The organism is Methanosarcina subterranea (genome assembly GCF_055385895.1).
Map to the genome: position 1 here is coordinate 865,073 of NZ_AP042426.1, position 57,671 is coordinate 922,743.

A 57,671-nucleotide genomic window follows, 5' to 3' on the forward strand; every position below is an offset into this window, starting at 1 on the left:
AGCGGATCAGAAGAGCCGCTACCGCTGTTTTACCAGTCCCGCCTTTACCCGTTATTGCAATTACTTTAGTCACAGAATACCCCTTTGGATTGTTTTTCGGTTTTAGGCAATTGCCTGTCGTTACTCAGTTACTTCTTTTCTTTCTTTTCGCTAATGATCATCCTGTCAATGGTGATCTTTGCGTTCTTGAAGGTCAGCTTTATTCCGCCGCCTGAACCGCCGGACATCATTGGCATTGCAGGCATCTGGAAGCCGGCTGCAGGCATCATCATTGGAGCTGCTGCAACTGCTACTTCCTCTTCTTCTTCCTCTTCTTCCTCTTCTTCTTCAGCAGCTGCCCAGGTGGCAACGACAGGGTGTTTCTTCTCTTCGAGGAAGGCTTTCAGGGACTGAATGTCAGTTGCATCGTTCTCAGTTGCGATCTTGTCCTTCAGGTCAGCAGGGATGGCTTCATCGATTTTCGCCTTGAACTTTGAAGGCAGCCACACTACTCTGTTCCATCCGCCATCGGCCTGGATGAACTTGGGGGAGTAGAAGTAGTTGATACCTACACCAAGGAAACCTACGATCTGCTTTCCGCCGCCGGTCTGCCCGGCCATTGTGGAGAAGCCGATACCGTTCGGAGCCATTCCCTGGTATTCTCTGTCTACCCAGCCAATACCGTCGACTTCAGGGATATAGAACCCGACTACTTCGAAACAGCCACAGGATGTGTGCGGGGAATCGAAGAATGAGTGGAGTTTGATCTTGTCAAATTCGCCGGCTGAGAGCTTCTTGGCAACGTCATTGATTCCGGAGTATTCTCCTGTCTTGGCATCAAGAACTTCACCCTTCTCAATTGTAAACTGTGGGCCTTCAGGGTCGACTTTTGCTGCTGCACGGCCATCGAACCAGTTGATTGCACCACAGAGGGAGACTCTGTCAGGGGAGACTACACAGACGTTGGTCGGAGCAAAGGACTGACAGAGTGTGCATCCGTAGAAGACATCCACATCTTCATCGTGCAGGTCTTTTGTCCTTGCGTCTCTTGCCTTGAAAATCTCCTTTGCGGCTTCGAGCTGCTTCTTAACTTCTTCTTCGTCGGTATAGAATGTAACCTGCATCTTCTCTATGAAGGGCAGTTCACTCTTGAAGAGCATCATTACGGCTTTTCCGAAAGGCTCAAAGGAGTCCATCTTTGCAGCTGTGTCCTTGGAAACTCTCATCCAGACATCGTACCTCTGGTTCAGGTGCATAATGCCCTGGCAGTAGTTGATGAAGTCGTGGACACGCCTTTCTACGACTGATTCAAGGTCAGGCTCGACAAGTTCTCCGCCAATGTTAAAGATCATTGCCCAGGGGTATGTCTTGCCTTCTTCGAGCTGCTTGAGGTCAGGACCGACAATTGTTACTTTGTCATCCTCAATTGAATCCATATCTGCTGCACGGACAAGTTCCAGACCAATGGACTTCGGGCCACCGAGTTCAACGAACATTCCTTCTTTTCGTACTCTTTCTCCTTCATACATTGGGGAAATGTCAAATGGGAATTCTGCCATTACGTTTCGCCTCCTAAATCAAAAATTATAAAAGGTTAATTACCTCATCAAGTGCTTCAATGTGGTCTGCCCTGCTCAGGTTTCCGAAAGACATTGTTGCGTTCTGGATGTATTTGTTGTCGATTGAGATTGTTCTGATATCGCTAAAGTTCTTGGTTGCTGACAATACCTGGTTGATATAGTACTTCAGGTGGCCCAGGAAAATGACTGTGTCATAGTTCCCATTGCCGTCAAGGCCTGGCCAGTTGGGGTCTGTGAGATAGAAACCAAGCTGGTGCAGGTTAATGTACTTGGCATTGACATCCTTGTCAACAAAGCCTGGCATTGAGGTACCTGTTGCAGCAATAGGGATGTTCTTTGCCTGTGCAATCTTGATTGCACGGTCCAGAACATCAGGGTTAAGGACTGAGGTCCCTACCACTAAAAGAGGTCTCTTTGCCTTTGAAATCAGCTTGGCAGCAACTTCTGTTGTGATAGCTTTTGAGGTCTTCACACCGTAGCTGGTGAACAGTTTAGTGTTCTTGGTAGTGTCAACCATCTTCAGGCCTCCTTGCAGAGTCTTTTGAGGTTAGTTGGCTGTGCAGAGACATCGAACTTAATCTTCGGGCCGGAAATGATCTTTTTCTTCTTCCAGTCGATTTCCCATCCATGCTCGGTTTCAAGTTTCTTCAGGAGCATTTCACGCTTGGAGAGTGGGAGATCTGCCTCGTGCCTGACGTACATCCACCAGTCTTCTGGCATGATGCCGAGGTACTTCTCACTTAGCTCCATCCAGTGGGTCAGCTTAATGGACCTGCCCATGTTGTTGTCGGACGGGCGGATACAGTTCTTTGCCATCATTATACAGGCTTCCTGCCAGGTCTCTGCGGTAGTTATGAGGAACTCCGGAGCTGGGGGAATGTCCATTACGGAACCGTTTCTGCTGTCGTAAACTTTCCATTTGGACTCGTCGTAGTTCTTGGCAATCAGGGCTCTCCTGTACTTTCCACTGTGGGGGCCGAGAACTGCAGGGATACCAAACATGTTACATCCGGTACCAATAGCTGCTGCCTTCTGGGAGTATGCACCCCATGCAAGACCTACCGCACCGACACGGGTAAGGGTATAGTCAGCGATTTCTGCGAGGTTGCCTGAAAGGTTTCTGCCTGCAAAGATTGCAGCGACTTTGTGGGCTGTACCAGAGATGTGGGCGTTCGAGACACAGGACCCTGTGTTAAGGATGTTTCCTTTCTCAAACCTGCCGGGGTACCTCTCGTAGAGAGTCTTGCCGTCAGCATCTTTGTACATGCCTATGTCCATTGCGGAACATCCGGATACTGCAAGCAGGTAGTTCCTTCCGAGAAGCTCTTCTGCGATGTTATAGACGTCCTTGGAGCCTGCAGGGTAGTTGGAACATCCGATAATTGCGATAACACCCGGGGTGGTACCCATAACCAGGTTCAGACCTTCTGCCCTGATTTCGGCATCGCTTACCTGACCTCTTCCTGCTCTTACAAGGCCCTTCTCTTCGGCGATAGCCTTCTGGGCAGCCTTCTCAATCAGGTTCAGGACGGGTATTTCCTTGTTACATACCTGTTCGCACCTGCGGCAGCCTATACAGAGGTCGTGCAGCTCTTCCAGCGCAGAATAGTCTCCTCCCTTTGCCACTGCAATTGCGGAGGGGATTTCAAGTTCTTCTGGGCATGCCAGTGCACATTCTCCACATTCTACACACTTGGAGACGAGAGCTACCATTTCTTCGTCTGTGGGGATGGCTGAGATTCCTTCACGGAGTGGAGCCATTTCCATAGCAAGTCTGGGTACGAGCTCTCCGAGCTTGTCGTAGTCCAGCATTACACAGCCTGGAATCTTTCCGGTCTTGAGATCCTCAATGATTGCATCAACATCATCATTGGTCCTGTCTGGCAGGCCGTACATGATCTTTTCATTGGATGCGATAACAGGGATCTTCAGTTTCTGGCCTTCAACTACGAGGTCAGCCCTTACACACTGTTCATCAAGGACAATTACATCAGGAATTCCGGAGCGTACAACCTTTAATTCCTTTGAAATGGTACCGACAATCTTTGCGTAGGGGGCTTTCCTGTCTTCTCTCTTGTACCTGGTCATGTCGAATGCGGTACAGCAGAGACCTCCGATTTCCATTTTGTCAGTCAGGTCATGCTCTTCCATGTAGTCCATGATGTAGGTGACCCCGGCAACGTTGTGCCCGATGGCAATGATAACCGGTTTACTTGGATCGAGTGTTCCCATACCGACTTCTACAAGCGGGGCTTCGGGGTCTGACTTCGGGAAACCAAGTGAAGTAACCTGAGCAATATCGGAAACTTCCATTCCCACGTGGTCAAGAATTCCGGCAAGCATTGACTTGTTGTCATAGTCGATTGCTGCTCCTTCCTGCCCTGCGTGTATTGTTGCAAGCAACTGGCCCAGTTCTTCTTCAACATATTCCATTATGGGTTTGAGGTCTCCGAGGGTCTTCGGCTGCTGGCCAGTGACAAGCTGGATATTGGGAGCGATTACGTTTGAGGCCCCCATATTAATTGGCATGTCCTCCCCAAAGAGCTCAATGATGTGGTTAAGCAGGTGGCGTCCGTGGGCGCTGTGGCATGCACAACCCGTGATGCAGCGCAGGAAAAACTCTCTTGCAGTCTGACCTTTCATGTCAATACCGCAGGCGCCTCTCTTATTTCCTTCCAGGTTACACGGTCCGAAAGTACAGTAGCAGCACTGGTCACACATGGGGGTGTAAACAGGCTCGTAACGGTCGAACAGTGTAAAGCTCCAGTCCCGTAATGTGGCGATTGTGGGGAAGGGGGTGGGACCCATCGGGCCTAACTCTTTTGCTTTTTCTTCTGCAGCCTCCTTTGCTGCCCCTACAATGTTGTTAATAGTGATCTGAACGGATTCCAGATCTTCTATAGAAAAACTCCCGGTAGTTAGTTTGCTCATGTGAGCTTTACCTCCTAAATTTGTTTAAAGTCAACTTCGCCAAGACGATTGCAATTCTGATAAGCGGCATATTCTTAATGATTATACATTATATATCTTGCCGTCTGCTTTTAAGTTACAACCGTTTAAATGACGTTTTATGGTAAAACGTTCTTAGCTCTCTATTTGAACATTAAACGCTATACCAACGTTTTTTCAAATAAAAACGTTTTTATAGGGACTATTTTCTTGTAAAAGTCGTTTTTAGGGCCTGAGTTCTCTTCCAAATCCCTTTTTACGCCCTATGTCTCAAAAAAACCGTTTTTGCCAACGATTGAGACCTTAATATTGAGCAGAGGTCGCTACCGATGGATAATAAACACTAATTAAAAGTCTAAATGTACCAAATCTATATAACATTTTCTAATTTGTAACACCCTATTTCGCGATGGGTAAAATGGAATGTAGAGACTCAGTCTTCATAAAAAAAATCTCAGAGATCTTCTGTATGAGAAAAATCTTCAACGTCTGAAGATGCTGGTTTTTTGACTTAGTATTCTTGAGCCTTAATTATTTTTTCTATGGATTTTAATATTTGTTATTAATTATTTCTTTTTTTCATACTAATAACAAATAATTTTAAAGCTTCTTCTTATCTGAGTGTCAAATTTTGCACAAATAAAACTCAAACTATTCCATATCAGCTTTTAATATATTATTCGTAATAATTATTTAATTTATTATACTTCCCTTTCTTATGAAAATATCAAAACTTATTTATATCGGTACGTTCTCCAAATCACTTTATACAGTAAACGCTGTAAACCGTTTTTATGATTTTTTTCTGGAGATGATTAATTCTAATAATTATATTTGAATATTAACTGATATATTCTTTGATTTTAATAAAACACGTTCCAATATAAAAGGAGCGCTGGGCTTATTTCCGGATGCGTGATACTATTAATATCATGGAATTATATATCATTAAATGAGTTAGAGATTTAAAACTGCTTATTTCCAAAATTAGGGGTTAAAACCAATCAATTTGATTAACTCAGGGTTGCAGTTAATCTTTTTGTTTACAGGTTTTTCAAGACATGGGATTTAGAGTGAAGATTCCAGGCTTGAAGGCTTCAATGATATATATCTGGTTTCTGACACTGGATCAGAGTATGGGATTATTTACGGTGGCCTTTTCAGTTTATGAAGCCTGCTATTGATCAGCTTACTTACTGGTATTTGTTCCTTACCTTATGTTTGGATAATATTCTTGTGTTTGGACACCATTCTTGTGCTTGAATGATACTCTGATTTATTTTGAGGCATCGCAAATTGCCTTTTATAATTCGCCTTATTAGTCAGGTGCTTTTATTCAACAATTTTATACCGGATTAAGATAGAGAGTAATTAGAACATGTTTAACCGTGATACACCGTATGAGTCTCGAGGTGGAACAACTGATAGAATCAAAAGCTCTGTTTCCACAAGCCCGTCGATGGCAATCATCTTCCTATGCATAATTTCTTTCTTTCTGGAAATGGTTCCGGGCATAGGATCTCTCTATGTAAGCGCTTTTCAGTTTGACCCGGGTTCTCTTCTGACGAGGCCCTGGACACTTGTCACATACATTTTTCTGCACACCGGCTTATGGCATCTTTTTTTTAATATGCTTGTCCTGTACTTCTTCGGGACTGCGCTTGAGCGAAGGGTTGGGAATAAACAGCTCCTTGGGATCTTCTTTACTGCAGGAGTTCTATCTGCAATAGGATACACTTTCTTAAGCCGGCCTATTTTCAATATTTACCCCGGCCCTATGGTTGGTGCGAGCGGGGCTATCTACGGAGTCTTTGCAGCTCTTACCGTACTTGAGCCGAACCTCAGGGTATATGTTTATTTTATCCCGATGCGTTTAAAGCATGCTTTAGTGCTCTTTGCTATGTTTGATTTTTTAATGGTCAATTCTTCAGATATGATAGCCCATACTGCTCACCTGAGCGGACTCTTTGTAGGCCTCTACATGGGTTTTCGTATGAAGAAAATCCATGAAAAATATCTGAAGTCGAGGTATGACGGCAGGTGGTGAGTCTGGAAGAGGAAGCCTTTTCTCAGGACAGGTATTATTATCCGAGACCCGGTCCAGGGGAAAAAATTCCAATTCAGATCTTAAATTTCAGGCGAGTCTTTGCAGCCTGGTCCCCAAAGTTGAAAAGTACTCTTTATTTTGAAAAAGCCCCCGAGGCTCCTGAGGAAGAAGGTCTTAAAAGGGTAAGAGAAGTTATCCTCCTTCAGGTCTATGACTGGTTCGCGGGCAGGGAAGGGTTAATACAGCTTACGGGTCCGGAGTTCGAGCAGTTTATGGAGGTCTACGAAGCTTTCCTACATAAATTAGGGGAAATTCAGTACAGCAGGCAGAAGAAGGGAAGGAAAGTTGAAAATATCTTTGAACTTCGTGAGTCTCCTTACATTATTCGGGAAGTTAAAAAAGGCCCTTTTTCCGATAAATTATAATTCTATAAAATATATATCGTGTTCTATAGTTAAAATTATTTAATTTTGAGGGGTTTAATTATTACTCAGGACTTCCAGGGAAGGTGAGGTTTTTCGGTCCAAACACTCATATAGGGCAAAATTAAAACCTTTAATTGTCAAAGTATGCAAATGTTTTACTACAGAAAAGCAAATATTTAGATATAATCAGATTATACCCGGACTGCCAGGTATCGGGCTTTAAACCTGAAAAACCGCAGTTGTAGATTCATGGTTATGGGAACGAAAGCTGCGACTTTCTAAAGTTTAAAGCAAAAACTTGTATCGGCAGGCATGAGATAGCTGCTGGAAACTATATTGCCCTCACAGGCCAATTCTCCCTGAATCTTTGAGGGTATAAAAGTAAAAAAAGCAGGTTGAGTAAAACTGTAAGGATCACAGAGGACATTGATAATGAAGCCTGTAAAAAGCGGACTTGATTCAATTTCTAGATACCTCCGTACTAAGAAAGAAGTTGGCAGGAGGAAAATAGGACTTCTGGTAGATGGGCCGAATATCCTCAGAAAAGAGTTTGATGTAAATCTTGAGGAAATAAGGGACGTTTTGAAGGACTACGGGAATATCAAGATCGGACGCGTTTTCCTGAACCAGTACGCCTCTGACAAGCTCGTCGAGGCTATTGAAAACCATGGACTTGAGCCCATCATCTGTTCCAGTGATGTGGATGTGCGCCTCGCAGTAGAGGGCATGGAACTGGTCTACAACCCTAATATAGATACCCTTGCAATCGTGACCCGAGATGCGGATTTCAAACCGCTCCTGAACAAAGCAAATGAACACGGGAAAGAGACAATTATCTTCGGGGTTGAGCCCGGATTTTCCACAGCGCTCAAGAATTCTGCGGATTATGTCATTCTAATGGACAAAAACCGCATGAGCGGTTACGATGATGAAGTCGAAGGAGGAAAACTTGACGCCTCAGAGCTCGAAGATTATCAGGAAGATGAGTATGAAGAGCCTGTGGAAAAGACCTGATTCTTCTCTAAGGATGGCTCCTCTTCCCACTCTTTAAGGATAATCGACATCTATTCCAAGGATCTGTTTTTCTCCGGCAAAAACGTCCCTTGCTATCTCGGCACAGCCAATTGCAGCGTGCCACTTCCCGAGGCTATTACAGTCCTGACCAAGATGTTTGCAGATCCTTTTCTGCATGTATTCTACTTCCCCTACCGAACCTGCAAGAAAGACAGCTCCGGTAACCTCATAGTCTTTGAGGAGAAGCTGCATCGAAGCAATTTCCATAGCTGCAAAAAGAGCTATGGTATCAAGGGCAAGCAGGGCAGTTTTTTCGCCTTTTTCGGCTGCATTGAGAAGTTCTTCCCTGTACTTATAAGGGGTCATCTTCAAAGCCCCTGCTTCTATAAAAGCCTGATTAGCTGTCTGGAGACCGTCATCAACATTCCTTATTGCCTGCAGGTCAAGAGGTCCGTGATGAACTCCCGGAGCAAAAATGCAGGCGTCAATTGCACCGATTACTTTTCCCGAAGCAATTGCGAGGGTCACAGTGTTGGAGCTGATATCGGAAACTACAAAGTTTTCATAGCCCAGACACCGGATATGGTATGCAATCCCCAGCTTTTCCGGGCTTGTTAGATGGGAAAATACCTTCATTCTAGGATCTACTTTACTTCCCGTGTGAAGACCAGGAAGTGCTATCGCCGGAATTCCGGAGTTTCTTACTGCATCAAACACCCGTGTGCCTCCTCCGGTCTTTTTTCCTGCTCCTTCCGTACTCCGAAGCCCCCTTCCCTCAAGTTTTCTTAAGTCTTTGATTTCAGAAAAACCGTCTCCCATAGAGTATGTCAGAGCAATAAGGTCGATGTTTCCAGTCTCAACTCCAAACTCTTTTTCTACGGATATCAGGATTTTTTTTTCTGACATTGCGGCCGCTTCAGCCCTTCCGAGTTCAAATGTCAGGACTTTTTCACCCTCAATAAGTGCAAAGCGCATTGCTGTTGTTCCGTGGTCAACCCCTATGAATGCCAAGTAGTAATCTCTCCTTCAACGCCTCAGAGGGCATTTTTTAATATCTCATTCAATTCGTTCATAATTCTGTCCCCTTCATCAGCTATACCGACCGTTGTCACCAGCCTGACTTCCTGGAAACTTCTACCTTCAGAGAGCAATAGCCTGAGGTTCCCTCTGGCGTCAGCGCGCAGGACTTTTCCAGCCAGTTTTCCCCCTGCAACACCTTTTACGGAAATTACGGACGGAATTACTTTTTTTATTTCTGGGTGCTGGCTTACAAGCTTTACGAGTTTTTTTCCAGCTCTTCCCCCAATAATCGTGGTATGAGTTCCGCCAAGTTTATTCTTTGAAAGGTTTTGAGCGTTTTCCTGTAAGCTATCTTTATTCTCTGTCATTTTAGTCAAATCGGCTGATTTTACCTTTTTGTCGGCTCAATCTTTGTTAATGTTATATGGACTGCCTTTTCCTTATTCTCAGAAATGTCTTTCTCTGTTTGTTCTTTTTATATTTATAATGTATATCTATTTACGCAGTAAAGGTCCAGAGAATCTCTGATAAGTAAATTTCTTAATAAATATTTCCGGCTACAGGTATCTCCCGGCTGCGAAACTTTTTATAAAACAATTGCCACTCAGCCAGGATTATGTAAAAAGAGTACTCCAGATGCTCAGGCAGACAAATAAATGTGCCAGGCTCTGGATATTTTCTGGTTTTTTCTTTAAAGCTGCTTTCCCGTAAAATCCGGTACTCAATCAAAATCAGATCTTTTCAAGTTCTTTCATGCCGATTAGCTTTATACCGTTCTCTTCCAGCGTTTTTACCGCTTTCTCGATCTCATTTACCCGAACAATGAGAAGAGCTTTCTGGTCCCGGGTAACAAAAGCATAGGCATAATCAAGGTTGATACTGGATTCTCCGAAAACTTCCGCAATCCGGGACATGCTGCCAGGGACATCTTCCATTTCGATTCCAAGAACGCTGGTCTCTGAAACTGTGAACCCGGCATCATGGAGCACACGGTGAGCATAATCTGACCTGTCCACAACCATACGAATGATCCCGAAATCTCCTGACTCGGCAATGGTAAATGCTCTTATGTTTATGCCTGCACTCTTCAATTTATTTGCCACGCTTGCAAGTCTGCCAGGTTTGTTTTCCGCAAAAAGGGAAATTTGTTTTATCACTTTGTCTTCCATTCCAGCACCCATGTCCTTTTATCCCGTATTCCTTTTTATATTTTATTCTTTTTTCTATCAAATTGATCAAGATATTTCAACTTTTTCTCTTTTCTACTTTTTCAGTTCCCTGTTTTAACTTCTTTTCTTTTCTCAATATTTTCCTCAGAATATAATATAAGTTTTTGTCTATTTTTAAGTTTACATTTGGGCTGTTTTACTGATACAAAGAACCGTTCTGGATTTAAAGGAAAAGCTTAAAAAGGAACTGGAAAAAGGAATGCCCTGAAAGAAGTAATATTTCACCTCTTTTTTCGGATATTCCTTTCTTTTTCTAAAGTTGAAACTTTTTGCCTTTTTACTTCATATTTCAAGCTGCAAAATCTTCAGACCTTCCGCTTGTCTATAACCTTCTTTGATTTTCCTTCCGAGCGCGGCAGAGAGCTATGTTCCACAAGTTCTACCTCAACTGCAAGGTTCAGCACGCTTTTTAAAGCGCTTGCAATTTTCTTTTTGAGTGCCATCATGTCCGACATCTTGTCACTGAAGGCAGACTCGTGCATTTCTATCTGGACTTTCATTGAATCGAGTGGGCCTATCCTGTCCACGATAATCATAAAGTGATTCCCTACTTCAGGAATATTCATCAAAACTGATTCAACCTGACCAGGGAAGACATTTATGCCGCGCACTATAATCATATCGTCCGAGCGCCCGCTGATGCGTGTGATCCTCGGGTGAGTCCTGCCGCATTTGCAGGGCTCAGAAAGTTTTCTGGTAAGGTCCTTGATCTTGTAGCGGATAAGGGGGTTTGCTTCTTTTGCCAGGGTGGTGATTACGAGTTCTCCTGTCTCTCCATCGGGCACAGGTTCTCCTGTTTCGGGATTAAGAATCTCTACCAGGAACAGGTCTCCCCATATATGGATGCCGCACTGTTCCTCACATTCTGTAAAGAGGGGACCGCTGAGCTCCGAAGTCCCATAGATGTCATAGGCTTTAATCCCTGACTCATTTTCTATCCGTTTCTTGAGTTCCTCAGACCAGGGTTCAGCCCCGAAAAATCCCCTCTTTAATTGTGTATCGTCCCTGATACTGATGCCCTCTTTCCTTGCGATTTCAATCATGTATAAAAAGTAAGAGGGTGTGCAGGCTATAGCTGTCGTACCAAGGTCTTTCATGAGTTCAAGCTGGCGTTCGGTGTTCCCTGAACTTGTAGGGAGTACGGTTGCTCCTACTTTTTCACTTCCATAATGGGCGCCGAGTCCGCCTGTAAAAAGTCCGTACCCGTAGCTTACCTGGAGGATATCGTCTTTTCCTACCCCAACGGATGTGAAAGCCCGAGCCAGGGATTCTGCCCAGTCGTCAATGTCTTTGTGGGTATACCCGACTACTGTCGGTTTGCCGGTGGTGCCCGAGGAAGCGTGGAAGCGGGCGAGCTTTGAATTAGGGACGCAAAACATTCCGGTAGGGTATGTATCTCTGAGATCCTGCTTAAAAGTAAAAGGTAATTTTCTGACGTCCTCGAGTGTCCGGATGTCTTCCGGGAGAACGCCATGTTCGTCAAACCTTTTTCTGTAAAAAGGAGAGTTCTCATACACATAATGTACGAGGTTTTTCAGTTTTTCTTCCTGCAACTTTCTCAATTCGTCTACAGGCATTGTCTCTATTTCAGGATCCCAGTATTCTGGCATTTTTTTCACGCTCTGTGTTCTTTATTTTGAGACCTTTTAGTTTCAGGCCGCGTCTCTTTCGACCCTCTTTTATGTATATCTTTCATCTCATGTCCCTTTAAGGGCTTTAACGACGGCAGCTCTCATTTACCGTCTATTCGTTTCTGTAAATTGAGGTGCTCCCGGGCGGATATGAATTTCCGGTAGATATGATAATGTGAAGGTAAGTTGGATTCTCATATAAATAATACTTGTTGTTATCGAGTAAAAAAGATGTTTTTCAAATTAAATTGAGAAAAGTAATAGGGTGAATATATCGAAATTTGATTAAATTGAGAAAAATAATAAGATTAATACATCGAAATTAGATTAAAGTGAGAAAAGTGATAGGATATCTCGAAAAAAATGATTACATTCAGTTAAGGAAAAAATTATAGTTATTCTAACCATTAAACAAGTTATTTTAACCGCTTTTTACTATTTATTCGTCCTCTTTAATTTCAATTTCATCCTCGGAAATCTCTTTTGAGGTCGCTCCAAGGGAATTTTCAAGGATTTTCTTTGTCATTTCTCTGCATTTATGCAGTACTTCTTCCATATTGGCAATTATATCTATTCCCGCAGCTCCTGAATGCCCGCCTCCGGTGCCGTTATATTCGTTACTGATATCTTCCATCAGCTGGCCAAGGTTAACTCCGGCATTTACAGCATCGCGCTTCGCCCTTGCACTTACCCTGACGCTTTCTCCTTTGGTAGTGCCAACAAAAGCCACATCAGCTCCGATGTTAATAAGCATGGAAGATGCAGAGCCTCCGAAAGAACTCACATGAGAAGAAGCTATAAGCATATCTCCTATTCTCTCGAGTTCAACCCTACTTGCTGCTTTCAGGATAGCTATGCGCATCGAAATATCCTGTGGGGTGGCAGCCATCAGGTCAAGTACTTCCCCGTACTCAACTCCGCTAGCCTCAATAATTTTTGCCACCGTTCGGAAAGTATCAACAGATGCGTGCTTGAAGTGCCCGGTATCTGTTACGATGCCTGTGAGCATACCGATTCCTACCCTGCGGTTAATCGGCGCCCCCATTACTTTTAAAATATCATAGACTATCTCTACGGTTGAAGTCGTGTTCCTGTGCAGGTAAAATTCTGCGTTCTCGGTAAGGGCAGTGGTAGTATGGTGATCAATTACGCAGTAACTGGTCAACTCAATATCGTTTAACTGCGCTTTCGTCGAAGTATCAACTACGACAACAAAACCGTAATTTGCAGGGTCTGGCTTATCCACTACCTCAATTCCGAGCCTGTCGATCAGGACGGACGCCACCCGGTTGCAGCCGTCTACGAGTCCGACTGTCCCCCCTATCGCCTCGGAAAGAGCAAAAGCACTGCTAACAGCATCCGGATCTGCATTCCTGTGACACAAATATAAAATGTTTCGATAGTCAAGGAGCCGGTTAAAAAACTCCGCTTCATCAACTTGCATTGTTCACTCTGGATACCGTTTTTTATAGGTATCGAAATTCCCGGAGTTCCGGGATTTCGGCACAATCTCCGTTACAGCTATACTTCTGTCCTGTATTCTACTTATATAAAAGAATAATAAAAGGTTATTGTGCTCTGGGTCCCAGTGCCTGCTGGATCTGCTCCTGAAGCTGTTTGAAGCGGGTAGTGAGCCTTTCTTCCTGCCTGGAAATAGACTGAAGCCTGAGTGAGAGAGTTTCTTCCCTGTCTTTAAGTTTTGAAACGGACTCCTCTTTGCTTGTTTTTATCACCAGTTCTCCGACATTACGGTAAATAACCGCATCGTCAGCCAGTCTTTCTAATTCTTCAAGAGCCATTTTGGACTCTTTCTGCATAGCTTCAATCTGAGATTTTTGCATGGTCAAAGCTTGAACCTGCTGCTGTACTTGCTGAAGCTGTGCTATCTGGTTCTGGATTTGAGGAGGTAATTCTGCAGTCATGTAATTTTCACCTGAGTCCTCAATAAACCTGAAGGGATTTTAATGTTTCTGTTCTACAGCTTCCGAAAATAACCTTTACCATCAACCACTAACCTCTACCAGCAGGAAGAAGCTTAACAGTCTCTGCCAAAAACTTAAACAACAAGTTCAACTTATATAAAAACACTCTAACAATTTAATTAATATACAAAAGATGGTCTGGCAAAAGTTATGAGTAGAACACGATTGCGGCCAGGAAACATGTATTAAATACATAGGAACTAAAAAGCCTCAGAAAGTTTTTCAACAAAAGATAATCATAAATGGTCATTCATAATATGTCATATTAAACATATTATTTAGCAAATTAACTGAGTGCATTCCAAACCGAATAGGTATTAGTCCGAATTAACCTGTGCACACTCAGCTGACAGTCCAGATTAAACCACTATTCAGGAGATTTTCTTAATGGAAGAAACTATGAAAAAAGGTGGAAACCTTGAAGAAATAACATCTCTTCTTGAAAAGTTCACAAACGCTCACGGAATTTCCGGCTTTGAAGATGAGGTTCGGAAACTGCTTGAAAAAGAACTTGAACCCTATGTCGACAGTCTGCGGGCAGATACTATGGGGAACCTCATCGCTATTAAAGAAGGGAAAGGACCTTCTGTAATGCTGGCTGCCCATATGGACGAAATAGGGCTCATGGTCAGGTATATTGATGAAAATGGGTTCCTGCGATTTGTCGGGATCGGAGGATGGTTCGATCAGACTCTTCTGAACCAGAGAGTTATGGTTCACGGTAAAAAGGGCACCATTCCCGGAGTTATAGGCTCAAAACCTCCTCACGTAATGAAAGATGAGGACCGGAAAAAGCCTGTAAAACTCGAGGATATGTTTATCGATATAGGGGCAAAAGACAGAGAGGATGCCGGAAATCTGGGAATCGAGATAGGCACGACAGCCTCAATTGATCAGGAATTTGTTCCCCTGGCAAACGGAAAGGTTACCTCCAAGGCTTTTGACGACCGCGCAGGAATCGTAATTCTTCTTGAGGTCATGAAACAGCTCCATGAACTCAAAATTGAAGCTAATGTCTATGCCGTGGGTACGGTTCAGGAAGAGGTAGGACTCAAAGGAGCAAGAACATGTGCTTTCGGGCTCTGTCCGGATATTGCTCTTGCCCTTGACACCACTATCCCTGGAGACCATCCGGGCATCAGCAAGACCGATTCAGCCATGGAGCTGGGAAAAGGGCCCGTAATAACTGTGGCAGATGCGTCTGGAAGGGGTCTTATAGCTCATCCACAGATCCTCAAATGGCTGAGGGAATCAGCTGATGAAAACGAGATCCCCTATCAGCTGGGCGTGGGTTCCGGCGGCACCACCGATGCTACCTCAATACACCTCACAAAGGAAGGTATCCCTACAGGCACGGTCAGCATAGCCACACGCTATATCCACTCTCCAGTGGAGGTACTGGATACGGCAGATATAGAAGCTTGCGTTTCCCTCATTGTAAAGGCAATAGAGAATGTTAAAAAATATTTCTAAATTATAATCCTTAATTTTTAGTCTAAACCCTTATTTTAACTTTTTAAGGCTGGTTAGCAAGAGCATAGCAGGATCATTTTTCTGCAGTGCAACCTGTACGGAAGTTTCTTTAAGGGTTATATAAGCACATTATTTGTTCAAAGCTTTCCATTATCGATTCTTCTTGCAGGTTTATGGGAAACATCTTAAATCCTTTTTTTCATTTTCCTTTTTTCTTTTTTTCATTCTGCATGTTTTCTGGTCGGCTGTGAGGTTTCCGATCAACTTATACTCTTTATTTTCTTACGAAGTACGATATATTGTTAACTGGAAACTAAAAATAGTATGGTCTACCTATTGAAGAGAAGTTTCAGAGAGCCCTGGAGTAAATTAGGGAATGTTCCCGGATATAACGGGGGTTTTTGAGATTAATATATTACATTAAAAATGGGTTTGTAAAACAGGATATAATTATATAATATATTGCAAATATTATCCTCCTGTTCTGCAGGACCAATCTATTAAAATAAAAACCAAAACTGAGGGATTGTATTATTCGAAAATATCCGCTTCCTGGATACTACTTTGAGAGACGGTGAACAAACACCTGGCGTAGCCCTGACCAGAGAGAAGAAACTCTTAATTGCCCGGGCCCTTGATGAGATGAAAGTCTCCGTAATCGAGGCAGGCTCTGCAATTACTTCCGAAGGTGAAAGGGAATCCATCAAGGCTGTAGCTAACGCAGGGCTCAATGCCGAAATCTGCAGCTACTGTAGAATTGTAAAAATGGACGTTGATCATGCTCTTGAATGCGACGTAGATTCAATTCACCTTGTAGCTCCGGTTTCGGACCTGCACATCCGGACGAAAATCAAAAAAGATCGCGATGCAGTAAGGCAGATCGCAGCCGAAGTCATCGAGTATGCTAAAGACCACGGCCTGATTGTGGAGCTGAGTGGAGAAGATGCCTCGCGGGCAGACCTTGGATTTTTAAAAGCCATTTATGCTGACGGGATAGACGCTGGAGCTGACAGGTTATGCTTCTGCGATACCGTGGGGCTTCTGGTGCCTGAAAAGACCACCGAGATTTTCCGTGACCTGTCTTCCTCCCTGAAAGCCCCTATCAGCATTCACTGCCATAATGACTTTGGTTTAGCAACTGCAAATACGGTTGCTGCGCTTGCGGCAGGAGCAAAGCAGGCACATGTGACAATTAATGGTTTAGGGGAAAGAGCCGGAAATGCTTCTCTTGAAGAAGTCGTAATGAACCTTGAATGGCTGTATAAATACGACACCGGCATCAAGCACGAACATATATACCGGATTTCGAGGCTTGTAAGCCGGCTGACCGGAATTCCTGTTTCCCCAAACAAAGCCCTTGTAGGGGGAAATGCGTTCACTCACGAAGCAGGGATTCATGTGCACGGGCTTCTGGCTGACAAGGCAACCTATGAGCCGATGAGCCCTGAATATATCGGACGGCAGCGCCAGATCGTACTTGGAAAACATGCAGGAAGGAGCTCTATTACCCTTGCTTTAAAGGAAATGGGGCTTGAGGCTGATGAGGCTCAGACGGAAGATATTTTCAACAGAGTCAAGCAGATGGGCGATCAGGGAAAACATATTACCGATGCTGACCTGCAGACCATCGCAGAAACCGTGCTTGATATATACAAAGAGCCTCTGGTAAAATTAGAAGAGTTCACCATAGTATCCGGAAACCGTGTGACTCCAACTGCTTCTATAAAGCTCAATGTAAAAGACAAACCTATCTTACAGGCCGGTATCGGAAACGGGCCTGTTGATGCTGTAATTAATGCCATCAGGACAGCTGTAAGTTCCTGTGCGGAAGATATCGTCCTTGAAGAGTACCATGTAGACTCAATTACCGGCGGAACTGATGCGCTTGTAGAAGTAAGGGTAAAACTTTCCAAGAACGGGAAGGTAATTACCGCAAGCGGAGCAAGAACGGACATTATAATGGCATCTGTAGAAGCTGTAATGAACGGGATGAACCGCCTTATCCGGGTAGAATAAGTCCCAAAGGATGCGGAATTCAAAAGTTTCTCAGGAGGACTATCTGTCCTCTCTTTTTTTCGGTTTGACGAAATTTTTGAAATAGGGGATCTCTGACACTCTGAAAACCCGGAGAAACCCTCATCCATATATAACATGATTGATTATGATGTATTTGCGAAATTCGCGAAGAAAAAAATGTGAGTGTGAGAGATAAAAAAGTATTTCTTAAACACACCCTTAACTGGAAAAGTACTCACCTGGATGTGAGTATCCAGTTAGACATCTCAAGAGATAAATAAGGAGATAAATAATGACAACCGGGTCAACAGAAAAAGTTAACGGTGCAAAGGCTCTAATAAAGTGCCTTGAAAATGAAGGAGTTGACACTCTCTTCGGATACCCCGGAGGGCAGATCATTCCTTTCTACAACGAACTCTATGATTCAGATCTGCGCCACATACTTGTACGCCACGAACAGGCAGCAGCTCATGCTGCGGACGGGTACGCCCGTGCTACTGGAAAGACCGGGGTCTGTGTTTCTACTTCAGGTCCCGGAGCAACCAACTTGGTAACAGGTATTGCTACCGCATATATGGATTCAGTGCCGATTGTAGCCTTAACCGGCCAGGTACCAAGATCCCTTATCGGAAACGATGCTTTCCAGGAAGCAGATATTACTGGCATTACTCAGCCAATTACCAAGCATAACTATCTCGTACAGGATCCAGCAGAAATCCCGAGGATTGTAAAAGAAGCCTTCCATATAGCGTCCACCGGAAGGCCTGGCCCGGTATTAATTGACCTTCCAAAGGATGTACAGAATATAGAGATCGACTTACACTATCCTGACAAGGTGGAGCTTAGGGGCTATAAGCCAACTTATAAAGGTAATACCCAGCAGATTAAACGAGCCGCCGAAGAAATTGCAAACTCCTGCAGGCCCATAATCTACGCAGGAGGTGGAGTGATAAGTTCGAATGCGAGTGCAGAACTCGTTGAGCTGGCTGAGACTATCCTGGCTCCGGTTACCACCACTCTTATGGGCATAAGCTCCATCCCGACTGAACATCCTCTCTACGTCGGAATGCTGGGAATGCATGGGTGCAAATATGCAAACTATGCAATTCAGGAATCCGATCTTATCATTGCTGTGGGAGCAAGGTTTGATGACCGCGTAACCGGTAAACTTGAATCTTTTGCCCCCAACGCCAGGATTATCCATATTGATGTTGACCCTGCCGAGATCTCCAAGAATGTAAAGGTACATGTCCCGATTGTCGGGGACGCAAAGCAGGTGCTCAAGTCCCTGATTAAATACATCCAGCGCTGCAACTCCGCGGAATGGATTGAAAAGATAAACCAGTGGAAAAAGGAATATCCTCTTGGCTACAGGCAGGTGTCCGAGGATGTCGTAATGCCCCAGTTTGTTGTCGAGCAGATATCCGAAACATGCAAAGATGCAATCATAGTTACAGAAGTTGGACAGCACCAGATGTGGGCTGCCCAGTTCTTCAAATACAGTACGCCTCGAACCTTCCTGACTTCAGGTGGGCTTGGCACAATGGGATACGGGTTCCCTGCAGCCATAGGAGCCAAGATTGGCAGGCCGGACAAGACCGTTATAAATATCGCAGGTGACGGCTCTTTCCAGATGAACTCTCAGGAACTTGCAACTGTGGTCCAGAACGATATCCCGGTTGTTTCCGTGATCCTGAATAACGGTTATCTGGGCATGGTCAGGCAGTGGCAGGAACTCTTCTATGACAAGAGGTATTCCTGCACCTTTATCAAGGGTAGTGTTGACTTCGTAAAGCTTGCTGAAGCCTACGGGGCTCTCGGGCTGCGTGCAGAGAAGCCGTCCGAAGTCAGGCCTGCAATCGAAGAGGCTGTCAGGTCCGGAAGGCCGGCTGTTGTCGAAGTGATTGTCGAGTGTGAAGCAAATGTTTATCCGATGGTTCCGGCAGGAGCTGCAATTAACGAGATCATTGACCTGGAGGAACACTGATGAAACATACACTTGCAGTCCTTGTGGAAAATAAGTCAGGTGTGCTCTCCAGAGTGGCTTCTCTTTTCTCAAGGCGCGGATATAATATCGACAGTCTGGCTGTGGGGGTTACCGAAGACCCTGATATTTCAAGAATAACCATTGTGGTTCATGGGGATGACCATGTGCTTGAACAGGTAACAAAACAGCTCAACAAGCTCATAGATGTCATCAAGGTCTCGGATATTGGAGGAGATGAAGCGGTTGAGCGGGAACTTGCCCTTATTAAAGTCTCAGCTGATGCGAATACAAGGGCAGAAATTATCCAGATTGCAAATATCTTCAGGGCCAGAATAGTGGATGTTGCCTCAAAATCCATGACAGTTGAGGTAACAGGCGATGAAGGCAAGATCCAGGCAATCGAAAAACTTCTCCGTCAGTTCGGGATCAAGGAGCTGGTCAGGACAGGCAAAATTGCAATGGTCCGCGGGTCAAAGAAGGTTTAAATATTAAGGGCAGGTAAAGAGAGGTAGCTGCGCAATTATTTTTCACAGATTGGGGCAGCCGGAAGCCTTTTCAAATTCTAAAGGTCTTCTTAAAAACACTCCGGGTTTCCGGCCTCTCTTTCCCTTCAAAAGCTCGCCAGGATCCAGAGACAGCAATTTTTCAAAAATCAATTTAATTCTCGGGAGGTATCTGTGTTTGTAAGTCCGGATACTCCCCGAATAATATAGGGAATTTTAATTAAAAAATTAAAGAATTTACAGGTAATCAATCTGTAAAATTAGTCAGCAAAATCAATCAATAAAATTAGTCAGTAAAATCAATCAATAAAATCAATCAATAAAATCAATAAAATCAATCAGGAGAATCAAATAATGGCAACGATAATTTATGACAACGAAACCACTTTTGATGCACTTAAGGATAAGACCATTGCAATAATGGGATATGGAAGCCAGGGACATGCACATGCCAGAAACCTTCACGAGTCCGGGCTTAATGTCGTTGTTGGGCTCAGGAAAGGCAGTTCCAGCTGGACCAAAGCCGAATCTGATGGCCTGAAGGTCATGACTGTCGAAGAAGCTGCAAAAGCTGCAGACGTTATCATGATCCTCCTGCCTGACGAAAAACAGTCATCTGTTTACTATTCCCAGATCGAGCCCAACCTGAAAGCCGGCAACGCCCTTGTTTTTGCTCACGGCTTCAATATCCACTACAACCAGATAGTGCCCCCAAAAGATGTGGACGTTTTCATGGTTGCTCCCAAAGGCCCCGGACACATTGTCAGAAGAACATACACAGAAGGTATAGGAGTTCCTGGCCTGATTGCAGTTTATCAGGACGCAACCGGAAAAGCAAGGGACCTTGCTCTTTCTTACGCCAAGGGTATCGGCGCAACCAGAGCAGGAGTTTATGAAACAACCTTCCGTGAAGAAACCGAAACCGACCTTTTCGGAGAACAGGTTGACCTCTGCGGAGGGATTTCCGCGCTTATCAAGACGGCTTTTGAGGTGCTTGTGGAAGCAGGGTACCAGCCTGAAATGGCTTACTTCGAAACCTGTCATGAAGTCAAACTCATTGTTGACCTTATCTACGAAGGCGGGCTTGAGAGGATGTGGCACTCTGTCTCCAACACTGCCGAATACGGTGGTATGACCGTTGGCCCGAGAATCATCAATGAGGAATCCCGCGAAGCCATGTACGTGGCCCTTGAAAGGATTCAGAACGGCGAGTTCGCAAAAGAGTTCGTCCTCGAAGGCATGGTCAATCATCCTGTACTTAAAGCCATGGAGCGCCAGGAAAAGGAACACCCACTTGAGATTGTCGGCAAAGAAATCCGGGCAAATATCCCCTGGCTCAATAAGAAGATTGATGACGACTGAGCGTAAAGTTACTTTTTTGTTTTAAGCCAGGTCAGGCAATGGGCCTGACAGGCTCATTTTTTCTTATATCTTTTTCCTAGCTACTGTCTTATCTGTCCACCGGCTTCTTCTTACTCTACGCTTTTTGGTAAGTACTCACCATTTTCCTGGCTTTTTGTCGGAAGTGTGCCTATTTTTCTGTAAAATTTACTCTATACGACAATATATCAAAAGTTCTGTAAATTTGTTCTACACATGATACATAGGTTTTTAGGCTAAATCTGAACATAACTCAGATTTCTGGCCGGACTTTTACGGATAAAAGCTCTCGAAGAGTATGTTATATTCAGGTTTACGAATATTTTCTATAAAGGTTCGTATTTTGAGGTATTTTTTGAGTTTTGACAGGAAATAACTGATAATTTCCTGCTAAAATACGAACGTTCTATGTTAAAACGTTCGTATTTGAAAAACGGTAAAAATTCTGAGACGAAATAATTCTAGGATAAAACAAAGTAATTGAAATTATGTATATGATAAAATAGGACATGTTGGTGCTTTAAATCAATGTGTTCTTGGTGAAGTCAATTTTATAAACATGTTATTCAGAATAACTGTCTAAATCTGTTTGTTATCTGAAGAATATTCTGTATTTTATGTACTTTGCTTTGCAACTAAATTTTTACTTTAATATTCTGATTTTTGCAACAGAACCCTATTTTTTAACCACACCAATATTGACCTGAGGTATCAATCTGAAGTAGTAATAATCTTGATGAGGTAAGTATTCTTGTCGGTCTTTATCCATATATGGTAATTTATATCCATTGTGCAAATCTGTTAATGCGGATGAATACATAGCAGATATTTGATAATCAATATAAATCTGATCATTAACACCTGGCAATTCCTCATCCTTTGAAATGTCTTGATTTTTTACGCTACCATGTTTTTCAACATTTAATGTTTTAAATTCAATCGCCTCCATTCCGCAGTTAGCCATCCAGATATTTGCCATATCGGTCTGAACCATTAAACCACCATTTTTATCCGTATCTGGAAAATGTAGCATTTCATACAACTGTGCTTCTAATCTTTGAAACCCTGGCAGCAGAATAGTTCTGTCATTAGCATAGAATAATACAATCTTTCCATCTTTTTTTGTGATTCTAACTAGTTCTTTAAAGACTTTTTGGGGGTTCTTAAAAATTCCAGGGCAAATCGTATCACTACTCCAGATCCAATCAAAATAATCATCTGGAATATCTTGCATGTTTCCATCTGCATTTTTGTACCGAAATGGTATTTCATTAAAATCACATGTACCAATCTCAACATTTAACGTTTTGTATTTTTTGTTAAGAAAAATAGCCTTTTTACTAGCTACATTTACATGTTCAGGTGTGTAGTCAAGGCCAAGTATTTCACCGGAATGTGCTATAGACTTAGCAAGAAGTGATAGAATCCCACCCGGACCACAACCAGCATCAAGTCCCCTACTCCCAGTAGGTAATTTTGCCAGTGACAATGCTTCATTATAACCTTCCCAAGCCATATTATTAAAAGATAGCATCTCTTGTACATATGCTATTAAACCTTCTTCGAGTTGGGCTGTTAAAACACGAGGGAGATCTTTTTCCCGTTTTTTGTTTAAATAAACAATGTTACGAAAATTATTTGTTAACATAATATTTCTCCTGTTCTAATACTAAAGCTCTCACTCAATATCAGTACTTCGCTACTATTTTTTAGTTTGACCTCGTAAGTCCTAATTATTTCAGCTTTATCTTCATCCGGTAGCTTCCTATACGGATTTTTGGGCTTCGAAGGCCTGTCTTTTAAGTCGTCTGCTGTACTCTCATCTTTTGCTCGCTCAATAAGATCATAGAAAGTACGTTCGCTCATTCCATACATTTCCCACAGTTCTCTATCGGTATATCTTCCAGACTTTCGCGGTTCAAGGATTTTGGCTCGAATTTCTGCCACTCTTTTAGGTGGAAAATATTTTCGAATATCTTTCCATTTATACACATTTATTTCAGACATATAGTCACGCCTATAATTGCTACAACAAATAACATTTTGTAGCTCATTTAAAGTTGCAGTATTTAGCCTCTTGATTATAGATGATGATTTATGTCTAAATATGTCAGAATATTTAAATCAAATTTACTGCAGAAGGTCTCTGAACATGAAGGTTAGCCGATCATCAATGGAATTAGAAGCAAATTTTTAATTTTTCACTAAATATTCTAAATTAGAACACTACCTGATTTCCAGTGGCACAAATCTGTCCCCAAACTCTTGCCGTAGATCGGGCCACTGGCCAAAACAAACCCTATCATGCAACTCTCCGGTTGAATTTGCTGTATGCAAACAGCTACCTGACCCTAAATCGCATGGAAAAAATCAATATCGGAGAGGGCGTGAGAAAACGCCCACTCCTTTACATTTTTGGTTTCTCGGACTTTCCCTTATTTTTCCGTCTTTCCACGCAGTATATCTGCCTTTGCGTTCAGGATATCTGCCTTTGCGTTCAGAATATCCGTCTTTGCGCTCAGGATATCATCCGCCTTTCCGCCCAGGACATCCGCCTTTCCGCCCAGGACATCCGCCTTTCCGCCCAGGACATCCGCCTTTCCACGCAGTATATCTGCCTTTGCGTTCAGAATATCTGCCTTTGCGTTCAGAATATCCGTCTTTGCGCTCAGGATATCATCCGCCTTTCCGCCCAGGACATCCGCCTTTCCACGCAGTATATCTGCCTTTGCGTTCAGGATATCTGCCTTTGCGTTCAGAATATCCGTCTTTGCGCTCAGGATATCATCCGCCTTTCCGCCCAGGACATCCGCCTTTCCGCCCAGGACGTCCGCCTTTCCGCCTAAGACATCCGCCTTTGCGTTCAGGATCTCTGCCTTTGCGTTCATGATATCTGCCTTTGCGTTCATGATATCCTTCTTTGCGCTCAGGATATCATCCGCTTCGCTTTTTTCTGTCATATTATTTCACCTCTTTCATTTTATGTCATCATCAGAGCACGGCACCTTTAGATGAGCCCATGGGGTTCTTTGTGCTCCACGTCGTGGAATGTCTGAGTGACTGGTATATGCAATATTTATCTGGACCTCGGAATAAAATTCTTTTATTCTTTTTATCAAGCAATTTTCTTAGGTTGTATGTGAAGGGCTGGACAAAATTGTGCTGAGGCGTTTTGGGGTTGGACGATATGTGTTACCTCAAAGGGAATCTTCCCTGGTTTCTTACTGATGCATGAGGTATTCAAATCCCTCAATTCATCTGGTCTAAACACCTGGCTGAATTTACATTCTATGCCGATATCCCAATTTTCTCGGTAGTATCTTCCTTGTCCTTCAACATATGGGTCGAGTTTATATTGATTTGGGATGGGTCCATCTTTATGATAGATCTGATAAAGCAAGGAATGACTAAGGTATCTTAATGGATACCATTTTAAGCCAAAAGATCTATGGATTGAATGTTCCATTTCCTCCTCTAATTCAGGACCAAGACTCTTGCCGGGCCAACTGTAAAGAGAATCAAAATCATCGTATCTCTCAATAAGCTCCACACCGAACTCCTTGAGCCGCCCCGCCAAGGGCGCAGTGGAAAAAATACCGAAGACACCGACGTCAAACTGGAATGCAGGAGAGTCAATCGAGTCTTTATGATCCAAAAGAAATAAGAGTGATTCTCTCGTCATATCTTTAGTCTCCATCGGGGCACCTACAATGGAGTACAGGTAAACAGCGATATCTTCTTCTTTGCATTGTTTTAAGATCTCTTGTACATCATTAAGTTTGATTCCCTTCTGGTACATGTCTAGTAGATACTGGCTACCCCATTCATATCCAAAGCGCAGCTTACGACAACCTGCTGCCTTAAGCACATGAAAATCACTTTTAACCAATTTATGATCGAAGCGGCAGTTAACGATCCAATTGATTTCTAAACCTCGTTCTACGATCGCCTGGGATAACAATGAGAGATATTCCGGTCTAGGGCTTTCATCACAGAAATAGAAGTTATTCGTTTGATACTTCGAGGATAGGTAGGAAAGATGATCGATTACCACATCGATGGGTGGCTCGTAGTAGTGAGAATTATACATATATCTATGATCACAAAATAAGCACTGATTCCAGTAACATCCTCTAGTTAGCAGATAAGGTAAAACAAGCGTGGGAGAGAAATATAATCCAAATGGCAAACCGTCAAAATCCGGGCAGACTGATTCCTCATCGGTCGCACTTTGAGGATTTAATACGAGTTTGCCATTTCTTCTATAGGCCAGATTGCTGACATTTACATCTGCCCTTTCACCCTGGATGAATTCTATTAACTCTATGAGGGCACTCTCTCCAGGACCTATAATGTAATAATCAATATCACTAATGCCCTCTAGTAGGTGGCGTATATCTTCACCTGCATTGATCAGTCTAGTTGGTACTCCTCCTCCAACCACGATTTTAGTTTCCGGTGATTGCTGTTTCAATAGTCTAGCTATAACGAGAGTATAGAGAAGCTGGGACCGTGTGATGACGGTAAAGCTGACTAGTTGAGGTGATGCGTTGGTGATGCCATCAAGCACTTCGCGACTGAGGAAGAAATCGCTTAGCATGCCCTGATAGTTCTGAGCGTAATTGACGATTTCACTCCAAGTAGACATTCGCTTTACACCAGGCTGAACTAAGGCCGTCATGAAACCTTGAAACACTTCCACTACTTTATTTCTGCTATCCACGAAAGAATAAGTAATGGATTGTGCCGCTAAACGGAGGACATTCTCAGCCCAGTAGTATTTTTCCGGCAGAAAGAAATTGCCCCTATCTCTAAATATGGATTTTGCCTCTTTTACATTCTCAAGGACATATTCTAACTGTGCCAGACTCTCTATTGCAACCGTATAATCATTGATATTCTTTACTAGGAGATCATTTTGAGACTCATACTGGGAAATATAGTGAGTGATTCTGTCCCGACATATGGAAAGAAATTTATGAGAAAAAAGGGCATCTTGGGCCTCGATATTTAGATCACGTAAGATCACTTCATGGCCAGCAGATCTTAAGACCCTGGCTAGAATTGGCAAGCTAAGATAAGGATTGCAGGCATCCCATATAGGTGGCATAATCAACATCACTTTCATTTTTTCCCTCTCATAACAGAAATGGACATTATAAGTTCAGAACATTGTAGAAAAGATTATTAATTTACCTTTATTTACATATATTTATATTTTAAAAAGAACCTATATATTTGAGAATATAATTGTGATTTTTTAGTTCATCAACGAACTGATTAAAAAATAAAAAATAATTCTTTAAATCTCGGATTTTGGTTCCGTTGAAAAAAATCCTAATATTGAAGCAAAATTTTAGTTTCACATGATCGGTTAACTCTGAGCTTATCCCAAAACCTATTTCACTTCTACCCATTAACAATTCCCATAATTGTTTTCAAGATTGGGAACTTGATTGATTATTGGGTATAAGATTCGAGAAATAAATTCTGAGTTTTAGGATAAGCTCTCTCCTAATTGGTTGGGTATCCTACATTCAGCAGCAAGTACATCCTAACATCTAAATATCCTTGAGTGCTGGTTTTTGGAAGTTCAATTATAAATCAGCGTCATCTGGCTGTATTTACTAAACTCCCAATTGACTTAAGGGATCTATAACTGTCATAGTCCATTTTTCATAAAGGCTTATATTTTCCATTTGGTAACACTTATTAAATCGGTATCTACAGACACCGAGAAAAATGCCTCTGTGTTTATCATAGAATTTTTGCATTTGATGTTGGATTATCGAAGGGAACAAGCATTTTCTATATACTATGGAACACTCGAGAAAATAGAAACATAGGCATTTATGGAAAATTTTGCCTGGAAAGGTCAATTCTCGTTATAAAAATTGAACGATAAAACAGGAATTATGCTTTAAGTGTTACGTTTTTTAATAAAAGTATATTGATTTCACATACTGAGAACAAAACGGAATTTTTCTGAAATCTATAGAAAATCTATAACTTCTAGATTATACATAAATTACAATAAAACCTATGCATCATATATTCGATTTACAGAACTTTCAATACACTGCCTTTTTGTAAGAATTGCTTACCTGTCTGCGGTAAAGTTTCATAATTTAATGTCAATACTTTAACCGAAGACCCACAAATCCAAAACTTAGAACTCTATTTGGAGAATAAACATGCCAGTAACAGGAGAAAGTAAAGTCATTGACACAATCCTCAACAGACGGAGTGTCCGGGAGTTTACGGACAGACCCATCGGCAAGGACGAAATCAACATAATTCTTAATGCAGGCTGCTGGGCTCCCTCCGGGTTGAACAACCAGCCCTGGCGCTTTGCAGTTGTCAGAGACCCGAAAATTATCCACGAGCTCTCTGAATGCACGCATTATTCCAGTATTGTCGCAGGAGCCCCTCTGCTTATCGCAGCTTTCCTGGATACCGAACACTCGTACAACAGGACAAAAGATGTTCAGGCAATAGGGGCTTCTATCCAGAATATGCTCCTTGCCTGCTGTGAGCTTGGCCTGGGTACAGTCTGGCTCGGAGAGATCTTAAACCAGCATGAAAAGGTTAATTCAATCCTTAATTGCCCATCTAAACTCGAACTCATGGCTGTGATTGCCATTGGAGAACCTGCTCCGGGAAAACGTACTTCCACACGTAAAGCCCTTTCGGAACTGGCATTTGAAGAAGAGTACGGGCAGAAATGGGAAGAATGAGGGCATGAATTAGATGCGAAAAATATCCTGAATTCAAAACAAAAATATCCTGACTTCAGAACGAAATATCCTGAACTCAACGTAAAACTTAGGAATTTATAAGTTGGCCTGACGAATGTTTATTCGAATCGTTTTCTTTGAGGACATTTATAATTTCGTTGAGGATTAAATTTATAAGCTATTTAGCTCTATAAAGAGCCAGTTAACTGATGACAGCTTTATGAGTCAGTTAATCGATCATAAGTTTTTCAAAATGAAGGTCTGTAGTGTAGCGGATATCACTGGAGCCTCCGGAGCTTCGAACCTGGGTTCGATTCCCAGCAGACCTGTTACTGAATTTTTCTGTCGAGCTTTTTAAATTTACACTGGAACTTTATTTAAAAGCATGCAGTTTTAATTTTTGCCTCACTTTTTCATTTTGTAACTTGTGCTCTCCATTTATACTTTTTAATTATTTGTTAGCATTTATGCTAATGTTATGGAAATTTTTGAAAAACATCCTTATGTACGGGATAAATATAAAAGAGAACAGAAATAATATATAATCAAAAAAAGAAGTCTGGAAGGTTCACAACATGACTCGTGGATTTAATAACCGTTCTCTACATTCGGGGAGAAGAAAACTTTCTTTAATTCAATTAATTATCATAGCATTAGTACTGTATTTTCTGCTTCGGATTATTCTGCCGTTTGTGTGGACTCTCTTTTTAATCATTGTGTTGATCGTAATTTTGAGATTAGTCTTTGAACTCTGACTTTCGTTTTTCTCTTTTTCTTTATTTTTCTCAACTCTGTTATTAATTTCAAAAGTTTTATTTTTTTCCGCTACTATTTATATTGGTTCTTCCCGTATGTCTCCATAAATTTGATGTTTTCCAGCACTATTTACGTAATTTAGTATTGCTAAGTTTAACTTTTGTAATATTACTGCTAATTGATTTGCTATTTTTATGCATGAATTTTATATTTGGGAAAACATATATTTAATTCTAATAATTTTACACTAGATGGTCTATATTTTAATAGTATTAATATAATTTCCTATAATTGGGATAAAAATCAAAAAACTTAATAGTATCTATTCTCATTATTTGAAATACTTATTATCTTGTTGTTTCAGTGTAAAGGTCTCCTTTTCTCAATAATCTTGCTGAAATATTTCTACGCCCTGCACACTGGACTCTCTATAGTAAATATAATTTTGAGGATGCGAGGTATGATGAATATACGAAGTAAACTTCCTTTGAGTAAAGTTTTCCTGGTAACTTTTATGGGACTTATACTGGTACTGTCTTTTTCTGGGTGTACAGGAAATAAGGTATCAGCTGCTGAAGAAATCAATACTTCCTCTTCACTTATCTATAGTGCTGATTTGAGAGTTGAAAGTGCAATTTCAGCTATGGATAAAGGTACCTATACTTCTGCAAAGACCGGTCTCAAGGCTGCAAAAATTGATTACGAAGAGGCTTTAAAAATTCTCAGCAATACATCTTCGGATTACGAAGAGGAAACTAAGGATATTGAAAGATATACAGTTTTTGCAGGGGTTGGACTGGATTCAGTTAGCTATTTAGAAAATCTAATTCTTGCTACGGAGCGTCTTGAAAAAGTTACAGCATACTTGGTTTCAGAGGATATTGACCTGAGCAGAAAAGAGCTTGACAAGGCAAGTAAGGCTTTAAATAATTCTACCATTTATCTAGGTTCTGCAAAAGAGAAAATCTCTTCTATTGACCTTAATTCAGTACCTGTACAGCAGAAGAGTTATGTTACTGTGCGAATAGATGGTCTCGAAACCAGCGAGAAAATGAGCCTGGAACTTAAGGAATTTACAAATGGAATGTATCCATACCTGGATGGGTCCGAACATTTATTTAATGCAGTGGAATATATGGAAGCTGAAGAATGGAATAAAGCTGCTGATGAGCTTACCAGTTCTTCTGTAAAGTTTTCTGAATCTAAGAAAAAACTGGGAAAGCTTAAGGATTCAGATTACTCCGAAATCTCAGTAGGAGCTATTGAAACCTGCGGGATCCTTACACAACTTGAGAAAGACTTGCCGCATCTTGAAGCCGGCTGCAGGTACATAGATCAGGGCCGTTACTCACAGGCGGATGCCGAATTCAGTAAGGTTTCTTACTATTACTAATAAGTTCTATTAAAAGAAGAATGTAAAGAAAGGCTGTAAGATAAAAGAAAGGCAAAAAAATAAAAGAAGAATTTTCAGTCATTCTTTTTATCTTATCGCACTTTACTGGTATTCTCGTTATTTTTCTTTCACTTTTCTTTTAAATACTCATCAATCGCCTTTGCAGCTTTCTTCCCTGCGCCCATTGCACTGATTACGGTTGCTGCGCCTGTTACCACATCTCCACCAGCAAAAACTCCGCACTTGGAGGTTGCCCCGGTCTCTTCGTCGGCAACTACAGTGCCCCGTTTGTTCTGCTCAAGACCTTCTGAGCCCTTGAAAATTATCGGGTTCGGAGAAGTCCCGATCGCAATAACCACAACGTCCGCAGGTATAAGGAATTCCGAACCTTCTACAGGGACAGGGCTTCTCCTGCCGGATTTATCGGGCTCGCCAAGCTCCATTTTTATGCATTCGACGCCTGTAACATTGAATTTCTCGTCTCCGAGGATGCGGACAGGGTTTGTAAGGAGCCTGAAGGTAATGCCTTCTTCTTTAGCATGCTCGATTTCTTCGCGGCGGGCAGGCATCTCGTCTTCTCCGCGGCGGTAGACTATACTTACATCTTTTGCGCCCAGGCGGAGGGCGGAGCGGGCTGCGTCCATTGCCACATTTCCGCCTCCCACAACCACAACATGCTTGCCGCGCCTGACCATGGTGTCATATTCGGGATCATAGGCTTTCATGAGGTTTACACGGGTCAGGAATTCGTTTGCGGAATAGACACCGTTTAAGTTTTCGCCTTCTATTCCCATGAAGTTCGGGAGACCTGCGCCCGTGCCCAGGAAAATGGCATCGAAGTCGTCGCAGAGTTCGTCCAGGGTTTTGATCCTGCCTATGATATAATTGGGCTTGACCTCTACACCGAGCTTTTCAATGTACTCTACTTCCTGCCGCACAATCCCCTTTGGCAGCCTGAATTCCGGGATGCCGTAACTCAGAACTCCTCCGGCTTTGTGAAGGGACTCAAAGATCGTTACTTTGTGCCCTAGCTTTGCCAGGTCTGCTGCGGCAGTAAGTCCAGCAGGACCGGAGCCCACCACTGCTACCTTTTTGCCGGTAGGAGGCATAGCTTCAGGAGCCTTCACACCCTTTTCGCGCTCATAGTCCGCGCAGAAACGCTCAAGCCTTCCTATTGCAACAGGCTGGCCTTTCTTCCCGAGTACGCAGCTGGCTTCGCACTGGGCTTCCTGGGGGCAGACGCGGCCGCAGATTGCAGGGAGGGCGTTTGTGGCTTTGATCCTCTCGATTGCCCCCTCAAAATTTTCCTCACAGACCAGCTGGATAAAGCCCGGAATATCCACATTCACGGGGCAGCCCTCAACACACTTCGGGTCTTTACAGGCGAGGCATCTGGAAGCTTCTGCTAGGGCATCTTCTTTCGTGTATCCGAGAGTTACTTCATTAAAGTTATTTTTGCGCTCTTCGGCAGGCTGCTCTGGCATCGGGGTTCTTTCTTTCTTTACTTTTCCTGTTTTTTCTCCGTGTAGTTCTTGCATTTTTTCATCCCCTCCTTCTCAGTGCAGTCCGCACCTGCATTCCTCTTCATACTTTTCCACAGCTTTTCCTTCTTCGCCGCGGTACATTGCAAGCCTGTTCATGAGCTGGACAAAATCAACCTCACGGGCATCAAACTCAGGCCCGTCAACGCATGTGAACTTTGTTTTTCCATTGACTGTAACTCTGCAGCCTCCGCACATCCCTGTTCCGTCCACCATTATGGAATTGAGGCTGACCAGGATTTCAACATCATAGGGGAACGCAACCCCTGCCCCTACTTTCATCATGATTGGGGGTCCGATAATTACAACTCTTGCAACCTTTTCACCGCTGTCCAGAATCCTTTTCATGATATCGGTTACAAACCCATGGTGCCCTTTTGACCCGTCATCGGTTGCTATGTACAGTTCGGAACTGGCTTTCTCCATTTCATTTTCAAGAATCAGGAGGTCTTTATTTCGGGCTCCTATAATTGAAATTACCTTGTTGCCTGCATTCACATAAGCCTTCGCCTGGGGGTAGATAGGGGCAACTCCTACTCCTCCTCCTACAAGAATTATAGTACCGAGTTTTCTGACATCAGCAGGAGTACCAAGGGGTCCGACAAAATCTTCAAGGGAATCGCCTGCAGAAAGCTTTGCAAGCTGTTTTGTGGTCTTGCCCATTTCCTGATAAATTACAGTAACCGTGCCTGTCTCTCTCTCAAAATCCGCAATTGTAAGAGGAACTCTTTCCCCCCTTTCATCAATCCTGAGGATTATGAACTGTCCGGCTTTTGCAGCCTTTGCCACATCAGGGGCATCTATTATCATTCTGTGTGAGACTTTTTATTATTTTCTGGTCTTCATATTTTCTCCATAAATCATGCAAAACAATAAAATTTTAATTATATTGAGATAAATTTTCTATTTATGGGAAAAGGAAATGTCGCAATAGATAAGTCAATGATAAAAACGGTAGTTGACGGTAAAATAATGATTCCTTTGCCAAAAGTTTTGGTTGGAAATCGATACTATCCTATGTTTTCCGTATTATCTCCTACTCATTGTGCTGATTGTGGCAATAAGTTACATGTGAACTCTCACTACACTCGTTTTATTTTATCAAGTCACGGCACTATAGCTCTCAATGTTACATACTGGTTTTGTCCTGTTTGTAAGAAACCTTTTCATGATCAGATTATTGGTGTTCCTGGTTCTGCAAATTACAGTTCTGAATATTATGATAAACAAATGAATGTTAGATATGATGGACGATGCAGTCTACACAATTCTCGGCAAATTGGAGAAACATATACAGAAGGCTTGACAGCCTTCTGTGGTAGAGCTCCTTGTGCAACTTCATTATGGTTATATGAACAGAAACATGCAGAACTTTCAAAGCAAGAACTTTTAGATCAAGAGATTGGCTTTGATGAAACATTGTATGTTGATGGGGATTGGATCAAAAAAGGCTGGAAAAAGAGACTTGAAGAGTTGATTGGAAGAAAGCTTACAGAAAAAGAATGGAAAAAAATGCGATATCAATCTGTTTACGTTATTGCTACTAAAGAAAAGGTAGTTTTGGATTTTGAGGTAACTGACAGATTACCAACGATTGAAGCTCTGATTCCTCTTTTCAGACGAATAAAAAACCGATTTCCTGAAGGCAAAATACAAAAAATTGTTTCTGATGAAGATAAAGCAATCATTGGAGCTGTAAAGAGTGTCTTCCCTGAAGTAGCTCACTCCTTTTGTGTGTTTCATCAATTAAAAAACGTTAGCAAGAGATACTATGAAGAATTCAACTCTGTTGAAGATATTCCAGATAATGATAAGGTTGTGTCCAATGAAATATATCAGTTGATACGTTCTGATACGGTCATCAGTGCTGTTGTATGTATTCAAAAGATACGAGAATTCTACTCTAATCTGGAACTTTCAAAAGCGTCTCAGAAAGCGATTTCTTATGCAGAAGAGATTTTCAAGAAAAATGTAAGCTTCTTGAAAAAAGGGTTTACACCTGAGACAGATAATACAATGGAACAGATATTTTCTTTGATAGGTGATATCGTAGACAAAGCAAGATCATTTAAAACCGATAGTGGCCTAACTAATTTTTGTTACAATTTATTTACTTATTTCAACAAACGGTGTTTCAGTACTGGTAAATGGAAAGGATTCTCACCCTTAATGAGGGCAAGATTCCAGTATGGATAAAAGTAAAGAGTAAATGGAAACTTTCAGTTTTAATCTGCAGCTTTACAGCGGTAGCTATCGAATAATTATGGCAAAAATAAGAAATTGATGTACAAAATCTAGATATTAGTGGAGCGACTTTTCCAAAATGAGGAAAAATGTTAAGGGATTTGGGTGAAATTCAATTGTTTTTTTAAAATTGGAGAAGAACCATAAAAAATTAAAAAGACTCTTCTGTGTACCGATGGAGCAATTTCTTCCTTTTCCAGTATTCTATATGCCATGAGATCACATTTTCCTGAGTAAAAGCATATCTTCTGAACAAATGATAGGGTAAATTTAAATGTAACTTAGCTTTATGCGGGTTCCTGTCCTTCTGCGTTTTCGCATGGACGTTCCCCTTATACTGATTAATGGGATATATATTCTCCCAAATAATTTTAGTTATTCTACCTGGTCTTCATTACCTTTTTAGTTTAATCATAAATGCCTGTTTTTTTGACAAATTTATTGAATAGGAACGAAACTTCTTCAGATCCTTTTAACCTATCTACAAAAATTTAATAAATCTAGAGGGTGTAATAAATTTAAGGGTAAATTCCCAAACTCGGCTGATCCGTGGGTTGGATTGGTGTAAAGGAGGGGTGAAACAAAGGTACTTCAAACGATAGCTATAGCTGAAGCTACAGGTCTTAAAATCCTGAAGAAAGGAAAAATTCATTCTGATGATTTACTGGCAGAATAGGTTAATTTCCTTTTTGAGGGCAAAATACAAAGACAATATGGATTTACGAAATGAAACTTCTGAAACGAATCTGTTCATAATATACAAACTATAAAAGGAGTTGGATTATGCCGGAAGAACGAAGAGAAGGGGAACAGGGAGAAAAGCTGGAAAAGAAAGAAGGAGAAGAGGTCGCAGACGTTGACCCTATCCACCCGTCCGAAGCAAGGGGTGGCAAGAAAAGATCACTTCTTGACACCTGTAAATAACTTAATTCCTTTCTATTTTTTTGTGCTGAAATAAGTAATAGAATATATAGGGGTTTATTCTATGACCGAGGAAATTGGTGTTGAGCCTGTAAATCCGGTGGAGAAAGAGCACGGAGGCAAGAAAAAGCCTCTGGTAAGTTGTGAAAAATACGATGAAGAAGAGAAAAAAATACTTCTTAAGGAAGAACGGGGAGATGACGAAGAAGCTAAAGTTGAGCCTATACATCCCTCTGAACAGAGAGGGGGTAAAAAGAAAGGCCTTCTTGACACGTGCAAGTAAACAGGCCTTTATTCTTACCTTATTGCTACGAGAGCGTGGGGAGTCACGAATACCTCGTTTTTCATATCGGGGATGAAGTGAACCCCGCCTCTTTTTAGTTTCGGTTTAAACATTAAATCATCTTTTCTTTGCAAAATGACAGGGAGTCGGATAGGAAACCGAAAGCAGAGTTTCAATCATTTATTTTAAGGAAACCTTGTTTAAGGGATGCTTAACTATTCCCTTGAAACCGAGCGGGCAGCCCGAAGCACAGTCCGGAGCATGCTCCATCGTTTAGGGTGGGGTGGCCGCACGTAATTTGATTTTTTTAATTTTTTATCCTTTATTCTTTATTCTTTAATTTCTCTTTTATCCTTTGATGTTACCTATGATCTCATTTCATTCTGTTTTTTAGCTCTTTACTTCTAGTTGATTTAATATATCCTTCTTTATCGATTTATCCCGATAATCCCGTTAAGTGCATGTTTTTATGTCTGCCCAAATCCCTTCCGACAGCTTTCCATTAAATATATATGGATATATGCGCATATATTCATATATTTATGATTGATAGTAAAGTAAAGTTCTTTAAAGCTCTCGGAGATGAGACACGGCTTACTATCCTTTCTTACCTGCTGGAACACAGTTATTGCGCCTGTGACTTTTCTTCCCTCACAAAAAAGGACCAGACTACAGTTTCAAAGCACTTGAAGGTTCTTGTTGAAGCTGGAATTTTAAAGTACGAAAAACAGGGAAGAAACATCGTCTACAGCATCAAAAACGAGGAGACCAATTGCTTGCTTTTATCTCTTGGAATCCGGGATATAAAACCCTGTTGTGATAAGCAACATTTTTCCAGAGTGTGTTCTACAGATAAGACCTAAATCTGAATTAACAACATCCTAACGAAGGAACTAACGATCAAGCTGAGGATAAAGCTAGCTAAGGATAACAGAAAATAAATTTAAGGTAAAAAAGGAAGATACGAACAATAAGGAATGGGATAAAAGAATGGATGACACTGAGAAAAAAGAAATTATCAAAAAGAAGTATCAGGAAATTGCAACTTTAGGGGGCTCCTGCTGTTCTGGCGGCGGGTGCTGCGGTGATTCGGGTCCAGTAGACCTTTCCAGGTCTCTTGGCTATTCGGAAGCTGATGTTCAGGCTGTCCCGGATGCAAACCTTGGCCTTGGCTGTGGCAACCCTACTGCTTTTGCGGAACTGAGACCTGGAGACATTGTCCTGGATCTGGGTTCAGGTGCGGGGTTTGATTGTTTTCTTGCTGCACAGAAGGTCGGAAGCTCAGGCAAAGTCATCGGAGTTGATATGACTCCTGAAATGATTGAAAAAGCACAGGCTAACGCCCGAGAGTATGGCTATTCTAATGTTGAGTTCCGCCATGGGGATATTGAAGATCTTCCTGTTGATGACAGTTCTGTGGATGTTATTATTAGCAACTGCGTGATTAACCTGGCGCCGGATAAAGAAAAAGTTTTCAGGGAAGCATTTCGAGTTCTGAAGCCCGAAGGCAGGATGTATGTTTCGGATATGGTCCTTCTGGCTGATTTACCCGAAGACCTTAAAAACGATACTGGTCTGCTTGCAGGCTGTGTCGCTGGTGCTGTGTTAAAAGAGGAGTATCTAAGGCTTTTAAAAAAGGCAGGATTTTCGGTTGAAATCCTGGCTGAAGATGCGGATATAAGTAAAAGGCAATACGGAGGTCTGCCAGTCGAAAGCCTGAAATTAAAAGCCTGGGTATAAAAAGAAGATACGAATGACATATGGGGAGAAGGTATGAGTGAACGTATAGGAAGAAAGTATGAGTGAAAGTATAGGAAGAATATGTTAAAGTGAGATTTTTCAACTTCTTGCTTCCTTTTCAAACTGCAGTCACTTATTTCTTTTAATAAAGCAGATTTGATGAAAAGAGTTTTGTCAGCAAGATTCCTCAGAAACTCTGCTTCAATAACTATATCCATCAATCTATTTATATTACTATTCAATTATTATTTTTAATGGTCTGAATATTTCGGGTTTGATCTTCCGAATTCAGGGACCCTCCTGAAGATGGGTACAGGGTAGCAGGAGTCGGTCTCTTTGAGGTGATATTGCTGAAAACTATAAGAGCCGTAAAAATCTGTTTTACAATAGGTTTTATACTTCTGTTGCTCAGCTCAGGCTCTGCAGCTGCCAGAAGGATTACTGTGGGGAGTGATGAAAATAAGGATTTTTCTTCTATTCAGGAGGCTGTGAACGCAGCAAAGGCTGGAGATACGGTTTATGTGTATAACGGGCTTTATATGGAGAATATATATCTTGATAAAGAAATCTCAGTTCGCTCTATCTCCGGAATACCTGAAAAAAATATTGTTACGGCAAAAGACCCCGGTGATCATGTATTTCATGTAACTGCAAATAACGTAACTATAAGCGGCTTTTCCATAAATGGCGCTAACGATGCTCAGAAAGCTGGCATTTATCTGGAAAATGCACAGGGAATTATGGTAAGCAACAATAATCTTTCCAGTAATCGCCTGGGAATTTATCTCTACTCTTCTACTACTAATATGTTGAATCTAAATGATGTCTCCGAAAATGAGGTGGGGATCTTCCTCAATACCTCAGAGGACAACTGGATTATAAATAATAAAGTAAAAATGAACAGTTTGAATGGAATTTTCCTTGAAGCTTCTGATGGAAATCAATTAAAAGGAAATCTTTTGCATTTCAACACAGAATACGGCCTTATGCTCTCAAATAGCAGTAAAAACCTCATTTACGATAACTATTTTCAGAACTCTGAAAATGTTGGCTATAAAGGAACCAACCTGGAAAATGCCTGGAATATGAGTATGAAGAGAGGAATCAATATTGTAGGAGGCTCATATCTCGGTGGAAATTACTGGACCGGCCCTGAAAGTACTGCCCTGTGTGTTATCGAAGACCTGGACGATAACGGTTTCTGTGATTCGTCCTACGATCTGGGAGAGGGTAATATTGACTACATGCCTCTTATCCGGCGTCCTCAAGCTTTTCAGAATAGAGAGCGTCCAATTACGGTTACCCTTTTTGGGTTTGCTTTATTAGTATTTGGCCTTACAGCGTTTATCGTAAAGAGGGTAATGGGTTGGGGAGGAAATGATTATGGAAAAAACGAAAAGTAAAATAAACAGATATAGAGTAATAAAGTGGAACGAATAAAGCAAAGTAAAACTAAATTTGGTGATCCATGGCTAGTCGGTTGATATTACTACAGTGCAACCTTAATGGTATCTTTTAACCTTTCTTTATAGACGTCGTGCGCAGCATGGACTATCGGCTTTGATCAAATTAAGGATCAATCTTCAACTGCACAGGATAAAATATAGTGTCAAAATATCAACTACTTGACCGTAGACGATCAAAAACTGAAAGCAAACAAAATATGGCACTTTTAAACAGGCATCAAATATACTTAGCAAACCCGGAAAATTTTAAATTCACTTTTTATTTAATAAACTTCTCTGGAAAAGCTTATTTAAAGGCTTCTTTATATATTGCTTGAAAAATTATATTTTCAGATATGTGTATCTGGTTTAAAGTGTATTTAGTTAGTATATTTGTTTCAATAAATTACTTCAAAAATTTCGTTACTTCAAAACAATCTATGTATTAATATAGAGTGGGTTATACTAGATTAGATATATTTTATCAAACACCTAAAGGAGATGACAGAATTAAGTCGATAATTCTTGCAGGTGGCTCAGGGACGAGACTCTGGCCTCTCAGCCGGGAAATGTATCCCAAACAATTTTTAAAATTCGGGGACACATCACTTTTTCAAGAGACTGTGCTTCGATGTCTTGAGGTTTCAGATATTTCTGAGATTTTTGTTGTAACGAATGAAGCTCAGAAATTTTTCGTAATTGGGCAGATCAAAGAGATAGGATATCCAATTCCTCTTGAGAATGTTCTGATCGAGCCTGAAGGCAAGAACACGCTTCCTGCAATTTTCTTTGGAATGAAAGAGATTGAAAAAAAATTCGGGGATTCAATTGTAGGGGTATTCTCCTCAGACCATGTGCTTGACAGAACTGCAATGGCAACGATCTCTTCAGCTGAAAAACTGGCTTCGGATTATCTGGTGACTTTCGGGGTTGTTCCCACATTTCCTCATACGGGATACGGATACATTAAATCCTCAGAGTCCTGCGAGCCTGGTTACAGGGTTTCGGAATTCAGAGAAAAACCTGATTTTGAAACCGCGCAAATATACATTGAAGAGGGCTGTCTCTGGAATAGCGGAATGTTTCTCTTTGAGACGCGGCTCTTCTTTGAAGAAGTCAAAAAACATGCGCCTACGGTTTTTGCCTGTTTTGAGAAAGGGGACAATATTAATGAGATCTATACATGTGTCGATAAGGTTTCCATTGACTATGGCATAATGGAAAAATCCGATAGGGTCGCTGTTGTAAAGCTGGACCAGAAGTGGAGTGATCTTGGAAACTTTGCGGCAATTTATGATGAGCTGGAAAAGGATTCAGTAGGAAATGTGATCCATGAATGTGACCCGGTGCTTCTTAACTCTGATGGAAATCTGGTATATTCTAAATGCGGTAAAATTGTTTCCCTGATCGATGTTAAAGATATGGTTGTTGTTGATACGAGTGATGCCCTGTTAATATGTCCCAAGTCCAGCAGCCAGAAAGTAAAGGAAATAGTCTCCGAGCTGAAGGTCAGGAAAGATGAAAGGGCATTTGTAGGGCAAACAGTCTATCGGCCCTGGGGCTCATATACACTACTTGATGCCTCTCCCGGTCATAAGATAAAGAATATAACTGTACTCTCGGATCACAAGTTAAGCCTGCAACTGCACTACCACAGGAGTGAACACTGGGTGGTCGTAAAAGGTATGGCATGCGTGCAGGTGGATGGGGAACAATTTTTCCTGAGACCCGGGGAAAGCACATATATCAGAGCCGGACAAAAGCACAGGCTGTCGAATCCCGGAAAAGTCCCTCTTGAGATTATTGAGGTGCAATTAGGAGAGCTTGTGGATGAAGGAGATATTGTCAGGTTTGATGATGTATATGGGAGAAGCTGAGGAAAAGGTATGAAGATAATAAGTACTGAAATAAATGACCTCTTCATACTCGAACCTGAAGTTTTTGGGGATGATAGGGGCTACTTTTTTGAGAGTTACAATAAAATGAAACTTGATTCTCTTATTGGAAGTGTATACACCTTTGTTCAGGACAATGAGTCAAAGTCCTCTTACGGGGTGATTCGCGGGCTGCACTATCAACTGGCTCCTTTCAGTCAGGCGAAACTCGTAAGGGTCTTGCAGGGGAAGGTATACGATGTTGCCGTAGACCTAAGGAAAAACTCCCCATCCTTCGGGAACTGGGTTGGAGTTGAACTTTCAGATGAAAACAAGAGGCAATTTCTTATTCCAAAGGGTTTTGCCCATGGATTTTCCGTACTGAGTGAAACCGCAGTCTTTGCATACAAGTGTGATGAATACTACCATCCAGAAGCTGAGGCAGGAATCGTTTTCAATGATTCTTCGTTGAATATTAATTGGAAAGTAAAGGATGAGGATCTAAAAGTTTCTTCTAAAGACGGACTACTTTCCAAATTTGAAAAAGCCAGGATGAATTTTTAACACACAAATTTTATCTTTTAAAACAGTTTGTATAATATTGTTATTTATGATTTGCAGAGGTGACCTGAACGAAACTGCTGGTAACAGGAGGCTGCGGATTTATAGGCAGCAATTTCATCCGTTATATGCTGAAAAAGTATCCTAATTATCGGATTATAAATCTTGACAAACTAACATATGCCGGGAATCCAGCTAATCTTAGAGATATTGAGAATAATCCTAATTATTCTTTTGTCAAAGGAGATATCTGCGACTCTGTAATTGTGAATGAGGTAATGAAAAACGTAGATCGTGCAGTTCATTTCGCAGCCGAAAGCCACGTTGACCGTTCAATTGAAGATGGCTCGGTTTTCGTCAGGACAAATGTGCTCGGTACAAACACTCTTCTCCAGAGTGCACTTGCAAACGACGTCAGAAAATTTATCCATGTTTCAACGGATGAGGTTTACGGAAGCACCATGGAAGGTTCTTTTACCGAAACAGACAACCTGAACCCTTCAAGCCCTTATTCTTCAAGCAAAGCCGGCTCAGATCTTCTTGCAATGTCCTACTACACAACTTACGGGCTGCCAATATGCATTACCAGATGTACAAACAATTTCGGGCCTTATCAGTATCCTGAAAAGTTGATTCCTTTTTTCATCAGCAGATTAATGGAAGGGAAAAAAGTTCCAGTGTACGGTACAGGTCTGAATATCCGGGACTGGATATATGTTGAAGATCACTGTTCTGCAATAGATTTTGTCCTTCACAATGGAAGTAATGGAGAAATCTATAACATCGATGGCGGAAACGAACTAACTAATCTCGAAATAACTCATCGCCTTCTAAAAATACTTGGCAAAGATGAATCTTCAATTGAATATGTGGAGGATCGAAAAGGACACGACTTCCGGTATTCCCTTGATGGCAGCAAACTTGAGAAGATGGGTTGGAAACCGAAATACGACTTTGATACTGCTCTTGAGCAAACAGTCCAATGGTATATTGAAAATCGATGGTGGTGGGAGCCATTAAGACACTGATCATTGGCTCAAGCGGGATGCTCGGCTTCGATCTTTGCAAAGTGTTTCCTGATGCTGTCAAACTGACTCACAGGGAGCTTGATATAACAAACAAAGAACAGGTTTTAGAGTCTATTCAAAGAATAAAACCGGACCTTGTTATAAATGCTGCTGCTTATACTGATGTTGACGGCTGTGAGGATAATCAGGAACTGGCATTTCAGGTCAACGGATATGGGCCCGGGCATATTGCCGAAGCTTGCAGTAGTATAGGGGCGACACTTGTACATTTCAGTACTGATTATGTATTTGACGGGTCCAGACATGAGTACATAGAATCTGACACTCCAAATCCCATCAACGTATATGGTCAATCAAAACTTCTTGGGGAACAGGAAATTACCGAAAACGCAGGTGACTACAGGATTATCAGGATTTCCTGGCTTTTTGGCACTCACGGAAAAAATTTCGTAGAGACAATGCTGAAACTGTCTCCTCAGATGGATAAAGTTAAGGTAGTAAATGACCAGTTCGGAAAACCCACCTATACACTAGACCTTGCAAATAAAATCATGGATATTCTTGAACTTGAGGCAGGGATATACCATTTAACGAACGAAGGTGTATGTTCCTGGTATGAGTTTGCATCTGCAATTATAGATAACGTTGTTCCGTGCACAAGTGAAGAGTTTCCAAGAAAAGCAAAACGTCCAAAGTATTCTGTTCTTACAAACACTAAAACCGAACCCATGAGGCACTGGAAAGCAGCACTCAAAGCTTATATGAAGGAGAAAAATACATGAAAGGCGTGATACTTGCAGGCGGTACGGGCAGCAGGCTCTATCCCCTTACTAAGGTTACAAATAAACATCTTTTGCCAGTCTATGATAAGCCAATGATATTTTATCCCATCCAGACCCTTATTAACGCAGGGATCAAGGAGATAATGATCGTATCTGGTAGGGGCCATGCAGGGCACTTTCTTGAGCTTCTGGGTTCGGGAGCAGATCTTGGGGTTAAGTTCACATATGAAATTCAGGAGGAAGCCGGAGGGATCGCACAGGCTTTAGGTCTTGCTGAGAGTTTTGCCGATGAAGAGGATGTGGCTGTAATTCTTGGAGATAATATTTTCCAGGATAACATTAAAATTGATGTCTCAAACTTTACAGGCGGTGCCAAGATCTTCCTGAAGGAAGTCCCGGACGCCCACAGGTTTGGAGTTGCGGAGCTGAAAGGCGATAAAGTAGCAGGAATCCAGGAGAAACCTCGGGAGCCTAAAAGCAGTTTTGCAGTTACAGGCCTTTATATCTATAGCAATAATGTGTTCAAAGTGGTTAAAGCCTTAAAGCCTTCTGCACGAGGAGAACTTGAGATTACTGATGTGAATAATTATTTTGTTAACAATGGAACTATGGAGTACCGTATTCTGGAAGGCTTCTGGAGCGATGCCGGAACTTTTGAAAGTTTATTGCGAGCAGGGGTATTGATCCAGAAATATAATAAAAACAAAAATCTGGAGTAAAACTCATTGACTACAGTTAAAAAGATAGCCAGGAACAGTTTATTCTTACTTTCCGGCCAAATAGTAAATCTAGTTTTTGGCTTCTTTTATTTTGTTTATATGGCCCGATATCTTGGGGCTGAAGATTTAGGAGTATTAAGTCTCGCGCTGTCTCTGAGCATAATTATCGGGCTTTTAGGAGATATTGGATTAAGTTCATTAATGGCAAGAGAAGTCTCACGTAATCAATCCCTGGCTCCTAAGTATCTTGGAAATATTTTTTTCATAAAAGTCATATTAGCAATAGTTACTTTTGGAGTTGTTGCAACTGTAACAAATATTCTTGGTTATTCAGAACAGACAATAAAGGTAATTTATTTAATTACACTATCTAATATTGCGACAAGCTTCACTCAAACGTTTAATTCTATTTTTCAAGCATTTGAAAGATTTGAGTACCAATCCATTGGTATGATTCTAAATAGTACACTAATGTTGATAGGGATTTTTTTTGCAGTAAAACATAATTTTGATTTAATTTATTTTGCATTCATTTATCTTATTGTAAACGTGATTATCCTTGTATACAGCTTCATTTTTTGTCTCTGGAAATTTACAATTCCAAGTTTAAAGATTGATTGGATCTTCTGGAAGCAGACAATCTTAGAATCAATACCTTTCTGGTTAAATAGTGTTTTTGTTGTAATTTATTTTAAAGTAGATATGGTAATGCTTTCGACAATGGACGGAGATACTGTAGTTGGGTGGTACGCAGCATCTTACAGGTTAATAGATTCTCTTGGCTTCATTCCTGCAGTCCTTATGAGTACCATGTATCCTGTATTCTCTAAATTTCATATTAGCTCAAAAGAATCCCTTGAATTTGCTTTCAAAAAATCATTTAAATTTTTAACGATACTTGCGATTCCCATTGGTATAGGAACTACTCTTCTGGCAGAAAATATTATTTTATCTATATATGGCTCAGAGTATACACCTTCGGTTATTGCTTTGCAGATTCTAATATGGGCGAGTGTATTGAGCTTTATTAATTATACTCCTGCAACCTACTTAACTTCCACAAACAAACAAAGGATGCTTATGATTCTTACCTTCATGGGAGCAATTTTGAATATCGTTTTAAATTTCATTTTAATTCCATTGCTTAGCTATAATGGAGCTGCCATTGCGACTGTTTGCACAGAGCTTGTTGTAGGATTACTAATGATAAACAGGATACACAGGGTACAGGATTTATCTTTTTTATTCTCGGATGTTATTTTTAAGTCGTTAATTGCAGGGATTTTCATGGGCATATTTATACTATTTTTCCGGGATTATTCATTTATACTGTTAATTTTGTCTGCAGCAATTCTATACTTCATTGTCCTGTACATTATAAATGGTTTTGAAAAAGAGGATATTAATTTATTTAATCAAGCATTGGGAAGGTAAATATGAACTACCCTAGAGTTAGCATTATCATCCTTAACTGGAATGGCAAGGAAAATACCGTAAATTGCCTTGAAGCACTTAAGCTAACAACTTACTCTAACTATGAAACTATAGTAGTTGACAATGGATCTACAGATGGGTCTACAAAATATTTCAAAGATAATTATCCCGAGATCAAACTTATTGAAAATAGGACAAATTTAGGATTCGCTGAAGGAAATAATGTAGCTATAAGAGAAGTTTTAAAAAAAGAGAAAAGTAAGTACATTTCTTTGCTGAATAACGATACAATAGTAAAACCCGATTGGCTGGAAAAACTCGTAGAGGCTTTAGAGTCCGATGAAAAAATAGGCTCTTGCCAGCCAAAGATATTGTCGTTAATCAATCCCGATATGATTGATGCAGTCGGGATTTCTATTGACAGGTACGGAGGAGCAGCACAGGAAGGTCATAACGAAAAAGATCTCGGTCAGTATGATCAGATTACAGAAGTATTTGGGGTGTGTGCAGGTGCCGCTCTGTATAGGGCAAAAATGCTAGGTCAGATAGGTCTCTTTGATGAAGATTTTTTTGCTTATTATGAAGATGTTGACCTTGCTATACGTGCAAGATTATTCGGATGGAAAAGTGCCTGTATCCCTCAAGCTGTGATATATCACATACATTCCGCAACCCTTGGAAATGACTCTCCCTTTAAGAGGTATCTTCTTGAACGAAACTCCTACTATTATGTTATTAAGAATTTACCTATGAAAACCATTATGCTATTTTTTATTTCAAAAGTTCGTTCCACCTTTTTCTCATTAATAAGTTTAACCAGAAATAAAAAATTCAGTTTAATTAAATCCCTGATTAAAGGGAATCTGGATGCTCTGAGAAATTTTCCTATCGTAATCTCTAAAAGGGCAGAAATTCAAGCTAAAAGATCAATTTCAGAAGAAGATTTTAAAATGTGGTTGAAATAATGATCTCGGTTGTTTGTGTTTATAACGATGAAAAAATATTTAACGATTTTCTGCTCAAAAGTCTGAAGAATCAAACTGCAGAATTTGAGCTTATCGGGATCGATAATACTTCAAATGAATTCAAATCCGCAGCTGCAGCTCTTAACTTTGGTGGAAATAAGGCCAGGAATAAATACGTAATGTTTGCCCATCAAGATGTGAGTTTTCTTCCAAATTCCTGGCTTGAAGATACAGAGAAATTTCTTGATTCCACTGGTAGTTTTGGGATTGCCGGGATAGTTGGCATGAGTGAAATCGGGAGTTCTAATCAGAAACGAGGACGAAATATTATAAAACACGGAGAACCTCCAGAAGCATGGTCATGGGGAAACAGAATACAAAAGCCAGAGCCTGTACAAACACTTGACGAGTGTCTGGTAATAGTACCAAGATCTACTTTTGATGTTCTCCAATTTGACGAAAAGACCTGTGATGGATGGCACTTGTATGCAGTAGACTATTGTCTCAGTGCTAAAGAAAGAGGATTTGGAGTTTATGTGCTCCCAATGGAGATTTACCATTTATCCAAAGGAGCAGTCAATAAAAAAAAGTTTAAGTTAATAAACGGTCCGCTCCCCGACGATTACTATGAGATCCTTGAGAAAGTAATTAAAAAACACGCTGATACTTATAAAATAATTTATACTACATGTGGAGAGTGGAACACTTTATATCCGGTAACTCTTCAAAGATGCAGCTTTTTGACAAAAACGCTTACATACCTACATAAAGTGTTGAGATATAAATGAAAGGCTAATGGATATATGGGTTTTAACCCAGATATATTCCTCGACTCTAAAAATAATAAATTGAATAATTTAGATTATTTAGGTTATTAAATAATATTAGGTAGTTCTAGATGCATTTTATTTATTGCTCTAAATAAACTGGGTCATGAAAGTAGGTCGTTGATCAAATATGAAAAGATGAGTATATTCGACATTTTAGGGAATAAATAGAAGGGTTTTGAGACATATGTTTTTAGCAACTATCTCTAAGACTAACTTTTATATTCCATTAAATTTTATTGCAGTTATTCGGGGACAGAATAATGAACATTGCTTTCCTTACTACCAGGTTAACAAAATACGACGCTATAAGTAATTATAGTGTGGATATGCTAAAAAAGCTTTCAGATAGCCATCATGTTGATCTTTATACTTTTGTAACTCAGACCGAAATACCCGCTAAAGTCAGTCAATACAATTATACTAGCATAAAAGACCACAACATTAAATCTGTCCTTTTTGCTGTGACAAAAATATATCCGCTGGCTCAAAAGTTGAAAAAATATAATTTATTAATTTTATATAGTCCAGACATACCTGCTTTATTAAGTGCTCATCTTGCTAAATCCTTTAATCCGAATTTGAAATTAATATGGGATTTTCAGGGTATAACTCCGATACGTTATATGTACTTTAAAGATAAGTTGTTGACCTCTGTAAGACGTTTTGTAAGCCTCAGATCAATGAAATCAAGCAATCTGATTTTAGTCCGAAGTGAATCTGTAAAAAAGGAAATCGAGCCATATGTTAACGCAAGGAAAAACCGAAAGATATTGGTAACACCATTGGGAATACATCTTGATCGTTTTAATTATATAGATGCTGAGGAAATTAGAAGAAAACATAATCTGTACGGCCGTTTTGTTTTATTGTACGTGGGCCGCCTGGTGCCGTCAAAACAGGTTGATTTCCTGATTAAAGCTATACCCAATCTTAGCGAAGATTTTTTATTGGTTATTGTGGGGAGCGGGATCGAAAAAGAAAACTTGGAAAATCTAGCAGCTTCTTTAAATGTCAAGGATCGGGTCATTTTTGCCGGAAGAGTCTCAGATGATGACTTGCCGAAATATTACGCTTCTTCAAATGCATTTGTTACAGCAAGTTTACATGAAGGTTTTTGTGTACCAATTATAGAGTCTTTTGCGAGTGGTAAACTAGCCGTTGTCCCTAATAGGGCTTCAATGCCAGAGGTAGTTGCGGATGGTGGGCTGATTTATGATGGATCCATGGAAGATTTCTTGTCTAAATTGGGGAGTTTAAAAGATCAGGCAGTCCTTGACAATATAAGTATAAAGGTAAATCAAATAATTAAAAAATATGATGTCTCAAAAGTGTCCGAAGAATATCTGGAAACTATAGAAAAAGCCATGGATGGATTCTGATGATCAATTTTCCCCAAGTTTCTTTTATTGTTTTAACTTTAAATAATCATAAAACTATACGGAGTTGCATTGAATCAATTATTTCACAAAAGTACTCTTCTTTTGAGGTTCTTGTTATTGATGGCGGGTCAAATGACGGAACACAAGAAATTGTTAATGAGTATAAAAATTTAAATGTGCATCTACATGAATTTGCAGGGTGTGGCATTGGAAAGTCAAGACAAATCGGGGTCGACATCTCGACCGGGGAAATATGTGCATTTGTAGATTCCGATTGTGAACTTCCGGATTGTTCATGGACTTTAAAGATGGTCGAACCTTTCCTCAAATCTACCAGAGTGGGTGGAACCTGGGCGCTTGGTGCCTATAAGAAGGAATATCCAAGTATAGCTCGTTATTCAATACTGCAGCATCCTTATCGCCGAAATGGAATTCCTGAACTTGTTGATGCTAATAACTACGTTGAAATTGGCACAGGACATACACTTCTGAAACGAAGTGCGATACTGGAGGTTGGAGGTTTTCCTGATTTTAAGTCTAAAGAGGATGTTGACTTAACCTGCAGGATTGCAAAAGCTGGATATACATTTGTTTATGTTAAAAACTGTGAAGTGTATCATCTGCATGCAACTACTTTTCGTGGTTTTGTGAAAAAATATGAGAGGGATATAAAAGCAGGTCTCAAAGAGAAAAGAGATAGTGGTGGAGAAAATAGCGGCAATAGTGGAGGGAGTAGTGGTGCAATTCCGTTTTTTATGTCAAATATGCTTATATATCCGACTGTATTAGCTCTCTACGGTATCATAAAAGATAGAGATCTTGCATGGCTCTGGCACCCTGTAGTATGTTCTGCAAAACTTGTTATTGTAGCCAGATCCTTTTTGAAGATTAAACTTATGAAAAGTGGAAAAAAAGCCTGAAGCGTAGTAGGTAATTATGTTATCCGTTATCCTTTTAAATTATAATCAACCGGATATGACGATTGATTGCATAGAATACCTCCTTAAAAACAAAAATTACTGCAAAGATTTTGAGATAATTGTTATTGATAATGGTTCCAAAGATAACTCTGTTGTAAAACTCGCAGAGATTTCAAGCAAACACAATCTCCTTTTTATAGACAATAAGGAAAACCTCGGGTTCGCGGAGGGAAATAATGTAGGAATCCGAGAAGCTCGGGGAGAATGGGTATTATTACTGAATAATGATACTGTGTTTAAAGAAGAATTTATCTCAAAGATGGCTAAAGCTGCAATAGATAATCCTGACGCTGCAGCAATAGGGCCGAAGATTTATTATTATGACTCTCCTTCTAAAATTTGGTATAATGGTGGAAAAATCACAAAATATTATAACTTTGTAGACGATCAGTCGGTTGATAACGAAGATTATAAACAAGTTGAGTGGATAACTGGTTGCGCTCTAATGATTAATAAAAAGGCATTCGAAAAAATAGGTCTTCTGGACAAAGATTTTTTTATGTATAATGAAGACATTGATTGGTGTATAAGAGCCAGAAGAGCCGGGTTGAACCTGGTTTATACTCCTTATGCTGAAATCTGGCATATTGGTTCTAAAACAGCAAACGAGAGTTTTAAAAAATCCTTCCAAATCTACTATGGATATCGAAATAAATTATTTATTGTAAATAAAAACACTAAAGGTTTTGAATATATATATCTTATATTTGTTATCCTTTCTGGAATTTGTTTTAGGATCATAGACTCAATCGCAAAAGGGAATTTTGACTCTGCTAAAGGTTATTGGTTTGCAATGATTGACGGGTTAATGTACAAACCTAAAAATCGATTTTTACGATAAGTATAGAATATGGTTGTGTTAATTGTCATAACTATTGATATATTCCAAGATTTTAATCGAGCCCCCAATTAAATAAATCAGTTTACTTATGCATTATATATCTTTTTTATTTCTTCTGTTACGTAATTCCAATCGAAAACTGTAAGATTCTCTGTAATAAATTCGTTATTTGATTTTACATCTTTTAGCTGATTTATTAACTTAATTATCCTTTCTTTTCTGATCGGCTTATCTATCCCGAAGCATCGAGTTCCATCCACAAATTCATCCAGCGCGCTGCCCAATACTACCACGCATGGCGTCCCGGAAGCCAGTGCTTCTGCGACCGTAATCCCATATGATTCATGAGACGAAAGCATCAAAAATATGTCCGCATCTGCATAACATTCAAGAAGCTCTTTTCTTGAGAGATTTTTTAGCCATTCTATTCTTTCCTTCACTCCAAGTTTTTCTGCCATATTGTGAAGTTCCTTTTCGTAAGGTCCTCTCCCTACAATTTTTAATCTAAAATCTTGGAGTCCGGGTAAGCTCTGAATTATATACTGTACTCCCTTATATTCTTCCAAACGCCCTACATAGAGAAGCATCTTTTCTTTGCTTTCATTTTTGTGATGTTTCAGATTTTTAAATTCTGAGAGATTAAGCCCATTCGGAATTTTTATAGTTTTTTCCTCAACATTAAAATCAGACTCCACCAGCCTTTTTTCGTATTCGGATATACATATAACGGTATCTGCACGAGAAAATATCATTTTTCCAAAGAATTTATAGGGCTTATGGAGCAGATTTCTGAATGGAGTATGTCCCCCACGATGGTAATACGGAGAGAAAACAAACTTTTTTTTGCGTTCGCTTAGAGCTGCAAAAAGAGCCGGAAGCGCATGATAGCTATGCGCATGAATTACATCATAGTTATGATTCTTCAGATAGATGTATATTTGTGGAGCAAAGTAATACGCACTTCCAGGGGCAAACGATTTGAATCTTGTAACCCTCACCCCATTTATTATGTCCTCTTTTTTCAGTTTACCGATAGGGTCTGTAGTTATTACTTCTACATCATGTCCTTCTGAAACCAGTCTTTCGCTGATTTCTTTGACATCGGTTTCAACTCCTCCAATGTCTGGGGAATATCTAGGGCAAATCTGTGCGATTTTCACTCCGAAACCTCTCTTTAAAATCTAATGCATTAGCTTAATATAAAGATAATGTGATAGTTAAGGTAGATGGCATCAAGTAGAAGCATTTGCATAGTCGGACCTTCCAAGCGTTTTTTAAGTGGCATCAGTTATTATACTATCCGTCTGGCAAATGCAATGTCTGCAGAAAAAAATGTTTCTGTGATTTGCTTTAGGCAGTTATTGCCCACTTTCCTTTTCCCTGGAAAATCTCATGTCGGAAAAGACATTTCAAACCTGAACTTTTCATCCGGAATCCCGGTTTTCGATGGAATGGATTACAATAACCCGCTGACATGGGTCAGGGCGTACAGTTTTATTAAATTACATAAACCGGATGTTATAGTTTTGCAGTGGTGGACTTCTTCGGTTGCACACATGCAGCTCCTGCTAAAGATGTTTGCGGGTCTGTTAAATAAACCTAAAGTCATAATAGAGTTTCATGAAGTTGTGGATCCATTTGAGGAATCCATACTTCCGATTCGTTTATATTCAAAAATAACGGGAAAACTGCTTCGCAAAAACCTTGATGCATATATTACCCATTCTGAATCCGATAAACAGCTTGTTTCAGAAAGATATGCAATTGCTCCTGAAAAAATCCATGTAATCCCACATGGGCTTTATGACCAGTATGGGGAACTGCTCGACATAAAAGAGGCAAGAAAGAACCTTTCGATAAATGATGAGTTTGTCATACTTTCATTTGGTTTAATCCGAAAGTACAAAGGTACTCCATATTTGATCAGGGCTTTTGAACAGTTCCCTTCAGAAATCCTTGAGAAAAGCAGATTGCTGATTGTCGGAGAAATCTGGGAAGACCGGAAGGAACTGCTCGACCAGATTAAGGCTTCTCCAGCACATAACAAAATTACGCTTATAGACGAGTACGTTCCTGACGAGAAGGTAAATATTTATTTCAGCGCTGCAGATGTGGTGGTTCTGCCCTACCTGAGGGCTTCGCAGAGCGGAATTGCCCATATTGCCATGTCCTTTGGAAAACCTGTTGTGGTCTCCGAGGTGGGTGGTTTAAAAGAATCGATGGCTGGATATGAAGGTACTTTTTTTGTTCCTCCAGGTGATATCGAATCTATCCGAAGAGTTATACTGAGCCTTCCTGGGACGAGCAAATATTATGAAGCTCCAGATCAAAAATGGGATAAAATTATAAACCGTTACATCGAATTAATACAATCCATTTAACTTCTTCTGTAGCTCTAGATTAGTTGTATGTATTTCTTGAAGGGATTACTATGAGTTCTCAGGGTCGTCCTGTATCAACATTCCAGTCTAAAATAAAATCCAGCTTGCCTTATACTCTGGCAGTTGCGGTAATTGGTTTTGTAGCCCTATGGATCAGAATACTTCCTTCTGATTCTGTGTTTTTAGCCAATGGGTTTGTAAAGTTCACGAGCAATGACCCCTTTTATCATATGCGTACTTTAAATGTTCTCCTTGAAAACTACCCTAACAGAATGTTTTTCAACCCCATGACTAACTATCCTAACGGGAGCTACATCCATTTCGGTCCTCTTTATGATCAGATGATGGCCATAACCGCTCTTGTTTTGGGGTTTGGGAGTCCAGGTCAGGATCTGGTTAACACCATAGGAGCTTACTTCCCTGCAGTGCTTGGGGCTCTCACTGTTATTCCTGTTTATTATATCGGAAAGTATCTCCGAGGTCATAAAACAGGGATACTGGCTGCAATCCTTATCGCTTTTGCACCAGGACCATTTTTGCAGCGTTCAATGGTTGGCTTTACAGATCATCATGTAGCCGAATCTCTGTTCAGTACTCTCTTTATAATGTTTTTCATGCTGGCAATAATTACCGCAAAGAAAAAAAATCTACATTTTGAAGATGTATTGAATAAAAATCTCACTGTGGTTAAAGAACCTCTTATCTATTCCGTTATTGCCGGCGTCATGTATTCTGCTTATCAGCTTTCCTGGCCTGGAGCTTCTCTTTTCTTGCTTGTTGCTCTTGTTTATGCCGTTATCCAGTATATCCTTGATACTTTCCATGGAGAATCAAGCGATTACCTCGGGTTTACAGGCATAATCACATTCCTGGTAAGTGCAATACTCATACTTCCTTTTATCCATCCTGATATGGGTTTTTCAATGTATTATTATACATGGTTCCATGTTGCAACCGCAGTTGGAGCAGTTGCAGGTTTTGGAGTTTTGAGCTTTATTCAAAGAGAGTTTAAAAGGAAACAATTAAAAGCTTACTATTACCCTCTGGCAATACTCGGAATTGGTGTTCTGGGGATGCTTGCTACAAGAGTCGCGTCTCCGTCCATTTATTCCATAATTATTAACGCCCCGCATACAGTGTTTGGTGTCCTGGAGGGTGGACCATCCACAATTGGTGAAGCCAGTTCTATGTTTTATTATGATGAAAATTTTACTTTGTTAAGGGCCTTTGGATATTTCACAACTTCCGGGTTTTTAGCCTCAATACTTGGAATGATCGTTCTTCTCGTGAGCGTATTCCGGAAAGCAAAACCGGAAAAAGTACTGGTTCTAGTCTGGAGTACTTTAATGCTTTTTGCAATTTACGGCCAGAACCGTTTTGCGAACTATTACTCTATAAATATTTCAATCCTCAGTGCCTATCTTGGGTGTTTGTTGCTTGAAAATGTAAAATGGGACGAACTCGCTCAGAAGTTCAAATCCACTGTAAAGTCTCCTGCAGATTTCCCGGGCTTCTTGAAGTTCGTCAAAATAGAGCAGGTTCTTGTGGTCCTGGCTATAGTAGTTGTTCTTATTTATCCCGTATATGGAACCGCCATGCTATATACACAGGCTACCGGGAACGATCCTGATAATGCCTGGATTGAAGCGTGTCTGTGGCTCAAGTCGTATACTCCCGACACTGGCATGGATTACAACGCCATTTATGAAGCTCCTGAAGATGGAGAGCTTTTCGATTACCCTGATACTGCATATGGGGTCATGTCCTGGTGGGATTATGGACACTATATCGAAACCATCGGGTACAGAATGCCAAATTCTAATCCTTTCCAGGCCGGAATCGGAGGGCGCAGGGGAAGCATAGATGAAGAGAACCAGCCAGGTGCTGCAACCTTCTTTACTGCTCAATCCGAAGAAGAAGCAACTTCAGTGCTCGAAGCTGTCCATCCTGACCCGGATAAAGCGGGAGCGAGGTACATTGTTTCTGATGAGCTGATGGCTACAAGCAAGTTCCATGCAATGACAGCTTGGACTCTTGATACTGAAGGATACTATCAGCCTTACTGGGTAAGTGGTGGGTACCGGTACCTTCGTTCCACACGTTACTTCAACTCCATGGAATCCAGATTGCATATTCTTGACGGAAGCGGCCTTAAGCAGTACCGTCTTATCCATGAGACCTGGGCTTATCAGACTCAGGAGGAAGTCTTGTACAAGCAGGTCTATAACCTCCTTTACGGAAGCAGTATCCCTGAGGTTGACACGGGCTTCGTCAAGATTTTCGAGTACGTCAAAGGTGCAAAAATCACAGGAATCGCCTCCCCTGACGAAACGGTTAATATAAACACGACTATTTTAACAGGCCAGGGAAGAACATTTGAGTATTCCCAGTCGACAACTTCGGATTCTGAAGGCAGGTACGAGTTTACTGTGCCATATTCAACCGAAGGGCCTATTTCAGGGGAAACTCAGTTCGATACTGCTCCGGCAGGTGCTTATGTCGTAAGCTACGGGGATACAACCAGGGAAGTAAGGGTCAGTGAAGAAGCTGTGTTAAAAGGAGAAGAAGTAAAGGTCTGAGCCAGTCTGAAGCATATGGTTATATTTGACTGGATTTTTTCTCTTTCCCTTTCCTTTTATGGTTCTATTACTTCGGGACTTTTCGAAGAAGTCTGTCGCTTTTTTATAAAACATTTTCTTGTTTCTCTTTCCTGTCCGCTACTTTGATATACTATTAAAAAAGTTATTTTACAGGTCTAGGGTTTCTCAAAGTGTAATTGTACATTTTATATTATCTTTTAGAAAACGCGTTATTGTCTTTGAGGAAGATGGCTTGAAAAATCGATGATCACTATAATCGAGAGGGACTTTTTTGTTCCTGCGGGATCAGTGAATCCATCCAGGAAGCTGTCTGAACCAGTTTTACGGCGAGGGCATCGAAGCTATGTCAGAAGTAAAACCGAATCATATGTTGCGTTTTAATCTAGTTGGTTCTCTTCTCACAAATTATATATCTATCGCAAAATGTACCTCTTGAAGGGGATTACTATGAGTTCTCAGGATCGTCCTGTATTAACGTTTAAATCTAGAATCAAATCCAGCTTGCCTTATACTCTGGCAGTTGCGGTAATTGCTTTTGTATCACTATGGATCAGAACACGCCCTTCTGATTCTGTGTTTTTGTCCAATGGGTTTGTAAGGTTTGGGGGCAACGATCCCTGGTACCATATGCGGACCTTAAATGTTCTTCTTGAAAACTACCCGAACAGGATGTTTTTCAACCCTATGACCAACTATCCTAACGGGAGTTACATCCATTTCGGTCCTCTTTATGATCAGATGATGGCCATAACCGCTCTGGTTCTGGGACTGGGTAGTCCGGGTCAGGATCTTGTCAATACCGTAGGAGCCTATTTTCCTGCAGTGCTCGGAGCTCTGACTGTCATTCCTGTTTACTATATCGGAAAATATCTCGGGGGGCATAAAACAGGGTTACTGGCTGCGATCCTGATCGCGTTTGCTCCTGGGCAGTTTCTGTCACGTTCATTGCTTGGTTTTACAGACCATCACGTAGCCGAATCTCTGTTCAGTACTTTCTTCATAATGTTTTTCATGCTGGCAATAATTACTGCAAAGAAAAAAAATCTGCATTTTGAAGATATATTAAATAAAAATCTCACTGTCTTTAAAGAACCGTTAATCTATTCCGTTATTGCCGGTGTCATGTACTCGGCTTACCAGCTTTCGTGGCCTGGAGCTTCTCTTTTCTTACTGATTGCTCTGGTTTATGCCGTAATCCAGTACATTCTTGATAACTTCCATGGCGAGTCAAGTGATTATCTCGGGTTTACAGGCATAATCACATTCCTGGTAAGCGCAGTACTTATACTCCCATTTGTCCATGCTGATATGGGATTTTCTCTGTATTACTACTCATGGTTCCATGTTGCTACTGCTATTGGAGCAATGGCAGGTTTCGGGTTTTTAAGCTTTATTCAAAGGGAGTTCAAAAATAGAAATCTAAAAGCTTACTATTATCCTCTGGCAGTACTCGGAATTGGAATTCTTGGACTGCTTGCAACAAAAATTGCGTCGCCGTCCATATATTCTCTGATCTTAAACGCTCCATACACTGTGTTTGGAGTCCAAGCGGGTGGACCGGCAACAATTGCTGAGGTATCCTCGATATTTTACGAAAGCGGGGATTTTACTCTGTCAAGAGTTTTCGGAAACTTCACAGCCTCTGGTTTCTTTGCTTCTCTTTTTGGAATGTTTATTCTAACTGCAAATCTGGTCAGAAAGCCGAAACCTGAAAAAGTACTGGTTCTTGTCTGGAGTGTTTTAATCTTTCTCACAATCTATGGCCAGAACCGCTTTGCATACTATTATTCTATAAATGTAGCAGTCCTCAGTGCTTATGTAGGAGGTCTGCTGCTTGAAAAGGTAAAGTGGAATGAACTCAGTCAGAAGTTTAAATCCAGTGTGAAATCTCCGGCAGATCTTGAGGGATTTATGAAGTTCGTCAGGGTAGAGCAAGTTCTTGCGGTCCTGGCTATTGCAGTTATTCTTATTTACCCTGTATACGGATCTGCTATGGAACTTACAGCAGGCACAGGCGGTCCTGATGGGTCGTGGATTGAAACCTGTCTGTGGCTTCAGTCCAATACGCCTGACCCTGGCATGGATTACAACGGCATCTATGAAGCCCCTGAAGAAGTAGAACTTTTCGATTACCCTGATTCTGCATACGGAGTTATGTCGTGGTGGGATTATGGACACTGGATTGAAACTATCGGCCACAGAATGCCCAATGCGAATCCTTTCCAGGCAGGAATAGGAGGGCGCAGAGGAAGCATAGATGAGGAAAATCAGCCCGGATCTTCCACTTTCTTTACAGCCCAATCCGAAGAAGAAGCAACTTCAGTGCTTGAAGCCATCCACCCTGACCCTGACAAAGCTGCTGCCCGCTATATTATCTCAGACGTTGAAATGGCCACAGGCAAATTCTATGCGATGACAGCCTGGACTCTTGATACCGAAGGATATTACCAGTCTTATTGGACAGGGAGCGGGTACCAGTATCTCCCTTCCACACGTTACTTCGATTCAATGGAATCGAGGCTGCATATCCTTGATGGAAACGGTTTGAAACAGTATCGTCTTGTCCATGAGACCTGGGCATATCAGACTCAGGAAGCTGGATACAAACAGGTTTACAATCTCCTTTATGGAAGCAGTATTCCCGAAGTCGACACGGGCCATGTTAAAATTTTTGAGTATGTTGAGGGTGCAAAAATTACAGGAACTGCCTCCCCTAATGAGGGCGTTAATATAAACACGACAATTTTAACAGGTCAGGGTAGAACTTTTGAGTATTCTCAGTCCACAACTTCGGATTCTGAAGGCAGGTATGAGTTTACCGTGCCTTACTCAACCGAGGGTCCTGTGTCCGGAGAAACCCAGTTCGATACCGCTCCCTCAGGTCCGTATGTCATAAGTTACGGGGATACAACCAGGGAAGTAAAGGTCGGTGAGGAAGCCGTATTAAGAGGAGAAGAAGTAAAGGTCTAAATGAGGATAGATAGTCAAAAGTAGAGTCTAAATCAGTAAAAGTCTAAATCAG

The 57,671-nt window shown here is 41.0% G+C and carries 47 protein-coding genes and 1 tRNA gene (1 of these 48 cut by a window edge); 31 read left to right on the top strand and 17 right to left on the bottom strand.

All coding sequences use genetic code 11. The annotated features are described in order from the left end of the window. The 4 genes in view from ACZ5A8_RS03815 to cdhA are tightly spaced (at most 55 nt apart) and all read right to left on the bottom strand, a layout consistent with a single transcriptional unit that may run on beyond the window. Positions 1-73 carry the 5' end (the start) of an ATP-binding protein gene (locus ACZ5A8_RS03815; protein WP_464532294.1) on the bottom strand. Its footprint begins 689 nt before the window's first position, so 73 of the gene's 762 nt are visible here — the first part of the coding sequence; the start codon lies at positions 71-73; the stop codon falls past the left edge of the window. Positions 74-128: 55 nt separating this feature from the next. Continuing rightward, on the bottom strand, positions 129-1,538 hold the full coding sequence (cdhC, locus tag ACZ5A8_RS03820) for a CO dehydrogenase/CO-methylating acetyl-CoA synthase complex subunit beta (RefSeq protein ID WP_464532296.1): 1,410 nt from the start codon (positions 1,536-1,538) through the stop codon (positions 129-131). A gap of 25 nt (positions 1,539-1,563) precedes the next feature. Next, positions 1,564-2,076: a CO dehydrogenase/acetyl-CoA synthase complex subunit epsilon gene (gene cdhB, locus ACZ5A8_RS03825; protein WP_464532297.1), complete on the bottom strand. Its 513-nt coding sequence runs from the start codon at positions 2,074-2,076 to the stop codon at positions 1,564-1,566. 2 nt (positions 2,077-2,078) lie between these two features. Continuing rightward, positions 2,079-4,490, bottom strand: coding sequence for a CO dehydrogenase/acetyl-CoA synthase complex subunit alpha (gene cdhA, locus ACZ5A8_RS03830; protein WP_464532298.1), 2,412 nt, complete (start codon positions 4,488-4,490; stop codon positions 2,079-2,081). A 1,396-nt stretch (positions 4,491-5,886) separates the two neighbouring features. Between cdhA and ACZ5A8_RS03835 the strand changes: the two genes are divergently transcribed. From ACZ5A8_RS03835 to ACZ5A8_RS03845, 3 genes are all read left to right on the top strand, one after another. After that, a complete protein-coding gene (locus ACZ5A8_RS03835; RefSeq protein WP_464532300.1) occupies positions 5,887-6,555 on the top strand; it encodes a rhomboid family intramembrane serine protease in 669 nt (222 codons plus the stop codon). After that, positions 6,552-6,980 carry a hypothetical protein gene (locus ACZ5A8_RS03840; protein WP_464532301.1) on the top strand — a complete coding sequence of 143 codons (429 nt, stop codon included), beginning with the start codon at positions 6,552-6,554 and terminating at the stop codon, positions 6,978-6,980. The genes ACZ5A8_RS03835 and ACZ5A8_RS03840 overlap by 4 nt, the downstream gene beginning before the upstream one ends. Before the next feature lie 432 nt (positions 6,981-7,412). Beyond that, entirely contained in the window at positions 7,413-7,994 is a 582-nt protein-coding gene (locus ACZ5A8_RS03845; protein ID WP_229390963.1) for a TIGR00288 family NYN domain-containing protein, read from the top strand. 33 nt (positions 7,995-8,027) lie between these two features. Here the strand turns inward: ACZ5A8_RS03845 and ACZ5A8_RS03850 are convergent, their stop codons facing one another. The 6 genes from ACZ5A8_RS03850 to ACZ5A8_RS03875 all read right to left on the bottom strand — a co-directional run bounded on the left by ACZ5A8_RS03850 (position 8,028) and on the right by ACZ5A8_RS03875 (position 13,796). After that, positions 8,028-9,005 (bottom strand): methanogenesis marker 12 protein, encoded by a 978-nt coding sequence (locus ACZ5A8_RS03850; protein ID WP_464532303.1) that lies wholly within the window; start codon positions 9,003-9,005, stop codon positions 8,028-8,030. 23 nt (positions 9,006-9,028) lie between these two features. Then, the gene (locus tag ACZ5A8_RS03855; protein WP_464532304.1) at positions 9,029-9,382 is read right to left on the bottom strand and encodes a DUF2103 domain-containing protein; all 354 of its coding nucleotides are present in this window, start codon (positions 9,380-9,382) and stop codon (positions 9,029-9,031) included. Positions 9,383-9,745: 363 nt separating this feature from the next. Then, positions 9,746-10,183 carry an ACT domain-containing protein gene (locus ACZ5A8_RS03860; RefSeq protein WP_464534001.1) on the bottom strand — a complete coding sequence of 146 codons (438 nt, stop codon included), beginning with the start codon at positions 10,181-10,183 and terminating at the stop codon, positions 9,746-9,748. 365 nt (positions 10,184-10,548) lie between these two features. Continuing rightward, complete coding sequence (locus ACZ5A8_RS03865; protein WP_464532306.1) at positions 10,549-11,853, bottom strand: phenylacetate--CoA ligase family protein; 1,305 nt, start codon at positions 11,851-11,853, stop codon at positions 10,549-10,551. 460 nt (positions 11,854-12,313) lie between these two features. Beyond that, positions 12,314-13,318 carry a DHH family phosphoesterase gene (locus ACZ5A8_RS03870; protein ID WP_229390967.1) on the bottom strand — a complete coding sequence of 335 codons (1,005 nt, stop codon included), beginning with the start codon at positions 13,316-13,318 and terminating at the stop codon, positions 12,314-12,316. Between the two features lie 124 nt (positions 13,319-13,442). Beyond that, positions 13,443-13,796, bottom strand: a complete 354-nt coding sequence (locus ACZ5A8_RS03875) for a prefoldin subunit beta (protein WP_229390968.1) — start codon at positions 13,794-13,796, stop codon at positions 13,443-13,445. A 447-nt stretch (positions 13,797-14,243) separates the two neighbouring features. Between ACZ5A8_RS03875 and ACZ5A8_RS03880 the strand changes: the two genes are divergently transcribed. The 5 genes from ACZ5A8_RS03880 (at position 14,244) to ilvC (ending at position 21,197) form a co-directional block, all read left to right on the top strand. Next, positions 14,244-15,329 (top strand): M42 family metallopeptidase, encoded by a 1,086-nt coding sequence (locus tag ACZ5A8_RS03880; RefSeq protein ID WP_464532308.1) that lies wholly within the window; start codon positions 14,244-14,246, stop codon positions 15,327-15,329. A gap of 543 nt (positions 15,330-15,872) precedes the next feature. Further along, positions 15,873-17,345, top strand: a complete 1,473-nt coding sequence (locus ACZ5A8_RS03885) for a (R)-citramalate synthase (RefSeq protein ID WP_464534002.1) — start codon at positions 15,873-15,875, stop codon at positions 17,343-17,345. Between the two features lie 292 nt (positions 17,346-17,637). Next, positions 17,638-19,332, top strand: coding sequence for an acetolactate synthase large subunit (locus ACZ5A8_RS03890; protein WP_464532309.1), 1,695 nt, complete (start codon positions 17,638-17,640; stop codon positions 19,330-19,332). Beyond that, positions 19,332-19,817, top strand: a complete 486-nt coding sequence (gene ilvN / locus ACZ5A8_RS03895; RefSeq protein WP_464532311.1) for an acetolactate synthase small subunit — start codon at positions 19,332-19,334, stop codon at positions 19,815-19,817. Before ACZ5A8_RS03890 ends, ilvN begins: the two co-directional genes overlap by 1 nt. Positions 19,818-20,189: 372 nt before the next feature. Further along, on the top strand, positions 20,190-21,197 hold the full coding sequence (gene ilvC, locus ACZ5A8_RS03900) for a ketol-acid reductoisomerase (RefSeq protein WP_464532313.1): 1,008 nt from the start codon (positions 20,190-20,192) through the stop codon (positions 21,195-21,197). 694 nt (positions 21,198-21,891) lie between these two features. Here the strand turns inward: ilvC and ACZ5A8_RS03905 are convergent. From ACZ5A8_RS03905 to ACZ5A8_RS03920, 4 genes are all read right to left on the bottom strand, one after another. Beyond that, a complete protein-coding gene (locus ACZ5A8_RS03905) occupies positions 21,892-22,863 on the bottom strand; it encodes a class I SAM-dependent methyltransferase (protein ID WP_464532315.1) in 972 nt (323 codons plus the stop codon). Continuing rightward, positions 22,857-23,222, bottom strand: a complete 366-nt coding sequence (locus ACZ5A8_RS03910) for a helix-turn-helix domain-containing protein (protein WP_464532317.1) — start codon at positions 23,220-23,222, stop codon at positions 22,857-22,859. Before ACZ5A8_RS03910 ends, ACZ5A8_RS03905 begins: the two co-directional genes overlap by 7 nt. 428 nt (positions 23,223-23,650) lie before the next feature. Beyond that, positions 23,651-24,175 (bottom strand): hypothetical protein, encoded by a 525-nt coding sequence (locus ACZ5A8_RS03915; protein ID WP_464532318.1) that lies wholly within the window; start codon positions 24,173-24,175, stop codon positions 23,651-23,653. 155 nt (positions 24,176-24,330) lie between these two features. Next, the gene (locus ACZ5A8_RS03920) at positions 24,331-26,343 is read right to left on the bottom strand and encodes a B12-binding domain-containing radical SAM protein (protein WP_464532320.1); all 2,013 of its coding nucleotides are present in this window, start codon (positions 26,341-26,343) and stop codon (positions 24,331-24,333) included. A 1,066-nt stretch (positions 26,344-27,409) separates the two neighbouring features. Between ACZ5A8_RS03920 and ACZ5A8_RS03925 the strand changes: the two genes are divergently transcribed. The 3 genes from ACZ5A8_RS03925 to ACZ5A8_RS03935 all read left to right on the top strand — a co-directional run bounded on the left by ACZ5A8_RS03925 (position 27,410) and on the right by ACZ5A8_RS03935 (position 30,101). After that, positions 27,410-27,952, top strand: coding sequence for a nitroreductase family protein (locus tag ACZ5A8_RS03925; RefSeq protein ID WP_464532321.1), 543 nt, complete (start codon positions 27,410-27,412; stop codon positions 27,950-27,952). A gap of 257 nt (positions 27,953-28,209) precedes the next feature. Then, a tRNA-Arg gene (locus tag ACZ5A8_RS03930) sits at positions 28,210-28,281 on the top strand. 887 nt (positions 28,282-29,168) lie between these two features. Continuing rightward, on the top strand, positions 29,169-30,101 hold the full coding sequence (locus ACZ5A8_RS03935; RefSeq protein ID WP_464532323.1) for a hypothetical protein: 933 nt from the start codon (positions 29,169-29,171) through the stop codon (positions 30,099-30,101). Positions 30,102-30,229: 128 nt separating this feature from the next. On the opposite strand, the gene gltA is transcribed toward ACZ5A8_RS03935, so the two are convergent. After that, complete coding sequence (gltA, locus tag ACZ5A8_RS03940; protein WP_464532325.1) at positions 30,230-31,639, bottom strand: NADPH-dependent glutamate synthase; 1,410 nt, start codon at positions 31,637-31,639, stop codon at positions 30,230-30,232. Between the two features lie 18 nt (positions 31,640-31,657). Beyond that, positions 31,658-32,452 (bottom strand): sulfide/dihydroorotate dehydrogenase-like FAD/NAD-binding protein, encoded by a 795-nt coding sequence (locus ACZ5A8_RS03945; protein WP_464532326.1) that lies wholly within the window; start codon positions 32,450-32,452, stop codon positions 31,658-31,660. A 99-nt stretch (positions 32,453-32,551) separates the two neighbouring features. Here ACZ5A8_RS03945 and ACZ5A8_RS03950 point away from each other — a divergent pair, with 99 nt between their 5' ends. From ACZ5A8_RS03950 to ACZ5A8_RS04030, 17 genes are all read left to right on the top strand, one after another. Then, the gene (locus tag ACZ5A8_RS03950) at positions 32,552-33,838 is read left to right on the top strand and encodes a transposase (RefSeq protein WP_464529292.1); all 1,287 of its coding nucleotides are present in this window, start codon (positions 32,552-32,554) and stop codon (positions 33,836-33,838) included. An 831-nt stretch (positions 33,839-34,669) separates the two neighbouring features. Beyond that, positions 34,670-34,810 carry a hypothetical protein gene (locus ACZ5A8_RS03955; protein ID WP_229390978.1) on the top strand — a complete coding sequence of 47 codons (141 nt, stop codon included), beginning with the start codon at positions 34,670-34,672 and terminating at the stop codon, positions 34,808-34,810. Positions 34,811-34,871: 61 nt separating this feature from the next. Continuing rightward, on the top strand, positions 34,872-35,090 hold the full coding sequence (locus ACZ5A8_RS03960) for a hypothetical protein (RefSeq protein WP_464532328.1): 219 nt from the start codon (positions 34,872-34,874) through the stop codon (positions 35,088-35,090). Positions 35,091-35,632: 542 nt separating this feature from the next. Further along, complete coding sequence (locus tag ACZ5A8_RS03965) at positions 35,633-35,953, top strand: ArsR/SmtB family transcription factor (RefSeq protein ID WP_464532329.1); 321 nt, start codon at positions 35,633-35,635, stop codon at positions 35,951-35,953. A 127-nt stretch (positions 35,954-36,080) separates the two neighbouring features. Continuing rightward, the gene (locus ACZ5A8_RS03970; RefSeq protein ID WP_464532331.1) at positions 36,081-36,830 is read left to right on the top strand and encodes an arsenite methyltransferase; all 750 of its coding nucleotides are present in this window, start codon (positions 36,081-36,083) and stop codon (positions 36,828-36,830) included. Positions 36,831-37,177: 347 nt separating this feature from the next. Then, positions 37,178-38,233, top strand: a complete 1,056-nt coding sequence (locus tag ACZ5A8_RS03975) for a NosD domain-containing protein (protein WP_464532333.1) — start codon at positions 37,178-37,180, stop codon at positions 38,231-38,233. Positions 38,234-38,784: 551 nt separating this feature from the next. Then, positions 38,785-40,152, top strand: a complete 1,368-nt coding sequence (locus ACZ5A8_RS03980; protein WP_464534004.1) for a mannose-1-phosphate guanylyltransferase/mannose-6-phosphate isomerase — start codon at positions 38,785-38,787, stop codon at positions 40,150-40,152. A 9-nt stretch (positions 40,153-40,161) separates the two neighbouring features. After that, on the top strand, positions 40,162-40,713 hold the full coding sequence (gene rfbC / locus ACZ5A8_RS03985) for a dTDP-4-dehydrorhamnose 3,5-epimerase (RefSeq protein WP_464532335.1): 552 nt from the start codon (positions 40,162-40,164) through the stop codon (positions 40,711-40,713). A 125-nt stretch (positions 40,714-40,838) separates the two neighbouring features. Continuing rightward, the gene (rfbB, locus tag ACZ5A8_RS03990; RefSeq protein ID WP_464532337.1) at positions 40,839-41,738 is read left to right on the top strand and encodes a dTDP-glucose 4,6-dehydratase; all 900 of its coding nucleotides are present in this window, start codon (positions 40,839-40,841) and stop codon (positions 41,736-41,738) included. Next, positions 41,711-42,520, top strand: a complete 810-nt coding sequence (rfbD, locus tag ACZ5A8_RS03995) for a dTDP-4-dehydrorhamnose reductase (protein ID WP_464532339.1) — start codon at positions 41,711-41,713, stop codon at positions 42,518-42,520. Before rfbB ends, rfbD begins: the two co-directional genes overlap by 28 nt. Then, positions 42,517-43,239 carry a sugar phosphate nucleotidyltransferase gene (locus ACZ5A8_RS04000; RefSeq protein ID WP_464532341.1) on the top strand — a complete coding sequence of 241 codons (723 nt, stop codon included), beginning with the start codon at positions 42,517-42,519 and terminating at the stop codon, positions 43,237-43,239. The genes rfbD and ACZ5A8_RS04000 overlap by 4 nt, the downstream gene beginning before the upstream one ends. A 6-nt stretch (positions 43,240-43,245) precedes the next feature. After that, complete coding sequence (locus ACZ5A8_RS04005) at positions 43,246-44,673, top strand: flippase (RefSeq protein ID WP_464532343.1); 1,428 nt, start codon at positions 43,246-43,248, stop codon at positions 44,671-44,673. Between the two features lie 2 nt (positions 44,674-44,675). Then, positions 44,676-45,638, top strand: a complete 963-nt coding sequence (locus ACZ5A8_RS04010) for a glycosyltransferase family 2 protein (protein WP_464532345.1) — start codon at positions 44,676-44,678, stop codon at positions 45,636-45,638. Beyond that, the gene (locus ACZ5A8_RS04015; protein WP_464532346.1) at positions 45,626-46,426 is read left to right on the top strand and encodes a glycosyltransferase; all 801 of its coding nucleotides are present in this window, start codon (positions 45,626-45,628) and stop codon (positions 46,424-46,426) included. Before ACZ5A8_RS04010 ends, ACZ5A8_RS04015 begins: the two co-directional genes overlap by 13 nt. A gap of 302 nt (positions 46,427-46,728) precedes the next feature. Continuing rightward, positions 46,729-47,847, top strand: a complete 1,119-nt coding sequence (locus tag ACZ5A8_RS04020; RefSeq protein ID WP_464532348.1) for a glycosyltransferase family 4 protein — start codon at positions 46,729-46,731, stop codon at positions 47,845-47,847. Next, positions 47,847-48,767: a glycosyltransferase family 2 protein gene (locus ACZ5A8_RS04025; RefSeq protein WP_464532350.1), complete on the top strand. Its 921-nt coding sequence runs from the start codon at positions 47,847-47,849 to the stop codon at positions 48,765-48,767. Before ACZ5A8_RS04020 ends, ACZ5A8_RS04025 begins: the two co-directional genes overlap by 1 nt. Before the next feature lie 16 nt (positions 48,768-48,783). After that, on the top strand, positions 48,784-49,668 hold the full coding sequence (locus ACZ5A8_RS04030; protein WP_464532352.1) for a glycosyltransferase family 2 protein: 885 nt from the start codon (positions 48,784-48,786) through the stop codon (positions 49,666-49,668). Between the two features lie 86 nt (positions 49,669-49,754). Here ACZ5A8_RS04030 and ACZ5A8_RS04035 read toward each other — a convergent pair whose 3' ends face one another. Beyond that, on the bottom strand, positions 49,755-50,828 hold the full coding sequence (locus ACZ5A8_RS04035; RefSeq protein ID WP_464532353.1) for a glycosyltransferase family 4 protein: 1,074 nt from the start codon (positions 50,826-50,828) through the stop codon (positions 49,755-49,757). Positions 50,829-50,894: 66 nt separating this feature from the next. On the opposite strand from ACZ5A8_RS04035, the gene ACZ5A8_RS04040 reads away from it, so the two are divergent. The 3 genes from ACZ5A8_RS04040 (at position 50,895) to ACZ5A8_RS04050 (ending at position 57,619) form a co-directional block, all read left to right on the top strand. Next, on the top strand, positions 50,895-52,049 hold the full coding sequence (locus ACZ5A8_RS04040; RefSeq protein ID WP_464532355.1) for a glycosyltransferase: 1,155 nt from the start codon (positions 50,895-50,897) through the stop codon (positions 52,047-52,049). Positions 52,050-52,099: 50 nt separating this feature from the next. Beyond that, a complete protein-coding gene (locus ACZ5A8_RS04045) occupies positions 52,100-54,628 on the top strand; it encodes an oligosaccharyl transferase, archaeosortase A system-associated (protein ID WP_464532356.1) in 2,529 nt (842 codons plus the stop codon). Positions 54,629-55,096: 468 nt separating this feature from the next. Further along, positions 55,097-57,619 carry an oligosaccharyl transferase, archaeosortase A system-associated gene (locus ACZ5A8_RS04050; protein WP_464532358.1) on the top strand — a complete coding sequence of 841 codons (2,523 nt, stop codon included), beginning with the start codon at positions 55,097-55,099 and terminating at the stop codon, positions 57,617-57,619. The last annotated feature ends 52 nt before the right edge of the window (positions 57,620-57,671 follow it).

Coding starts and splice junctions, on each gene's coding strand:
- cdhC (WP_464532296.1), bottom strand. CDS start 1,538: ATGGCAGAATTCCCATTTGACATTTCCCCAATGTATGAAGGAGAAAGA.
- cdhB (WP_464532297.1), bottom strand. CDS start 2,076: ATGGTTGACACTACCAAGAACACTAAACTGTTCACCAGCTACGGTGTG.
- cdhA (WP_464532298.1), bottom strand. CDS start 4,490: ATGAGCAAACTAACTACCGGGAGTTTTTCTATAGAAGATCTGGAATCC.
- ACZ5A8_RS03835 (WP_464532300.1), top strand. CDS start 5,887: ATGTTTAACCGTGATACACCGTATGAGTCTCGAGGTGGAACAACTGAT.
- ACZ5A8_RS03845 (WP_229390963.1), top strand. CDS start 7,413: ATGAAGCCTGTAAAAAGCGGACTTGATTCAATTTCTAGATACCTCCGT.
- ACZ5A8_RS03855 (WP_464532304.1), bottom strand. CDS start 9,382: ATGACAGAGAATAAAGATAGCTTACAGGAAAACGCTCAAAACCTTTCA.
- ACZ5A8_RS03860 (WP_464534001.1), bottom strand. CDS start 10,183: ATGGAAGACAAAGTGATAAAACAAATTTCCCTTTTTGCGGAAAACAAA.
- ACZ5A8_RS03865 (WP_464532306.1), bottom strand. CDS start 11,853: ATGCCAGAATACTGGGATCCTGAAATAGAGACAATGCCTGTAGACGAA.
- ACZ5A8_RS03870 (WP_229390967.1), bottom strand. CDS start 13,318: ATGCAAGTTGATGAAGCGGAGTTTTTTAACCGGCTCCTTGACTATCGA.
- ACZ5A8_RS03875 (WP_229390968.1), bottom strand. CDS start 13,796: ATGACTGCAGAATTACCTCCTCAAATCCAGAACCAGATAGCACAGCTT.
- ACZ5A8_RS03880 (WP_464532308.1), top strand. CDS start 14,244: ATGGAAGAAACTATGAAAAAAGGTGGAAACCTTGAAGAAATAACATCT.
- ACZ5A8_RS03890 (WP_464532309.1), top strand. CDS start 17,638: ATGACAACCGGGTCAACAGAAAAAGTTAACGGTGCAAAGGCTCTAATA.
- ilvN (WP_464532311.1), top strand. CDS start 19,332: ATGAAACATACACTTGCAGTCCTTGTGGAAAATAAGTCAGGTGTGCTC.
- ilvC (WP_464532313.1), top strand. CDS start 20,190: ATGGCAACGATAATTTATGACAACGAAACCACTTTTGATGCACTTAAG.
- ACZ5A8_RS03905 (WP_464532315.1), bottom strand. CDS start 22,863: ATGTTAACAAATAATTTTCGTAACATTGTTTATTTAAACAAAAAACGG.
- ACZ5A8_RS03910 (WP_464532317.1), bottom strand. CDS start 23,222: ATGTCTGAAATAAATGTGTATAAATGGAAAGATATTCGAAAATATTTT.
- ACZ5A8_RS03915 (WP_464532318.1), bottom strand. CDS start 24,175: ATGACAGAAAAAAGCGAAGCGGATGATATCCTGAGCGCAAAGAAGGAT.
- ACZ5A8_RS03920 (WP_464532320.1), bottom strand. CDS start 26,343: ATGAAAGTGATGTTGATTATGCCACCTATATGGGATGCCTGCAATCCT.
- ACZ5A8_RS03925 (WP_464532321.1), top strand. CDS start 27,410: ATGCCAGTAACAGGAGAAAGTAAAGTCATTGACACAATCCTCAACAGA.
- ACZ5A8_RS03935 (WP_464532323.1), top strand. CDS start 29,169: ATGATGAATATACGAAGTAAACTTCCTTTGAGTAAAGTTTTCCTGGTA.
- gltA (WP_464532325.1), bottom strand. CDS start 31,639: ATGCAAGAACTACACGGAGAAAAAACAGGAAAAGTAAAGAAAGAAAGA.
- ACZ5A8_RS03945 (WP_464532326.1), bottom strand. CDS start 32,452: ATGATAATAGATGCCCCTGATGTGGCAAAGGCTGCAAAAGCCGGACAG.
- ACZ5A8_RS03950 (WP_464529292.1), top strand. CDS start 32,552: ATGGGAAAAGGAAATGTCGCAATAGATAAGTCAATGATAAAAACGGTA.
- ACZ5A8_RS03955 (WP_229390978.1), top strand. CDS start 34,670: ATGCCGGAAGAACGAAGAGAAGGGGAACAGGGAGAAAAGCTGGAAAAG.
- ACZ5A8_RS03960 (WP_464532328.1), top strand. CDS start 34,872: ATGACCGAGGAAATTGGTGTTGAGCCTGTAAATCCGGTGGAGAAAGAG.
- ACZ5A8_RS03965 (WP_464532329.1), top strand. CDS start 35,633: ATGATTGATAGTAAAGTAAAGTTCTTTAAAGCTCTCGGAGATGAGACA.
- ACZ5A8_RS03970 (WP_464532331.1), top strand. CDS start 36,081: ATGGATGACACTGAGAAAAAAGAAATTATCAAAAAGAAGTATCAGGAA.
- rfbC (WP_464532335.1), top strand. CDS start 40,162: ATGAAGATAATAAGTACTGAAATAAATGACCTCTTCATACTCGAACCT.
- rfbB (WP_464532337.1), top strand. CDS start 40,839: ATGCTGAAAAAGTATCCTAATTATCGGATTATAAATCTTGACAAACTA.
- rfbD (WP_464532339.1), top strand. CDS start 41,711: ATGGTGGTGGGAGCCATTAAGACACTGATCATTGGCTCAAGCGGGATG.
- ACZ5A8_RS04000 (WP_464532341.1), top strand. CDS start 42,517: ATGAAAGGCGTGATACTTGCAGGCGGTACGGGCAGCAGGCTCTATCCC.
- ACZ5A8_RS04010 (WP_464532345.1), top strand. CDS start 44,676: ATGAACTACCCTAGAGTTAGCATTATCATCCTTAACTGGAATGGCAAG.
- ACZ5A8_RS04020 (WP_464532348.1), top strand. CDS start 46,729: ATGAACATTGCTTTCCTTACTACCAGGTTAACAAAATACGACGCTATA.
- ACZ5A8_RS04025 (WP_464532350.1), top strand. CDS start 47,847: ATGATCAATTTTCCCCAAGTTTCTTTTATTGTTTTAACTTTAAATAAT.
- ACZ5A8_RS04030 (WP_464532352.1), top strand. CDS start 48,784: ATGTTATCCGTTATCCTTTTAAATTATAATCAACCGGATATGACGATT.
- ACZ5A8_RS04040 (WP_464532355.1), top strand. CDS start 50,895: ATGGCATCAAGTAGAAGCATTTGCATAGTCGGACCTTCCAAGCGTTTT.
- ACZ5A8_RS04045 (WP_464532356.1), top strand. CDS start 52,100: ATGAGTTCTCAGGGTCGTCCTGTATCAACATTCCAGTCTAAAATAAAA.
- ACZ5A8_RS04050 (WP_464532358.1), top strand. CDS start 55,097: ATGAGTTCTCAGGATCGTCCTGTATTAACGTTTAAATCTAGAATCAAA.